We start from the raw sequence: 56,092 nt of genomic DNA on the forward strand, positions 1-56,092 counted from the left end.
CGCTGTCGCCCGGAGTCGCGTCGGTGCCGGGCGCGTCGGTGCCGGGCGCGTCGGTGCCGGGCGCGTCGGTGCCGGGCGCGTCGGTGCCGGGCGCGTCCGCCCCGCGGGCCGCGTCCCCCACCTGGCCGTCGTTCGTCACATGATCCCCCTACGCCAGCTTCTCACGCACGTACGCGCGCCACCCCGCCGTCAGCCGCGCGGCCGGGAGTCCGGCGGCGGCCAGCGCGCGGGCGGCGCCCCGCGTCCTGGCATCACGGTAGAGCCTCACCAGCGTGTCCTCCCCACGCCGCTCGGCGACGTACCGGCAGGCGAGCCACGCCTCCTGGTAGACCGCCGCCAGCCGGGCCGAGCCGGGCGCGAAATCGCCGGGCTCGGGCAGCCGGCGCGGCGGCCGCGACGCCCGGACCTCCGCGGCCAGCTCGGCGGCGGCCACCGGCACGCTCAGGCCGGCGTCGCGGTAGGCGACGTAGTCGGCGAATCCCTCGTACAGCCACGGCGGCAGCCCGCCGGTGCCGGCGGCGACGTGGGTGAGCTCGTGGGTGAGCACGACGTCGCGGCCGGTGGGGGTGAGGCGGTCGAACGCGCCGGGGACCACGATGACGCGGCTCCCGTCGGCCACGGCGGCCAGCCCCTCGACGTCCGCCACGCCGGCCAGGCGCGCGGCCTCGGCGGCGGAGGCGGGCACGAGCACGAGGGGTCGCACGGACACGCGGAGAACGCCGGAGACGCGCTCCGCCGCGGTGTCGGCCCGGCGCGCGAGATCCTGGAGCAGGCTCGGATCGGCCCGGTGTCCCAGCACGAGTGATCGGGCGCCCCGTGCCGCCCGCGTCTCGCCGGGCCACGGCTCGCCCCCCGTCCCGCCGAGCCTGACGTCCCGATCGGGCCGATCGGCCCGATCCGCCTGAAGGGCCTCACGGGCCGGCGAGGACGCGGCGGCCAGCGCGAGCAGCGGCGCCACCCCCGCCAGCACGGCTCGACGACTCACCCGGGCGGACACGCTGTCCGATCGTACCCGGACACCCGCCCGCTGTTCTTTCCCGAACGCGCGAAGACCCCGTCCCCAACCCGGGACGGGGTCTTCGTGCGTGCTCACAGGCCGGGACGTACCGCCCCCACGAACGACGACTTGCGCCATCCGCTGATCTTCTCGACGCGTACCGTCAGACCTGTCCGCGGCGAATGGACCATCTTGCCGTGGCCGACGTACATGCCCACGTGACCGAGCCCCCGGAAGAACATCAGGTCACCCGGCTGGAGGTTCTTCCAGGAGACCTTCTTCTTGATGCGTGCGTACTGGCTGTTCGTCACGCGGGGAATGCTCACGCCGGCCTTCTTCCAGGCGTACTGGACCAGTCCGGAGCAGTCGAACGCGCCAGGGCCGGTGCCGCCGTAACGGTACGGGTCACCGATCTGCGCCTTGGCGACGGCGACGGCCGTATGGGCCTTCGCCTGCTGCCGGACGGCCTTGGAGGCCTTCGCCGTCTTGCCGGCCGCCGTCTTCACGGACGCGGCGGCCGTGCCCGCCGAAACCGTGGAAAGACCGGCCGTGGTGCTCGTCGTCCCTGCCGCCTGGGCCGCCGGAGCATGGAGGACCAGACCTCCGGCCGTCACGGTCATGGTGAGAGCGACGCCGCTCAGGGCGATTCGGGACAGACGGGGGTTGTGCGAGTGGGTAGACAGGATTTCTCCTTGGATCTTCCACGAACGCCTACCGGGTTAGCTGACGGATTCGGGCCTGGAAGTCGCCCTACGGCGCGCGTTACGCGCCGATTCACCCCTGATCCCGCTCGGGATCGCTGGGTCCCCGGCTCCGTGCCTCCTGGCTGCACGGACTCGGCAGGCCACCACCGCAACAAGTACGGATATTTACGGCGGCGACCGATGGATTGCTATCTCGTCCACATCGGGGGGACCGATGTTGGTTCGCGGCGCCATGGCTTGTTCGCCGCGACGCCAGAAGTTACGCGGAGATGTCATGGAACGGCAAAGCGCGGGTCAAGCTGTAAAGATCGCCATAAGGTGTCAGTAAAGTGACGACTCGCAGCTAGCCACCATGATTCGTTACGCAAATGTGACTCTGCTCACAATTGACGAATCAGGCGTCTGTCAGGACTCTTTCGTCACATTTGTCAGGTTTGTCCCCGGCGGGACAACAGGCCACGTGACCATGACCGGTCACGGCCTGCTTCAGTTCTTCACTCGCGTTCCCGTCACGAGACGCGCGCGCGGCCGCTACACTGCCTCGCCACAGCGAGGCAGTGCCTTCGGTTCAGGGTGAGAGGACCCGCCGCGTGGCGCGCTACGGGCGGATGGCGCCGACGAGGGCGCCGCCGTACGAGGAGAGGGTGGCGACCTTGACGACGTCGCCCGTCTGCGGCGCGTGAACGATCTGGCCGTTGCCCGCGTAGATGCTCACGTGGCCGAGTCCCGAGCTGAAGATGAGGTCCCCAGGCTGGAGCGCGTTCAGCGCCACCCTGCGCGAGGCGCCCCACGCCCACTGCTGCCAGGTGGTGCGCGGCAGCGAGACGCCGGCCGCGCGCCACGACGCCTGCGTCAGCCCCGAGCAGTCCCAGCCGCCGGGGCCCGTGCCGCCGAACACGTACGGCTTGCCCACCTGCGAGTACGCGAACCGGAGCACGGCCGCCGCGTTGCCCGAGGCCGCGCCGGTGTACTTGATGCCGGTGCTGTTCGGGTCGCCCACCCGGTAGGCGCCGAGCCGGTCGAGCAGCTTCTTCTGCTGGGCGATGAGCTTGAGGACCTCGGCGCGTTCCTTGCGGACCGCGTCGCGCTCCTTGTCGGCGGCGGCCAGGGCCTCCTCGGCCTTGTCACGCTCGGCGTTGAGGCCGCGGTTCTCCCGGTCGAAGGCGGTGAGCTTGTCAGCGCGCTCCCGGGTCACCTGGTCGGCCAGGGCGAGGCTGCCCAGGGTGTTCATGGGATCGTCGGAGCCGATCACGCCGGGCATGGAGGTGACGTCGCGGCCCAGCTTGTAGCTGTTGACGGCCATCGAGATCACCTGCTCGCGCAGGTCGGCCACGGTCGCGAGCTTGCGCTTGTAGCTGTCGTTGAGCTCGGTGTAGGCGGACTGGGCCTTCTTGTGGTTCTCGGTCGCCGTGTTGTAGCGGTCGACGACCTTGTCGGCCTTGTCGTTGAGCTTGGCGAGCTTCGCCTTGGCCTGCTTGATCGTGGGCTTCGGCGCGGCCTGGGCTCCACCTGTCGGCGAAAGCAGCAACCCGATCGCGAGACACGCGACCATCGGCACCCGGCCCAAACTCACAGCGTCGCCTCCAAGGGATCATACCTGGGGCGAAATAGTACAGAAGTTAAGGTGTTGATCTCACCTAAACGCCAGATTCCTTATACCGTCGCTTTGCCGTCCGGCCGCTACGTCCGGATCGCGCCCTACACAAGGTCCGGCCCGCGGGCTACGCGCGGCCCAGCCTGCGGTCTACGCGCGGCCCAGCCTGCGGAGCAGCAGTGCCGACGGTACGGGGCGGGCGCCCATCCTGCGGACGGATTCGGCCACCTCGCGGTCGGAGGACACCACGGCGATGGCCCGGCCGGGCGGCTCGGCGCGGACGAGCTGGCGGATGAGGTCGTCGGCGATCTCCCCCGGCGCGCTGAACAGCACGCGCACCCCGCGCGGCGCCACCACCTGGACCGGCGCGTTCAGCTCGGCCCCGTCGAAGACCACGGTCACCTCGACGCGGGTCTGCGCGACGAGCCCGCCGAGCCCGGTCATGAGCCGGTTGCGCTGGTCGGCCAGCGTGAGGGTGCCGTAGCCGGCCTTGGTCACGTTGTAGCCGTCGATGATCAGGTGGACCTGGGGCAGCGCGAGGAGCTGGTCGAGGAGCTGCGGGTCGTCGTCGGCCAGCGCGCGGGCCGGCACTCCGCGCACGCTGGGACGCTCGCCGGTGACGGCCGCCACCGAGTCGGCGGGCCTGCTGATCATGGTGGGCAGGGCCAGCTCCCTGCGCAGCCCGGCGGAGGCGTCCTGAAGGGCGTCGAGCAGCACCCGGATGCGGGCGTCCTCGATGCTGCGGCCCTCGCGGGCGGCCCGGCGCGAGGCTTCGAGCTGTTTCTCGGCGTCGGCCAGCCGCTCGCGCAACCGCCGCAGCTCGGCCTCGCCCGCGCTGCCCGCCGCCGAGGCCGTCGACCGCGCCTCCTCGGCGAGCTGCTCCATCTCCTCGGCGCGCCGCTGCGCCTCCCTGGACTTCTCCCGGGCCTCATGGAGGCGGCGGCGCAGGTCGGAGTTCTCCGTGCGGGCGGCCTTGAGCTGCTCGCGCAGCCGGTCGGTCTCCTCCTTGGCGGCGCTCTTCTGGGCGGCGAGCTGCTCGCGCAGCCGGGACACGACCTCCTCGCGCTCGGACCCCTCGGCGGCCACGGCGGAGCGTTCGAGGTCGGCGCGGGCCGCCTCAACCATGTCGGCCCAGCCGGGCGGGCGGGTGAGGTAGGCGGCGGCCGCCACGAGCACGGGGTCGGCGGCGGGCGGCACGTGGCCGTCCACCAGCGAGGCGGCCAGCTCCGGCCAGCCCGCCGCGACCGACTCGGCGACCAGCTCGCGGAACTCCTTGTCGTTCTCCAGCTGCGCGGCGATGGGGGCGCTGCCCAGACGGGCGCGCTTGCGCGGGTCGAACTTGGCGATGCCCCGCAACGGGGCCGGCACGGACGCAGCGGGCATCGAGCCGAGGACCTGGGCTGCCAGGTCGACGACGTTCAGCCGCACCGGCTCGGGAAGCGGGCGAGACAGGCCTTCACCCGCTGAGCTCATCCCACTGTCCCTTCGTGACATGCCCTTTCAGACAAGGGTACGGCTGCCCCGTACCTGACCGTAACGCTCGCCCCACGTGGACAAGCGCTTGCTAGGGGTATACCACTGGGGCGGGACCGGAACTCACCCGAGGAGGCCGCCGTGACGGAGGAGATGCGGACGTCCACCCGTGACCTGGGCCGGCTCCGCGACCGGATGGCGTCCTGGCTGGCCGGCCGCACCGGCGGCCCGGTTGACGTGTCGGAGCTGTCGCGGCCCGCGGCCAACGGCATGTCCAGCGAGACGGTCTTCTTCACCGCCTCCTGGCCGGGCCGGCGACACGCACGGTGCGTGGCCCGGCTGGCGCCGGCGGCCGAGGCGGTACCCGTCTTCCCCCGTTATGACCTGGGGGCCCAGTTCGAGGTGATGCGGCTGGCCCGGGACCGGGCCGGGATCCCGGCGCCGAGGGCGCTGTGGTTCGAGCCGGACCCGGCGCCGCTGGGCACGCCGTTCTTCGTCATGGAGCGGGAGGACGGTGACGTGCCGCCGGACGTCATGCCGTACACGTTCGAGGGGTGGCTGCTCGACGCGCCGCCAGGACGGCGGCGCGTCCTGCAGGACGCGACGATACGGCTCCTCGCCGCGCTGCACGACGCGCCGTTCACCCGCGAGGACCTCTCGGTCCTGTCCCCCACCGGCGCACGGCCCACACGCGCGGACGAGCGGCCCTCGTACGGCGACGAGCGGGCCCCGGGCGACGGGGAGCGGCCCTCGTACGGCGGGGAGGGCTTCGCCGGCGACGAGGGGGGAGGCGGCGTGCGGGGCGGCGGGCTGCGGGCGCATGTGGACGCGCAGCGCGCCTACTACGCGTGGGCGCACGGTGACCACCCGATCCCGCTGCTGGAGCGCGCCTTCGGCTGGCTGGAGGCGCACTGGCCGGACGACCCGGGCCCCGACGTCCTCACCTGGGGCGACGCCCGCATCGGGAACGTGATGTACCGGGACTTCCGGCCGGTCGCCGTGCTCGACTGGGAGATGGCCGCCGTGGGGCCGCGCGAGCTGGACCTGGCCTGGATGATCTTCCTGCACCGGTTCTTCCAGGACCTCACGGAGGCGATCGGCCTGCCGGGGCTGCCGGACTTCATGCGCGGGGACGACGTGTGCCGCACGTACCAGGCGCTGACGGGTCACACGCCGGCGAACATGGACTTCCACCTGACGTACGCGGCGCTCAGGCACGGGGTGATCATGGCCCGGGTGTGGCGACGCCGCGTCCACTTCGGCGAGCAGCCCATGCCGGACGACCCGGACGACCTGGTCATGCACCGCGGCACACTGGAACGCATGCTGGAAGCCTGACCCACCCTGGACGGCCGGCCCCGCACCACTCCCCAGGCGCGGTCACGTCCGGCTACCCGCCCCGGTGCTCCCCCGACCCGGCGTCGTGGACCAGCAGGGCGATCTGCACCCGGTTGTTGAGCCCCAGCTTGGTGAGGATGCGCGAGACGTGCGCCTTGACCGTGGCGACGCTCATGTACAGCTCGGCCCCGATCTCGGCGTTGGACCGGCCCTGACCGACGGCCGTCGCCACCTCCCCCTCGCGCTCGCTCAACCGGTCGAGCAGCGCCCGGGCCCGTCCGGCGCGGCTCTCGGCGCCGCCGCCCGACACGTGGGTGATGAGCTGCCGGGTCACCGCCGGCGACAGGATCGGCTCCCCCGCCGACACCTTCCGGATCGCCCCGACCAGCTCGGCGGGCGCGATGTCCTTCAGCAGGAATCCCGCCGCCCCGGCCCGCAACGCCCGCAGCACCTGGGCGTCGGCGTGGAACGTCGTCAGGACCACGACCTCGGGCGGCTCCCTGGTGGCGCGCAGCGCCTCGGTGGCGGCGAGGCCGTCGACGTCCGGCATGCGGATGTCCATGAGGACCACGTCGGGACGGTGCTCGGCGACCAGAGGCGGCACCTGGGACCCGTCACCGGCCTCACCGACGATGCGGATGTCGTCCGCGCCGCCGAGGATCATCGCCAGTCCCGCCCGGACGAGCGGATCGTCGTCCACGATGAGCACCTTGATCGTCATGGGGTCCATCATGACCGGCCCCCGCCACCCGTCCGAACGCCCACCACGGCCACCGATTCCACCCTCACACCAGCCCCTTCCTCCCTCACGGCCGCGACCCAAACGGCACGTCGTCACGATCCCGGACGACGGTCACGACGCCCACGGCAGCCACGCGTGCAGGCGGAAGTCGCCCCCTGCCACCGACCCGAACTCCAGCCGGCCACCCGCCAGCCCGACCCGCTCGGTGAGCCCGATGAGCCCCGCTCCCGCTCCCGGGAGGCGCGGGCTCTGCCGGGCCCACACCGCGTTGCGCACCTCGACCGTCACCCCGTCGCCGGGCCGACCTGCGACGGTCACGCCCACCGGCGCGCCGCCCGCGTGCTTGCGCGCGTTGGTGAGCGCCTCCTGGACGACCCGGTAGACGGTACGGCCGAGCGCGTCCGGCACCGCGCCCCCTCCCCCGCCGGCGGCCCGGGTCGCGTCCCCGTCGAACCCGTTCATCGTGAAGGACACCTTCATGCCCGCCTGCCGGCACTCCTCGACCAGGGAACGCAGGTCGGCCAGCGTGGGCTGGGGCGGAAGGGGCACGGGACCGTTCTCGTCGCCGGAGGAGGACGGGTGGCGCAGCACGCCGATCACCTCGCGCAGATCCTGGAGCGCCTGGTGGGCGCTGTCGCGGATGGCGCCGGCGGCTCGGGAGATCTCCTCGGGCGGCGCGCCGGGCCGGAACTCCAGCGCGCCCGCGTGCAGGCTCAGCATGGAGATGCGGTGGGCCAGCACGTCGTGCATCTCGCGGGCGATCCGCTCGCGTTCGAGCCGTTTGGCCTCGCCGGCCGCGATGACCGCGCGCTGCCGTAACGACCAGACGAGCTGCCGCCGGGCCCGTACGACCACGCCCCAGGCGAACACCGTCAGCAGGATCGCCACGCTCAGCGTCGCCGTCCCGGCCGGCCCCAGCTCGGGATCGGGCCGGAGCAGCGCGTACGGGGCGGTCGTCACCAAGCCGAGCACGGCGACCAGCCCCGACACCTTGAACGGCCGGTGCACCGCCACCGTGAACAACCCCACCACGGACGCGCCGCCGACCATCAGCAGGTACGTCGACAGCACCCCGGTCACCACGGCCAATCCCACCGGCCACCGGCGGCGCAGCCACACCGCCACGCACGACAGCACCCCGGCGACCTGCTCGGTCACCACCAGCGCCCGCGGTATGCCCTCCAGCTCGGGCGCCGTCATCAGCGTGATGCCGCACGCGGCCAGGAACATGAGGATGTCCACGATCCAGTCGCGGGTGGAGCGTCGCACGGGCCGCCCGGCGGAGCCGTCGCCCAGGAGGACGGACGGCAGGGCCCAGCGGTATTCGTGGTGGTCGCTCACATGTCCCGAGGTTAGGGGGTCGGGGGGCGGTCGGACAGCGACCAAAGTCGATACACCGCGCGACCTCCGGCGGACGCGCCGAGCTCGCCGGCCGCGCCATGGTCGGTGGCATGGAACGTCACGACGAGCATCCGGTGCCACGGCCGGACACCTTCCCTGACCCGCGCCCGCCCCTTCGGCGAGCGGCGCGGGCGGGGGCGCAGGCGGGGATCGGGGCCGAGGCGGGGACGGGGGCGGCCGGGGTGGCGTTGAGGCCGCCGCGTCACCAGGCCGATCCGCGTGCCGTCAGGTGGTGGACGGCGCAGGCGCTCATGCTGGCCGTCCCGGTGGCGGGCGGGACCGTGGCGGCGTACTGGCTGTTCACCGGGCATCCGGTCGTGCTGGGCGTGCTGGTGGCCGGGTTCGCCGGCTGCTGCCTGGCGCTGGCCGTGGCCGGGCCGCGCGCGTCGTACCGGAGGGAGCGCTGGGAGGTGACCGCCGAGGCGGTGTACACGCGCAAGGGCTGGATCACCCACACCTGGCGGGTGGCGCCGATGTCGCGCATCCAGACGGTCGACACCGCGCGGGGGCCGGTGCAGCGGCTGTTCGGGCTGGCGGACGTGACGGTGACCACGGCGTCGGCCGCGGGACCGATCACGATCGAGGGGCTGGACCACGAGCTGGCCGCCGAGCTCGCGGCCCGGCTGACCGCGATCACGCAGGCCACGCCGGGGGACGCGACATGACCTGGCGTCGTCTGCCCGGGCGGAGCGTGGGGGTCTCGGCGGTGCTGTCCCTCGGCGCCGTGGTGGCCGTGGACGTGGTCGTGGTGCGGGTGCTGCACGGAGCCGACCTGCCGTGGGGCGCGGTCGCGGCCGTGGCGGGGGGGGCCGCCGTCCTCATCGTGGCGGCTGTCGTCGCGTACGACGTGACGCGGCTGCGCGTGACGCGCTGGCGGCTCACGCGGGACCGCCTGGAGCTGCGCTCCGGCGTGCTGTCGCGCCGGCACCGGTCGGTGCCGCGCGACCGGGTCCGCAGCGTGGACCTGCGCGCCGATCCGGTACGGCGGGCGTTCGGGCTGACCGTCGTCAGGATCGGCGCGGGCGGCCATGGGGACGAGCGCACCGAGCTGACCCTGGACCCGCTGACGAGGGCCGAGGCCGAGGCGCTGCGCCGGGCCCTCCTGTCGGGCGCCCCCGCCGGCCCCTTCCTCCCGGCCACGGGCTGGGAGGACCTGCCGTCGGCGAGCACGTCCACCGGCCCGGGGGGCGGTCGGGCGGCCGGAGACCGGGACGCCGGGCGCATCGGGGGGACGGGCGTCACCGGGGGCGCCGCCCAGGACGTTCCGGGTGCAGCCGGGTGGCCGGGCGAGGGCCGGGCGGCCCAGGGCGGGCCGGACGGCCGGGAGGCGGGCGCCGTGCGGGCGGAGGCCGTGGGGGCGGGCGCCGTCGGGGTGGAGGCCGTCGAGGTGGTGGCGCGGTTGCGGTGGTCGTGGGTCCGGTACGCGCCGCTGACCGTGTGGTCGTTCGCCGGGGCCGCGATCGTGCTCGGGGTGCTGTACAAGCCGCTCGACGCGCTCGGGGTGGAGGTGTTCTCCGGCGAGACGGCGGGCGTCGTGTGGGACTGGCTGACGGAGCGGCCCTGGGTGACGGTCCCGCTGGTGGTCGCGGGCAACGTGGTGGCCGGCGTGACGGGGGCGCTGCTGATCTTCGTGGAGTCGTGGGGCGGCTACCGCCTGGAACGCGAGCCCGGCCGCCCTGGGTCGGCCACGGCCGCCGTCCCGGACCTGGTGCGAAGCCCGGCTGCTGACCCGGCGCGGCGGGACGGGCGGTGGCGGGTGCGGCGGGGGCTGCTGACCAGCCGGTCCCTCACGCTGGACGAGGAGCGGCTGCGGGGCGTGGAGATCCGCGAGCCGCTGCTGCTCAGGCTCGGAGGCGGGGCCCGTGTCAAGGCGGTGGCCACCGGCCTGGGCAAGGCCGAGGAGGGCGAGACGGAGGACGTGGCGGCGCTCACTCCGCCCCTGCCCCGCGGCGAGGCCGCGCGCGTGGCGGCCCGGATCGCGGGCGCACCTCTTCCGGAGCTTCTTCCGCACCCGGTGGCCGCCCGGCGCAGGCGGGTGCGGAGGGCGCCGGCCGCCGTCGTCGCACCGGTCGCGGCGCTCGCGATCGCCGTGGCGGTGCTCTTCCGCTCCGGCTGGTCCTGGGCGTCGGAGGCGGGGGCGTGGGCGCGGGCCGCGTCCACGGAGGCGTGGGTCTGGGGTGTGGCGGCCTCCGTCACGGCGACGGCTCTGGCGGCCGCGCTCTGGCTGGCCGTGGCCGGTTACCGGGGGCTGGGGCACGCGCTCGGCGGGCGCCACCTCGTCGCCCGGTCGGGTGCGGTGGTGCGCCGGACCGTCGCGCTCGACCGCGGCGGCATCGTGGGCTGGACGATCACTCAGTCGTACGTCCAGCGCCGCGCCGGGCTGCTGACGGTCTCGGCCACGACGGCCGCGGGCGACGGCCACTACGACGTCGTCGACGTGGGCTGTGCCGCCGGACTGGAGCTCGCGGCAGGGGCCGTGCCCGGCCTCCTCGACCCGTTCCTGGTCCGCACCGGAGGCCCCGAGGGGTGAGCGGGCGCATGCCCCCGGACGGAGGGTGCCTCGCGCGCGCGGGCCCGGCTCCCGACGGACGGGCGCGCGCGAGGCGGTGTGAGTCGCGGGATCCCCCACGGCTTGCCCGCGCCCCTGTCACGGTCAAGCGAGATCACGCGGCTCACGCTGTGACGCGATCAACGCTATTTGCCCCGCTTGCAGATCAGTTGCAGGCTCGTAAACCCTTCGCGTCAAGCGTCCAGGTGTATGCCGGTTCGCCGTCTCCGGAAGGCGCGCGGTCATGGCGTGTCGCGCCGGGTGGACGCCGGTCACCTGCTCGTCGGGTACGCCGCGCTCGGGTCGGGGCCGCTGCCGAGCGCCCGGCCCGGCGGCGTGGTGCCGGGCCCGTCCGAACCGGGAGGTGCAGGGGCGGGGCAGGTCAGCCGCCGCCGGGCCCGCCTTCTAGTCCCGCCAGGTAGGCGCGGGACACCGAGAGCGCGCCCGCGACCGCCTCCTTGCTCGGCATGAGGCGCACCTTGGGGGAGTTGGTCGGCTCGCTGTCGGGCCGTTGCTGCCCCGCGTAGTCCACCGTCACGACCAGCGCCCCCTTCTGGATCGTCACCGTCGCGCTGCCCGCGAAGATCGCCCCGCGCCGGTAACTGATGTACTGGCTGTAGGCGGCGTCCCCCATGCCCTTGATGTCGCTCAGCTTGGCCCAGTCGACGTCGCGCGAGTCGAGGTCCTCCACGGACTTGGCCCCGCCGCGCCGGCTCGCGTAGAAGGTCTTGGCGGCGCCGGCGTCGGGGGCGCCCGCGCGGTTCGTGAACCGGTGCGTGGTGATCAGCACGCTGCGGGTCTTCGTGACATCGCCACCGGCGTCGATCTTGCGGTTGAGCCAGCGGCACTCGTTCTGGGCATCCGCCCCCGTGCCACCGCCCGTCGCCCTGGTCTCCGCGCCCGGCACCAGCTTGGTCGCGGCCTTCCCCGCCGCCACGCAGTCGGCGGGCATCGCCGCGAGCTGCGTCGGCGAGGGCGTGGGCGTGGGCGTCGCCGACGCCGAGGGGGCCGTGGGCGTGGCGGAGGGCGCCTTGAGCGGCTGGGCCAGCACGTCGGGGTGCTGCGCCTTCCACGCGGCCACGCCCTTGGCGATCTGCCCGGCGAGTCCGGTGACCTCGCGGATGGCGTTGTCCTCGGTGACGGACTGGACGGTGTCGCTGCTGAAGATCTGGGCGTCCTTGCGCTGCTGGTTCGCCTGGTACTTGACCTGGATGGTCATGTCGGCGACCCGGGCGTGGGCCTCGCCGTACGAGTACCACAACACGTTGCCCGAGCGGCGCCACACGTACTGGGCGAAAGCGCCGTCACCCACCCCCTGGATGTCCCTGACCTTGGAGGTGTAGTCCTTCTCGCCCTTCTTGAGGGTCGGCTTGGCGGTCTCGCCGTACTTGGCGCTGCTGTAGTCGATGTCGAACGAGTTCTGGGCCATGGAACGGCCGGTCTTCGCGCCGTCGCCGCGGTGCTGGTCGACCTTGACCTCGACCTGGCGGCTGCGCCAGTACTCGCCGAAGGAGATCCGCTGGTTCGCCCAGGTGCAGTTGAAGGTGATCGTGTACTCGCCGGACCTGGAGTCGGCGGTGACCGTCGCCTGCGGCACGAGCCGGTCGACCGTCTCCTTGGGCAGCATGGCGCACACGTCGGGGCCGGTCACGGCGGCCGCCTTCTGGGCGGAGGCCTTGGCGGCGGGCTGCTCCGAGGCGGACGTCCTGCCGAACACGAGGTAGGCGCCGCCTGCCCCGCCCGCCAGCAGGACCGCGACGCCGGCGGCCACGGCGGGCATCACCCAGGGGCGGCGCGCCTTCGGACGGCCCTCCGGACGGCCTCCCGGGCGGTTCTCGGGGCGGTTCGCCGAGCTGGGGGACGCGCCGGTGGGGACGTCCACGCCCACGAAGGACGGCGCGGTGTCCGACGCGCCGCCCCCGGGCTGACCGTACGCGGCGCCGGGAGCCCCCGGCGCGGGCGGACCGTACTGACCGTACTGACCGGGCGGGCCGGGCGGGCCGTACTGGCCCGGTGGTGGATCCTGGCCCGCCGGAACGCTCTGCGGCGGGCCGCCGTACGGAGAGCCGGGCGCGCCCGGGTCCCCGTACGGGCCGGCGGGCGGGACGGCGGGGGCACCGGGGGCGGGCCAGAGGGGCGGACCGGGCTGCGGCCCGGCCTGAGGACCCGAAGGCGGCCCGGCCTGAGGACCCGAAGGCGGCCCGGCCTGAGGACCTGAAGGCGGCCCGGCCTGAGGACCTGAAGGCGGCTGGCCCGACGGGCCTGCCGGAGGGCCAGGAGGGGGCGTGGCGGGAGGCCAGACCGGCGTCCCAGCGGGTGGCCTCGCCGACGGACCGCCGTGGGCACCACTGTGAGGACCTGAGGGCGGACCGGCGTGAGGGCCCGAGGGCGGACCGGCTTGCGGCGTGGCGGGCGGGCCCGGCGGGGGCGGGGTGGCCGGGCGGCCCTCGTACGGTCCCGCCTGCGGCTCCCAGGGCGTGAACGGCGGCCCCACCGGTGACCAGCCTGGAGGCTCGGACGGCCCGCCCGGCCCCGGGTGGGGCTTGGGCGGCGGCTCATTCCGGTTACCGGCATTCACGAGGCACTCCTGGGGATTCGCCATGACATGCGACTGAACATGTTAGTGAAACCCGTGATGCGACACTTCCTGATCCGCCGAGAGGGGCGCCGCCGCGACCCGAGGCCGTCATCCCTTGAGAGACGCCACCAGCTCCCGCGCCACGGCGAGCGCCGGCTCCTTGCCGCCCGTGGCGTCCTTCATCGGCACCTCCTCGCGGTGCAGGATCACCTCGCCCATGAGGTTGCTCAGACGGAACAGCAGGACGTCGTTCGTCCGCCCCTCCCGGTCGGTGGGGAAGAGCTCGAACGAGGTCTGCCCGAACGCCGCCTCGCCCACCCCTGCCACGTCCTGGCCCTTCCCGGTGACGGTGCGGAACGTCGTGCCCATCGCAGCCCCCCTGCTGGCACGCTCGCTGGCGTACCTGCGCGCGGCCACCGCGGGGCCGCTGAGGTCGCCGGTCGGCTGCTCGGCCCAGAGCCGGACGGTCAGCTTGCGCGCCGGGCCGGAGACCCCGTTGAGCCGCCACTCGCACCAGCCGGGCAGCGGCACCTGGCGCTTCACCGGCCCGTCCAGCAGCTCGGCGGCCCGGGCGTCGCTGATCGCCCCGCACGGGTCGGGCGCCTTCGCGAACCTTCCCACCTCGGGCGTCCCCTTGAGCGCCGCGAAGCCGTACCAGCCGCCCACGGCCAGCAGCAGAGCCGACACGACCGCCACGGGAGCCCGCCACCAGCGGCGACGGCGCCGGGCGGGCTCGGCCACGGCGCTCAGCCGCTCCCGGACCTCGCCCGCCGACGGCCGCGCCGCCGGGTCCTTGGCGAGCATCGCCATGAGCAGCGCCCCGAGCTCCGGGCCCGCCCGCTCCGGGAACGGCGGGGCGTGCAGCAGCACCGCCGCCGCCACGGCGGCCGGCATGGCCCGCTCGAACGGCGCCCTGCCCTCGGCTGCCGTGTAGAGAGCCGCGCCCAGTGACCACAGGTCGGAGGAGGAGCCGGCGGCCCGCTGGTTCAGCCGTTCGGGCGCCATGTAGCCGAGCGAGCCGGCGCCCGAGACCGCACCCGGACCCGCGCCGTCCTGGCCGTACAGGGGCACGGCGATGCCGAAGTCGGTGAGCATCGCGGAGCCGTCGGAGTCCAGCAGGATGTTGGCCGGTTTGACGTCGTGGTGCAGCATGCCGTTCAGGTGCGCGGTCTCCAGCGCCGACAGCACCCGCAGCCCGACGCGCGCCACCTCTCCGGACGGGAGCGGTCCGAGCTCCTTGACGACCTTGTCCAGCGACCGTCCCACGACCAGGTCCATGATGATCCACGGCTGGTCGCCGTCGAGCACCACGTCGTGGACCATCACGATCGCCGGGTCACGCAGCCGTCCGGCGGACCTCGCCTCGTGGATGGCGCGGTCGGCGAACGCGGCCCGCTCCTGAGGGGTGAGACCCCCCGGGACGCGCACCTGCTTGACCGCGACCTGCCGGTCCAGCGTCTCGTCGATGGCCCGCCAGACCGTGCCGGCGCCGCCCTCGCCGAGCCGCTCCACCAGGCGGTAGCGGCCGGCCAGCCGGTAGGGCTCAGCCCGCACGGCGCAACGCCTGCTCGGTGACCCGCGCCGCGTCGAGCGCGGTGTTCCTGATGTCCGCGTCGGTGGGCCGGTTGCCCAGATCGGAGTACTCGACCCGGACCACGAGGTTGGCCAGCCGGTAGTAGATGTGGGCGGAGTGCACCCGGCCCGTCGATCCCGTCAGCTCGTAGCCGAACGCCTCCTCGCCGACCCCGCTGACCGCGTGGACCGGGGTGAGGGTCGCCTTGTTGAAGCCCTTGGCGCCGATTTCGGGCCAGGTCCAGTCGATCTGCTGGTGTGTGTACCTGCCCCAGTAGACCCGCTGGTTCTCGAACAGGGTGTGAGCCGACGTCCGGGTCATCGACCACGGGTCGGCCGTGTCGGAGTCCTTCTGGAGCTGAAGCCCGAGGCCGCGGCCCTGAATGGCCCAGCCGCAGGTGGGGCCTTCCTGGTTCGAACTCCGCTTGCCGTCCGGGGGTTTCTGCAGGCGCAGGAGACGGCTCACGTCCTCACGCGGCAGCAGCGCGCACGCGTCCATGGGAACGGCGAACGCCTCGGGGAGGCCGTCGGCCTGCTGGCGTACGAGGAAGAAGACACCCGTGCCCACGGCGGCGAGCAGGACCGCCACGGCCGCGGCGCCCCACAGGAGCCCCTTGCGGCGGCCCGGCAGCCGGCGGGGCGCCGTGATCTCCTGCGTGGACGTGAGACGGGGGGCCTGGCCGGCCATGACCTGCCGCAGCGCGTCGCGGGCGGTCCGCGCGTCGGGCCTGGTGAACGGGTGACGCGCGGTCAGCGCGGCGATCACCGGCCCGATGGGACCGGCCGTCTCGGGCGGCGGCGTGGTGAGCGTGGCCGTGATCCGCTCGCTCACCGTGCCGCCGTACATCGGCCGGCCCTCGACCGCGTAGAACAGGGTGGCCCCGACCGACCACAGGTCGCTGGCCGGGCCGCCCGGGTCGCCGTCCAGCCGCTCCGGCGCGATGAACCCCGGCGAGCCGATCGTCAGCCCCTGCTCGGTGAGGGCGGCCTGGCCCTCCTGACGGGCGATGCCGAAGTCGGTGAGCACCACCCGGCCGCCGTCGGTGATGAACACGTTGCCCGGCTTGACGTCGCGGTGCTGCAGCCCCTGCGCGTGGGCGGCGGCCAGCGCCTCCAGCAGGTCGGCGCCGATCCGCGCCGCGTGCTCCTGCGGCATCGGGCCGTGCCGCTTGACGACGTCGGCCAGGGTGCCGCCGCGCAGCAGCTCCATCACCAGCCACGGGCGGCCGTACTCGACGATGACGTCGTGCAGCGCCACGATTCCGGGGTGGCGCAGCCGCGCGGTGGCCTGCGCCTCCCGCACGGCGCGCGTGACGAGTTCGTTCCGCTCCCCGTCGGGCAGGCCCTCGGGCAGCGTCAGCTCCTTGACCGCCACCTCGCGGTCGAGCATCTCGTCCCTGGCCAGCCACACCTTCCCCATGCCGCCGGAGCCGAGCGGGCGGATCAGGGAGTAGCGACCGGCGAGTCTTCCGCCAGACATAACCGGAAGACTAACTAATGATCATGATGAAGGGTTATTCGTCCGGTCCTTCTCAGGGGGTCCTTCTGAGCGGGTCCTTGTCGGGGCGGGCGCGCAACTGTCGGTGGCCGACTCTATGGTCTTGGATCGTGGACGCGGTACAAGGCACACTCGACGAGCTCGGCACCCCGCTGAGTGACGTCACGTTCGTGGTGTTCGACCTGGAGACGACCGGCGGCTCGCCCGCCGAGCACGCGATCACCGAGATCGGCGCGGTCAAGGTGCGGGCCGGCGAGGTGCTGGGCGAGTTCTCCACGCTGGTCGACCCGGGCGGCCCGATCCCGCCGTTCATCTCGGTGCTCACCGGGATCACCGACGCCATGGTCGTAGCCGCGCCCCGCATCGAGGCGGTGCTGCCGAGCTTCCTCGAGTTCATCCGGGGCACGACGCTGGTCGCGCACAACGCGGGCTTCGACACCCGCTTCATCAAGGCGGCCTGCGCCGACCACGGCTACCCCCCTCCGGCCAACCCGGTGGTCGACACCGTCGACCTGGCCCGTCGGGTGCTGACCCGCGACGAGACGCCCAACGCCAAGCTGGGCACGCTGGCCAAGTTCTTCCGCAGCCCCGCCGAGCCGTGCCACCGCGCCCTGCAGGACGCCAGGGCCACCGTGCACGTGCTCCACGGGCTGATCGAGCGGGCGGGATCGTTCCAGGTCCACACGCTGGAGGAGCTCAAGTCGTTCGTCCGCGCGCCCACCCCCGAGCAGCAGCGCAAGCGTCACCTCGCCGAGTCGGTGCCCCACTCCCCCGGCGTCTACCTGTTCGAGGACGAGCGCGGCGAGGTCCTCTACATCGGCAAGAGCACCAACCTGCGCAACCGCGTGCGCTCCTACTTCACCGCCAGCGAGACCCGGCCGCGCATCCGCGAGATGATCGGCATCGCCGAGCGGGTCCGCCACATCGTGTGCGCCACGGCATTAGAGGCCGAGGTACGCGAGCTGCGCCTGATCGGCGGCGCCAAGCCCCGCTACAACCGCCGCTCCCGGTTCCCCGAGAAGGTCGTCTGGCTCAAGCTCACCCAGGAGCCGTTCCCCCGGCTGTCGATCGTGCGCGAGGTGCGCGACGACGGCGCCGCCTACCTCGGCCCGTTCGGCAGCAGCCGCTCCGCCGACGACGCCCGCCTCGCCCTGCACGAGGCGGTGCCGCTACGCCAGTGCACCCAGCCCGTCACGCTGCGCACCCGCCGGGCGGCCTGCGTGCTGCTGGAGATGGGCCGCTGCGGCGCGCCCTGCGAGGGCAGGCAGAGCCAGGCCGAGTACGCCGTCCACGCCGAGACGGCCCGCCGGGCCATGACGCTCGACGCCTCGCCCGTCCTCGCCGCGGTGACCGCCCGCATGGAGCGGCTCTCGGCCGAGCAGCGCTACGAGGAGGCGTCGGTCGACCGCGACCGGCTGGCCGCGTTCGTCCGCACGGCGGCCCGCATGCAGCGCCTGTCCTCGATCACGCGGATCCCGCAGCTCATCGCGGCCAGTCCGGCGTTCGACGGCGGCTGGGACATCCACGTCGTCCGGTACGGCCGGCTGGCGGCGGCCGGGGTCATGCCGCGCGGCGCCCACCCCACCCCGTACGTGGAGTCGCTGGCGGCCCACGCCGAGACCGTCCTGCCCGGCCCCGGCCCCGTCCACGCGGCGAGCGCCGAGGAGACCGAGTGCATCCTGCGCTGGCTGGAGTCACCGGGGGTCCGGCTGGTGGAGGTCGACGGGGACTGGGCGCTGCCCGTCCACGGGGCGGCCCGTCACAAGGCCCGCATCGAGCTCGCCTACCGCCCCCTCACCGCCCAGCGCTCCCGCGAGGGCCGCCCCCTGCGCTGACCCGATAGAGTTGGGCCATGGTCACGGCTATCGTTCACATCAACGCCGAGGTGGACCGGATCCCGGAGGTCGCCCAGACGATCGCCGAGATCGACGGCGTCAGCGAGGTCTACTCCATCACCGGCGAGTACGACCTGCTGGCCATGGTGCGGGTGGCCGCCTACGAAGAGATCGCCGAGGTGGTCCCGGGCCGCCTCAACAAGGTCCCGGGCGTCCTGCACACCGAGACCCACATCGCCTTCCGGGCGTACTCCAAGCACGACCTGGACTCCGCCTTCTCGATCGGCTTCACCGAGTCCGACTGACCGCCCCCGCCTCTGCGCCGGCCACGGCGGAGCTTCGCCTGGCACGGCGGGACACCACCGGACGCGGCAGCACACCACCGGGCACGGCGGAACGCGACCCGGCACGCCGGTGACGGCGACCTGCCGGCCACCCCGAGCACGCCGGTGACGGCCGACCTCCCGGACGCCTCCGAGCACGCCAGGCCCGGCCGGCCGCATGGACCGACTCCCCGACCGGCCACCCGACCTTTGCAGGCCCGCGCCGCGACACCGCGCGCGAGCGAGGACGGCGCGAAGCGAGGACAGCCCGAGAACCGGGCGCGAATTCCACGGGACGCCTCCGCCAAGGACACCTCAGGCCGCCACCCCCCAGACCCAACGCGAGCCCGGGACGGCAGCAGCCGCCCGGGCCCGGGTCGGGCCGCCGGTCCCCGGAAGGGCCGGCGGCGCGGGTGGTCAGTGAGTCAGCGAGCGGTCCTCGCCGGACTCGACCGCGGCGTGCTCCTCGTCGTGGCCGTGACCGTGGCCCTCGTCGAGGGCGATCTTCTCGCCGCCGTACGCGCGGGACATGCGGGCCCGGAGCTTGCCGAGCGGACCGCGCATGCCCTTGGGCGGGATGCCGGCGCCGTCCGCCTCGACGGGCAGCATGGGCACCGCCTCCTTGCCGCGCACGTGAGCCTCGATGTCGTCCGCCGCGGGCGTGTGGACCTCGATGAACTCACCGTGCGGCAGCCGCTTGATGACGCCCGACTCGACGCCGTGCGAGACGACGCCCGCGTCGTGGCGCTGCAGGCCGAGGCAGATGCGGTAGGTGATGACGTACGCCAGCGCCGGCAGCAGGAACACCAGCACGCGACCGGCGTACGTCGTCCAGTTCAGCGAGATCTGGAAGTTCGCCGAGAGCTCGTCGTTGGCGCCGAGCAGCCACAGCACGCCGTAGAACACGATGGCGGCCATGCCGATCGAGGTGCGGTGCGGGTTGTTGCGCGGGCGGTCGGCGATGTGGTGCTCGCGGTGGTCGCCCGTGACCCAGCGTTCCAGGAACGGGTACAGCGCGAGCCCCGTCATGACCAGGCCCAGCGGCACGAGCGCCGGGATGATCACACTGAGCGGCAGCGTGCCCGCGTGGGCGGTGCCGAACATGTTGATCTCCCACGACGGCATGAGCCGCAGCGAGCCTTCGAGGAAGCCCATGTACCAGTCGGGCTGGGAGCCCGCCGAGATGTCCGCCGGCGTGTACGGGCCGAACAGCCAGATCGGGTTGATCTGGGTGAAGGTCGCCAGCCCCGCGACCACCGCGAACGTGAACAGCGTGTACGCGCCGGCCTTGGCCATGAAGGCCGGGTAGAACGGCGCGCCCACCACGTTCTTGTTGGTGCGGGCCTTGCCGGGCATCTGGGTGTGCTTCTGCACCCACATGAGCACCAGGTGGGCCGACACGAGAGCCAGGATGAGGCCCGGGATGAGCAGGATGTGCAGCGAGTAGAACCGGGAGATGATGTCCTCGCCGGGATACTCGCCACCGAACAGGAAGAACGTGATGTACGTGCCGACCAGCGGCAGCGAGATCGCCACGCCCTCGGTGATCCGCAGACCGGCGCCGGACAGCAGGTCGTCGGGCAGGGAGTAGCCGGTGAGGCCCTCGACCAGCGCCAGCGTCAGCAGCAGGACGCCGATCAGCCAGTTGAGCTCGCGGGGCTTGCGGTAGGCGCCGGTGAAGAACACCCGGAGCATGTGCACCATCATGCCGGACACGAACAGCAGGGCCGCCCAGTGGTGCATCTGCCGCATGAGCAGACCGCCGCGCACGTCGAAGCTGATCTCCAGCGACGACGCGTACGCCTCGGACATCATGACGCCCTTGAGCGGGGCGTAGGAGCCGTCGTAGGCGATCTCCCCCATGCTGGGCTTGAACCAGAACGTCAGGAACGTGCCGGTCAGCAGCAGCAGGATGAAGGCGTAGAGCGCGATCTCACCGAGCAAGAACGACCAGTGGTCGGGAAAGACCTTCCGCAGGTTGCGCTTGAGGAAGTTGGCCGCGCCGATGCGCTCGTCGATGAAGTTCGACGGACCGGCGATGCCCTTGGGAACCGTTGTCAGGTCGCTGCTCATGCGTGACCTCCCTTGGACCTGGCCTCGGCCTCGGCGTCGCCGCGCTCCCAGTAGCTGGGGCCGACGGGCACCGCGAAGTCGCCCTTGGCGATGAGGTAGCCCTGGTCGTCGACCGTGATCGGCAGCTGCGGCAGCGGCCGGGCGGCCGGGCCGAAGATGACCTTGGCGCCGTCGGCGGCGTCGAAGGTCGACTGGTGGCAGGGGCACAGGATGTGGTGGGTGGTCTGCTCGTACAGGGCCGCCGGGCAGCCCACATGCGTGCAGATCTTGGAGTAGGCCACGATGCCGTCGTGCGTCCAGTTGCTGTTGACGCCCGACTTGATCTCTTCCGGCCGGAACTTGATCAGGATCAGCGTGGCCTTGGCGAGGGCGTTGAGGTCATGCTGGTAGCCCTCGGGGACGACCGAGAGGATGCCGCCCGGCGAGTTGAAGTCCGCCGCGCGGATCGGCTGGCCGGTGCCCTCGACGACGAGGCGCAGCGGCTTGCCCTCCTTGGTCTTCTCGCCCCAGACGGTGTGGCGCAGGGTCTCGTTGAACTTCGCGCCGGGCATCTTCGAGTTGTCCAGGTCGCGCAGGAGCACCAGCGGGACCAGGCCCAGCGGAGCCGCCGCCAGCAGCAGGGTGCGGCGCAGCAGCGGGCGCTTGACGAACCCGCTCTCGTTGGCGCCCTGGATGAAGGTCTCGGCGACCACCTCACGGCTGTCCTCGTCGGAGGCCATCGTGTGGCGCTCCTGGACGAGGGAGTACTTCGGCATGATCTGGCGGACCCAGACCACGATGCCGACGGCCAGCCCCAGCAGCGCGAGCGTGAGAGTTCCGCCCAGCGCGAGGTTGGAGACCGCGGTGGCCTCCGGGCTGCCCACCTGGAAGACCACGTACGAGATGATGAACGCGATCGCCGCGAGGAACGTGATCGTGAAGCAGAGCGCCACGATCTTCTCGGCCTTGCGGGCCTTGTCCTGGTCCTGGTACGTGACGCCGGGGACCTCGGTGTCGCCCCGGCCGGGCTCCACTCCGTCGCCGAGCATCGAGGTGCCCGGGGCGGGGGTGCCGATGACGCGCTTGGGCACGCGGTCGTCGGGCTGCTCGGTCTCGTGCTCGATGTCTGTCATGACTTCTGTCGCTTCTTCGCGGTGATCCAGATGGATGCGAGGATGAGGGCCACGATGCCCACCACCCAACCTACGAGACCCTCGGTCACGGGGCCGATCCGGCCCAGGCCGAAGCCTCCCGGGTCCTTCTGCTCGCGCACCTGGGTGATGTAGGCGATCATGCTGCGCTTCTCTTCGGGCGTGATCGTGGTGTCGTTGAACACCGGCATGGCCTGCGGCCCGGTGACCATCGCCTCGTAGATCTGCGCCGGAGTGGCCTGGTTGAGGTTCGGCGCGTACTTGCCCTGCGTGAGCGCGCCGCCCGCGCCTGCCCAGTTGTGGCACTGGATGCAGTTGGCGCGGAAGAGCTCGCCGCCCTTGCCGGCGTCACCGAGCGCGGGGTCGACCTGCTCCTTGCCGGGCACCTGCGGGCCGCCGCCGAGCGACTGCACGTAGGCGCCGATCTGGCGGATCTTGTCCGGCGTCACCCAGCCGGCGAGCGGCTTGCGCGGCACCTGCGCGCCCGGGTTGGACGCCGGCATGCGGCCGGTGCTCATCTGGAAGTCGACGGCCGCGGCGCCCACGCCGATCAGCGTCGGCCCGGTCGACGTGCCCTGCGCGTTCATGCCGTGGCAGCTCGCGCAGTGGACCTCGAAGAGGCTCTTGCCCTCCGCGACGTCGTCCAGCTTGCCCGAGGCGAGAGCCGCGTCGGCGGGCCGGCCGGCCTGCACGAAGGCGGTATAAACCATCCCGACCAGCGCCAACGCCAAAATCAGGACGGCGTATCTCGCGAGGGGATGCCGCCGCCAAGCGGTGATCCTAGTCACAGAGATCCCGTTCCTTAACGAATGATGTAGATGGTCGCGAAAAGACCGATCCAGACGACGTCGACGAAGTGCCAGTAGTAGGACACGACGATCGCGCTGGTGGCCTGCTCATGCGTGAAGCGCTTCGCGGCGTACGTGCGTCCCAGCATGAACAGGAACGCGATCAGGCCACCGGTCACGTGCAGGCCGTGGAAGCCCGTCGTGAGGTAGAACACCGACGTGAATGCGTTGGCGGACAGGGTGGCGCCCTCGCTCGCCAGCTCGCCGTACTCGTACAGCTGACCGCCGACGAACACGGCGCCCATCAGGAAGCTGACGAGGTACCAGAAGCGGAGCTTGCCGACCTGTCCCTTCTCAGCGGCCCACACGCCCAGCTGGCACGTCACACTCGACAGCACCAGGATGATCGTGTTGACCGTCGCGAACGGGATGTTCAGGTGAGCGCCTTCGGCGGTCGCGCCCTTCGGCAGCAGCGCAGGCCCCCATTCGAGGCCGTGGCCCTCGCTCACCGACCGGATGGTGAAGTACATCGCGAACAGCGCCGCGAAGAACATGAGCTCAGAGGACAGCCACACGATCGTCCCGACGCTGACCAGGTTGGGTCTGCGGGACGGATGTGCTGTCGTCGTCGAAGTTATTGCGGATGCTGTCGCCACGGGCAGCATTATTGCGGCTCCGGGTGTCGGTCCGGCGCACGACCCCCCGTTAGCGGGGGTCCGGAGACCACCAAGCTGGGATGATTCCTGCAAATCACGCGCCTGGGACGGCTCCCTGGGATTGCACGCCGTCGCACCGGTACGATCCCAGGTGACCATATACCGCTTCGACCGATAGTGAGCGCGACCGTGAGCACCGACGACACCATGAAGGTCCTCGTCTACAGCGACGACGCCACCACCCGCGAGGAGGTGCGGCTGGCGCTCGGCCGCCGTCCGGCCGCCGACGTGCCGTTCGTGGAGGTCGTCGAGTGCGCCACCGAGCCCAAGGTCCACCAGTGGCTCGCCTCCGGCGAGATCGACGTCGCCGTGCTCGACGGCGAGACCCAGCCGGCCGGCGGCATGGGCGTGAGCCGGCAGGCCAAGGACGAGGTCTACGACTGCCCGCCGATCTGCCTGATCATCGCCAGGCGCGACGACCGCTGGCTGGCCGAGTGGTCCAAGGCCGACGCCGTCGTCCCGCAGCCGCTGGAGCCCCTGGTGGTCGCCGAAACCGTCGCCGACCTCATGCGCCGCCGTTCCTCGACCCGACTCAACGCTAAGTAGGTGCCCTCCGTGGATGCCCGGACCACCTGGCCGGCCCTGCTGTCGGCGCTCCTCTCCGGGGAGCACCTCACCGCCGACGAGACCGCGTGGGCGATGAGAGAGATCATGTCCGGCTCCGCGACGTCCGCGCAGATCGCCGGCTTCGCCGTGGCGCTGCGGGCCAAGGGCGAGACCGTGGCGGAGGTGGCCGGGCTGGCCCGCACCATGCTGGAGCTGGCCACGCCGCTGAGCGTGGAGGGCCCGGTGGTCGACGTCGTCGGCACCGGCGGCGACCGCGCCCACACGGTCAACGTCTCCACGATGGCGGCGATCGTGGCCGCCGCCGCGGGCGCGCGCGTGGTCAAGCACGGCAACCGCGCCGCCAGCTCCTCGTGCGGCGCCGCCGACGTCCTGGAGCACCTGGGCATCCGTCTCGACCTCACGCCCGAGCAGACCGCCCGGGTGGCGCGGGAGGCGGGCATCGCTTTCTGCTTCGCGCCCGTCTACCACCCGGCGCTGCGCTTCGCCGGTCCGCCGCGCAAGGAGATCGGCGTCCCGACGGTCTTCAACTTCCTCGGCCCGCTCACCAACCCGGCCCGGCCGGCGGCCCAGGCGATCGGCGTCTACGACGCGGGCATGCTGCCGGTGCTGGCGGGCGTCTTCGCCGAGCGGGGCGTGTCGGCGCTGGTGTTCCGCGGCGACGACGGCCTCGACGAGCTGACGATCTCCACCACCTCGACGGTGTGGACGGTCCGCGACGGCGCCGCCACGCAGACGGTGTTCGACCCGGCGGTGCTGGGCATCCCGCGCGCCGACGCGGCCGCGCTGCGGGGCGGCGACGTGACGTTCAACGCCCAGGCGGTGCGCGACCTGGTCCACGGCGTGACGGGGCCGGTGCGCGACGCGGTGCTGCTCAACGCCGCCGCCGCGCTGGTCGCCCTCGACGGGCCCGGCGACGACCTCGACTCGGCCATGATCGACGCGTACGCGCGGGCGACGCAGGCGGTCGACTCCGGCCGGGCCGCCGCGACCCTCGACCGCTGGGTCGAGGTGAGCCGCGCCGCCTGACGGCGCGCCCACGCGACCGGACGCGGCCCGGGACGCCCACGGCTTCACCAGCCGGCACGCCCCGGGCCGCGTTCGCGTCTGTACGGCCCGTACACGGCCGATGGCCTGCCCTTACGCCCTCTGGGCCATCCGCGGCACACCGGGCGCGAGGAAGCCCTCACAGCGCCGCGCGGAGCCTCTGCGCGGCGCCGCCGGAGCGCTCGTCAGAACCCCACGGTGGGGCCGTCCTTGATCGAGCTCCACTTGAGCCATTCCTTCCAGTTCTCCTGCCAGTGCCCCCAGCCGTTGGTGGGCTCCAGCACGCGCGGCGATCCCGTGATGATGATCGGGTCGCCGATCAGGGTGTTGTCGACGAACCACTTGGCGTTCTCCGGGCTGACGTTCACGCAGCCGTGGCTGACGTTGGAGTTGCCCTGCGCCCCCACCGACCAGGGCGCGCTGTGCACGTACTCGCCGCTGTTGGAGATCCGGACCGTGTCGTAGACCGTGAGCTGGTAGTAGCCGGACTCGCCGGGGCCGATGCCGGGCGAGGTCATGACCGTCACGGCCTCCCGGGACATGGCCAGGTGGATGCCGGAGGTCGTGTAGAACTTCCACGCGCCGCCCTGTCCCGCGCTCATCGGCATGGTGCGGATCACCTTGCCGTCGCGCCTGACGGTCAGGACGTGGTTCTGGGTGGTGCCGCGGGTGATCTGCTCGCGGCCGATGCGGAAGTCGAGCCGCACGTCGCGCTTGCCGTACATGCCCTCGCCGCCGCGCACGCCGGCCAGCCGGGCGTCCAGGCGGACCTTGGTGTAGGCGGGCCAGTACTCGGTCGGCCGGAAGTCGACGTGCCGGTCGTCGAACCAGTGCCACGCGCCCTGGACGGGCTTGGAGCTCTGCACGGTGAGGTTGCGCTCGATCGCGACCCGGTCGGTGATCGGCTTGTCGAAGGTGATCATGATGGGCATGCCGACGCCCACCGTGGTGCCGGTGTCGTTGCTGTTCGGGGTGATGTACTCGATGTCGAAGGTCTGGGCCGCCTTGACCGTGGTGAAGGTGCTGGTGGACTCCTTGCGCCTGCCGTCGGCGTTGACGGCGACGGTCCGCACCGTGTACTTCGTGCCCGGTCTGGCGGTCTGGTTGCTGCGCCAGCGGGTGCCGTCCGCGCTGATGACGCCGGGCAGGGGGCCCTGGTCGCTGCTGACGTGGACGCTGGTGAGCCGGCCGGCGTCGGCGGCCACGACGACGGGCTCCTCGGTCGGCACGTCCCTGGCCCGGTCGCCGGGGATGACGGCCACCGAGACGGCCGGGGCGGCGGCGGGTTTGACGGCTTGTCTGGTTGCGGTGGTGGCGGTGCACGCCGTCAGCAGTGACAGAGCGAGCAGACCGGCCGATCCATACGTGAAGCGCCCCACGAGTACTCCCCCGTCCCGTTCGGTCCCTTCGCCTCCCGTTGTACCCTGAGTGATGGATTCGCCACTTTGTGTGGCGGTAAAGATCATCAAAAAGCGGGCGCCCTCCCTCAAGGAGGACACCCGCTTCGACGGCTCGCGTCAGTGCGAGAAGTTGCCCCGGTAGTACTGGAACACGAAGCCGATCATCGCCATGATGACCAGGAAGATCCCGATCATGAACATCCAGAGGCCGACGACGAACCCGGCGAAGGCGAAGGCCGCCGCCAGGCAGAGGAACAGCGGCCACCAGCTGCTCGGGCTGAAGAAGCCGATCTCACCCGCGCCGTCGCTGATGTCGGCCTGCTTGTTGTCCTCCGGCTGGGCGCCGATGCGCCGCGCGGTGAACATCAGGTAGTAGCCGATCATGAACGCGAAGCCCACCGAGATGGCCATGGCGGTGGTGCCGACCGGCTCACCGTGGCCCGTCGCGGCCTTCGTCCAGAACCAGTAGGCGACGTCGACTCCGGCGAAGAAGACGCCGCACAGCAGGAACAGCCAACCCTGGACCTTCATCAGGCCTCGACCTCCTGGGCGGACTTGGCGGACGTGTGCGGGTAGTGCAGGTCGAACGCCGGGCGCTCCGAGCGGATGCGCGGCAGCGACGTGAAGTTGTGCCGCGGCGGCGGGCAGGAGGTCGCCCATTCGAGCGAGCCTCCGAAGCCCCACGGGTCGTCCACGGTGACCTTCGGAGCGCTGCGCCAGGTCTTCCACACGTTGTAGAAGAACGGGAGCGTGGACGCGCCGAGCACGAAGGCGCCCACCGACGAGATCATGTTGAGGTCGGTGAAGCCGTCGAGCGGGCTGTAGTCGGCGTAGCGGCGCGGGAAGCCCGCCACGCCCAGCCAGTGCTGGATGAGGAAGGTCGTGTGGAAGCCGATGAACAGCAGCCAGAAGTGGACCTTGCCGAGGCGGTCGTTGAGCATCTTGCCGGTGAACTTCGGCCACCAGAAGTAGAAGCCGGCGAACATCGCGAACACCACCGTGCCGAACACCACGTAGTGGAAGTGCGCGACCACGAAGTAGGTGTCACTGATGTGGAAGTCCAGCGGCGGGGAGGCCAGGATGACGCCGGTCAGGCCGCCGAGCAGGAAGGTGATGAGGAAGCCGATCGAGAACAGCATCGGCGCCTCGAAGCTCAGATGGCCTCGCCACATGGTGCCGATCCAGTTGAAGAACTTCACGCCCGTCGGCACCGCGATGAGGAACGTCATGAACGAGAAGAACGGCAATAGCACCTGTCCGGTGGGGAACATGTGGTGCGCCCACACCGTGATCGACAGACCGGCGATCGCGATGGTCGCCCCGACCAGGCTGATGTAACCGAAGATCGGCTTGCGGCTGAAGACCGGCAGGATCTCCGTCACGATGCCGAAGAACGGCAGCGCGATGATGTACACCTCGGGATGGCCGAAGAACCAGAACAGGTGCTGCCACAGGATCGGCCCGGCGTTGGCCGAGTCGAAGATGTGGGTGCCGAGCTTGCGGTCGGCCTCCAGGGCGAGCAGCGCGGCGGCCAGCACCGGGAACGCCATGAGCACGAGCATGCTGGTCAGCAGGATGTTCCAGGTGAAGATCGGCATGCGGAACATCGTCATGCCCGGAGCGCGCATGCAGATGATCGTGGTGATGAAGTTGACCGCGCCGAGGATGGTGCCGAGGCCCGACAGCGCCAGACCCATGATCCACAGGTCGCCGCCCATGCCGGGCGAGTAGACCACGCTGGACAGCGGGGTGTAGGCGAACCAGCCGAAGGAGGCGGCGCCGTTGGGGGTGAAGAAGCCCGACACGGCGATGGTGCTGCCGAACAGGTAGAGCCAGTAGCTCACCATGTTGAGGCGCGGGAAGGCGACGTCGGGGGCGCCGATCTGCAGCGGCATCAGCTCGTTGGCGAAGCCGGCGAACAGCGGCGTCGCGAACATCAGCAGCATGATCGTGCCGTGCATGGTGAACAGCTGGTTGAACTGCTCGTTGCTGGTGAACTGCAGACCCGGCTGCGCCAGCTCCGCCCGCATCACCAGCGCCATGACGCCGCCGATGAGGAAGAAGATGAACGACGTGATCAGGTACAGGTGACCGATGATCTTGTGGTCGGTGGAGGACAGCCACTTGGCGATGATCCGGCCCTTGGGTGTGGGCCTTGCCGTCGTCCGGAGGGGCTCTTGGATGGCGGTCACTGGGCGCTCCCAGTCTGGGTCGCGATGTACTGGTCGTACTCGGCCTGCGGAACGAGCTTGACGTTGAACAGCATGCGGCTGTGGTCCACACCGCACAGCTCGGCGCAGCGGCCGGCGTAGACGCCGGGCTTGTTCAGCGTGGTGATCTCGAACTTCCGGCCCTTGTCGTTCTCCAGGAGGCCGGGGATCACGTCACGCTTGAACAGGAACGCCGGCACCCAGAAGGAGTGGATGACGTCCGGGGAGTTCAGGTCGAACTCCACGCGCTTGTTCACGGGCAGGACGAGCTGGGGACCCTGGTGGTAGTCGCTGACCGGCTGGCCGGTGACGGGCTTGAGCGTCTTGCCGCCGACCGTCGTGGTGAAGCGCCAGCTCCACTGGAACGCCTCGACCTTGACCTGGACGTCCGGATTGCCCGGCAGGGCCTGCAGGTCGCGGGTGTCACGGGCGGTGAAGAAGAAGAACACCGACACCATGACGAGCGGCACCAGGGTGTAGAAGATCTCGATCGGCAGGTTGTAGCGAACCTGCGGAGGCAGCTCTGCCTTGGCCCGTCGCCGGGTGTGGAAGATGCACGCCCACACGATCAGGACGATGACGACGACACCCGTGGCGAGCGCGGCGATCCAGGCGCCGTTCCACAGATTGGTGATGGTGTCACCCTGGGTGGTGATGCTCGTCGGAAGGAGGCCACGAGACCAGTCGGCCTTGGGAACGTCATTAGCACACGCCGTCACGGTGGCCAGCAGCAACGCCAAAGCGGCGGCGCGCGGCACCCCGCGCCGGGCCAACGAACGCCGTGTCGAACGGCGAGTCGGACTCACGGATCGCCTACCCCACAGATGAAGCCCAAGAGTCACTCTTGGGCGCTCGTATTTCCAAATGCACAGCTGATTGCAGACACATTAGCGTGCAAGGGCCCCGCCCTCCCGCGCGCCCCCTCGGATGGCGCGCCCCTGATGGGGCCCGGTGTCTCCTGCCGGAGACGGCCGGGCGGCCGGGAGCCGGCCGCGAGCGGGTCGGCGCGGGTGGGACGATGGTCACGTGGCGTACTTCGACGCGGCCTCGACCGAGCCGCTGCACCCCCGGGGGCGCGAGGCGCTCCTGGCGGCGATCGACGTCGGCTGGGCCGACCCCGCGAGGCCGTACACCCAGGCCCGCCGGGCGCATCTGCTGCTGGAGCAGGCACGCTCGGAGGTGGCCGAGGTGCTGGGCGCGCGTCCCGACGAGGTGTCGTTCACCTCTTCGGGCACGCAGGCCGTGCATCTCGGCGTCCTCGGCACCCTACACGGCAGGCGCAGGGCCGGACGCCACCTCGTCACGGCCGCGGTGGAGCACTCCAGCGTGCTCCACGCCGCCCAGCTGCACGAACGCGACGGCGGCACGGTGGAGACGGTCGGCGTGAGCCTGACCGGCCGGGTCGACCCGGCCGCCTTCGAGGCCGCCGTGGCGCGGGAGGGCACCGCGCTGGCGTGCCTGCAGACCGCCAACCACGAGGTGGGCACGCTGCAGCCGGTGGCCGAGGCCGCCGAGGCGTGCCGGCGGTTCGGGGTCCCGCTGCTGGTCGACGCGGCGCAGACCGCCGGCCGGCTGCCGGTTCCCGCGGGGTGGTCGGTGCTGACGGCCAGCGCCCACAAGTGGGGCGGCCCGGCCGGGGTGGGCGTGCTGGCCGTGCGCAAGGGCACGAGGTTCCGCTCGTTCCTGCCGGAGGACGAGCGGGAGCGCCGCCGCGTGCCGGGCTTCGAGAACGTGCCGGCGGCCGTGGCCGCCGCGGCGGCGCTGCGCGCCATGGCCGAGGAGGCCGCCGTGGAGCAGCGGCGCCTGTCGGAGCTGGTCGGGCGGATCAGGGAGACGGTCCCGAAGATCGTCCCGGACGTCGAGGTGATCGGCGAGCCGGTCGAGCGGGCGCCGCACATCGTGACGTTCTCCTGCCTGTACGTGGACGGCGAGGTGCTCCTCGGCGAGCTCGACAAGGCGGGGTTCGCCGTCTCGTCCGGCAGCTCCTGCACCGCTAGTACGCTTCGTCCATCGCACGTCCTGGAAGCGATGGGCGTGCTCACCCATGGCAACGTGCGGGTCTCCCTGCCCAGGGGCGCAACCGCGGACGAGGTCGACAGGTTCCTCGCCGTGCTGCCCGAGCTGGTGCGCCGGATCCGCCACGACGCAGGAGTCGCATGACCGAGGTCACCACGCCGGCACTGACGATCGACGCACTCGGGAAGAAGTGCCCGATCCCGATCATCATGCTCGCCGAGCAGATCAACCATGTGCCGCTGAACTCCGTGGTGGCCGTCCTGGCCGACGACCCGGCCGCCTACGCGGACGTGCCGGCCTGGTGCCGCCTCAAGTCGCACCGCCACGTCGGCTCGTACGAGCTGCCGGGCGGCGGCTGGTCGATCCACGTCCGGCGCAACTACTGACCCCCGGCCCCCGTGGTCGTTGCATGTGGCTTGTGACCCGATATGGGTAGGGCCAGTGCGGGCCGGAGACGGCTCACCGACCGCTCAAGGGGGAGAGATGACCGAAGGACACCCGCACGAGACCGCACGCGACGTGATGAACCCGGGCGCCGAGTGCCTGCCGGCCCACGAGTCACTCGACCGGGCCGCGCAGCTCATGCGCAACGGCAACATCGGGGCGCTGCCCGTCTGCGACTCCGACGGGCGGGTCATCGGGATCATCACCGACCGCGACATCGTGATCAAGTGCGTGGCCGAGGGCCGCGACCCCGCGCAGGTGCGGGCCGGCGACCTGACGGCGGACCTGGTGGCGGTGACGCCCGACGCCCCGCTGGCGGAGGCGCTGTCGCGCATGGAGGAGCACCGGATCAAGCGGCTGCCGGTGGTCGAGGACGACCACGTGGTGGGCATGATCAGCGAGGCCGACCTGGCCAGGCACCTGCCGGACGCCCAGCTCGCGGAGTTCGTCCACCGCGTCTACGCGCACGGCTGACACCAGGACCGGGGACCCGCGAGCCGGCGGTGTGCTCGGCTTCGCGGGTCCGTCCGCGCGGCATCGACCTCGGACCGGGGCGCCTAGGGGTGATGGCAGCGCACGTGGGCGCCGACCTCGTCGGCGGCCTCGGCACCGTAGGCGGCGGCGAAGCGCTCCAGGAAGACCTTCTGGCCCAGCTCGTACTCCTGGCCGCCGACGTTCTCCAGCACGTGGGTGGCCGTCAGGTTGCCGATCTGGCCGCAGCGCTCCAGCGACACGCCCCAGGCCAGGCCGGCCAGGAAGCCGGCGCGGAAGGCGTCCCCGACGCCCGTCGGGTCGGCCTTGCCCCGCTCCGGGGCCGGTGCGATGTGGATGGGCGGCTCGCCGTGGCGGTCGATGACCGCGCCCTTGGGGCCGAGCGTGGTGACGCGGACGCCGACGCGGGACAGGATCTCCTCGTCGGACCAGCCGGTCTTCTGCTCGATGAGCCCCTTCTCGTAGTCGTTGGAGAACAGGTAGGCGGCGCCGTCGACGAGGTCGCGGATCTGGTCGTCGGCCATGCGCGCGAGCTGCTGGGACGGGTCGGCGGCGAACGGGATCCCGCGCTGGCGGCACTCGTCGGTGTGGCGCAGCATCGCGTCGGGGTCGTTGGGGCTGACCAGCACGAGGTCGAGGCCGCCCACCCGGGCGGCGACCGGCTGCAGCTCGATGAGCCGCGCCTCGGCCATCGCCCCGGTGTAGAAGGAGGCGATCTGGTTGTGGTGCTCGTCGGTGGTGCACAGGAAACGGGCCGTGTGGCGGGTCTCGGAGACGTGCACCGAGCCGCAGTCGACGCCGTGGCGCTCCAGCCAGGAGTGGTAGTCGGCGAAGTCGTTGCCGACAGCGCCCACCAGGACCGGCTTCAGGCCCAGGCAGCCCATGCCGAAGGCGATGTTCGCCGCGCATCCGCCGCGACGGATCTGCAGGTCGTCGACCAGGAACGAGAGTGACACCCGGTCGAGCTGCTCGGCGATGAGCTGGTCGCCGAAGCTTCCGGGGAACGTCATCAGTTGGTCGGTCGCGATGGAGCCGGTGACGGCGATGCGCACGGGATTCTTCTTCCTCGTTGTCAGCAAGCCAAATGAGCCCCCCGAGAATACGCGAAGGTCCCGCACGCACAAAGGCGAGCGGGACCGTGTCGGTGACTACCCGTCAGACGACTAGTTGAAGGAGTCGCCGCACGCGCACGAACCGGTGGCGTTGGGGTTGTCGATGGTGAAGCCCTGCTTCTCGATCGTGTCGACGAAGTCGATGGACGCGCCCATGAGGTACGGGGCGCTCATCCTGTCGGTCACGACGCTCACGCCGCCGAAGTCGGTGACCACGTCGCCGTCCATCGAGCGGTCGTCGAAGAAGAGCTGGTAGCGCAGGCCGGAGCAGCCGCCCGGCTGCACGGCCACGCGCAGCTGCAGGCCTTCCTCGCCCTGCTGCTCGAGCAGGCTCTTGACCTTGGCGGCGGCCGCGTCAGTCAGGATCAGGCCCTGCGTCGTGGTCTCGCTGCTCTCAACCGTCATCTGCTGACTCCCTAACCCGGCTGTCTCTTTCTGACGTCCTACTCAGACGCTACCAACACCTGGGGCATGCCCGGCATTCCCCTGCCTCCCCCTGGTTCCTTCCACTCCCTACCCACCCGGGACGCGACCATCGCGGGCCGTGTGCCATCATCAGTATCGTCAGTCCGACGATAAGGGGGTGTGGCCATGGCCACCCAGACTGGTCTGCCGCTCTTCGTCCTCGGCAGGGACGCCGATCCGCACTCCGAGCGGGGGGTGGACTGCCCGGGCGAGCTCCCGCCCGCCTCCGACCCCGGCCTGGTGGAGCGGGCGCGCAAGGCCAAGGAGGCGCTGGGCGACCGGCTGTTCGTGCTGGGCCACCACTACCAGCGCGACGAGGTCATCCAGTTCGCCGACGTGACGGGTGACTCCTTCAAGCTGGCGCAGCAGGCCGCCGCCCGGCCTGAGGCCGAGTACATCGTCTTCTGCGGCGTGCACTTCATGGCCGAGTCGGCCGACATCCTCACCGGAGACGCCCAGAAGGTGATCCTCCCGGACCTCGCCGCCGGGTGCTCGATGGCCGACATGGCCACGTTCGACCAGGTCGAGGAGTGCTGGGAGGCGCTGGAGGACGCGGGCCTGGCCGGCGAGGTGATCCCCGTCACGTACATGAACTCCAGCGCGGACATCAAGGCGTTCTGCGGGCGCAACGGCGGCGCGGTCTGCACCTCCTCCAACGCGCGCCGCGCGCTGGAGTGGGCGTTCGGGCAGCGCGGCAAGGTGCTGTTCCTGCCCGACCAGCACCTCGGCCGCAACACGGCCGTGCTGGAGATGGGCATGTCGCTGGACGACTGCGTGGTGTGGAACCCGCACCGCCCCAACGGGGGCCTGACGCGCGAGCAGCTCCAGCGCGCCAGGATGATCCTCTGGAAGGGCCACTGCTCGGTGCACGGCCGCTTCACGGCCGACTCCGTCGACGACGTACGGCGGCGCGTGCCGGGCGTGAACGTGCTCGTCCACCCGGAGTGCCGGCACGAGGTGGTGCTCAAGGCCGACCACGTCGGCTCCACCGAGCACATCATCAGGACGCTGGAGGCGGCGCCCGCCGGGTCGAGCTGGGCGATCGGCACCGAGCTGAACCTCGTCAAGCGGCTCGCCGGGATGTTCCCGGACAAGAACGTCTCGTTCCTGGACCGGACGGTCTGCTACTGCTCCACCATGAACCGCATCGACCTGCCGCACCTGGTGTGGGCGCTGGAGTCGCTGGCGCTGGGCGAGGTGGTCAACCAGATCACGGTGGACGCGGACACCGCGCACTGGGCACGGGTCGCCCTCGACCGCATGCTGGCCCTGCCCTAGCGGCCGCCGGAACCCGGGGTGACGGGGACGGCGTCGCCGAACGCGTAGACCACCCGGACGCCGACCGACAAGGTCTGGCGCCCGGGGCTGACCGACGAGCGGTCCTCGGCCGCCATGGCGGCGAACGCCATCGGCTGGGGGCCGCCCCTCGTCTCCTCGGTGACCGACACGACCCGGCCGAGGGGCCTCCCGGCCAGCCGGGCGTACTCGGCCGCCTTGGCGGCGGCGTCGCGGAACGCCCGCTCCCGGGCCTGCGCCAGCGCCCCGGACGGGTCGGACAGCTCGAAGGACACGCCGCCGAGCCGCGCCTCCTCCCCCACCCCCGCGACGGCGTCGACGACCCGGTCGGCAACGGCCAGGTCGCGCACCACCGCCTCGACCCCCTGGGCCGCCCGGTACCCGGACACCCTGGGGTAGGCCTCGTACTCGGGGCCGAGAGACAGCTCGCTCGTCCGCAGGTCCTCCCCGGCGACGCCGGCCCCGCGCAGGGCGGCCTCCAGCCGGGCGGCGGCGGACCGGACGGCGGCGAACGCCTGCGCGGCCGAGGCGCCGCGCACCTCGACGCCGGCGCTCAGCCGCATGACGTCGGGCGCGGCGGCCGCGGATCCCTCACCGGCGACCGCGATCTGCTCGTGTTCGGTGGTCACCCGCACCCCTTCGTGGACGTGTTACGCGGACGGGCCTTCGTGGACGTGTTCCTCTTCGCGTGGACGTGTTCGTCCTGCGTGGACGTGTTCTTCCTGCGTGGACGTGCGCGGTTCCGGGTGTGCCGTCCTTCCCGCCATTCTGCTGGCCGCCCGGGAGTCATGCCAGGGTCGTCAGCGCGGCCGGGTCCCGGAGCAGGACCCGCCGCGGGACGCGGACCAGCTCGGCCCGCAGCGGGGCGGCCACCCGCTCGCCGCGGGAGCGCCGCCGGCTCGTGCTGACCACGACGACCGGGACGGCCGGCATGGGTCGCCCGGCGCGCAGGCGGCGCAGCCCGGCGGCCATGTCGCGGCGGGCCAGCCACTCCCCCGCCACCGCGGCCGCCGTCCTCCCCAGCCCGCCGGCCCCCGGCCGGACGGGCGAGACCGGGGCGTACAGGCGGGCCAGGACCGGGGCGGCCAGCTCGGCGAGGGCCTCGGCGCCCCACGTGCCGCCCAGGGCGGGCAGCCAGCGGGCCGCCTCCCGGACCGGCTCCGACGGGCCCCGCGCGCCCGGCGCCACGGGGGCCGGGTCCACGAGGACCAGCCCGGCCACCCGCAGCGGGTGCAGCCGGGCGAACGCCTCCGCGTGCCAGGCTGCCTGTCCCTGGGCGACGACCGTGACGCGCTCGGGGTGCGCGGGGGCGAGCGCCGCCAGGCGGGCCGCCTCGCCGTACAGGGTGGGCGGCACCGGGGAGGCGGGGGCGGCACCCAGTCCGGGGCGGTCGAAGCGGATCACCCTGCGCCCGCGCGCCGGCGCGCCCGCCAGCCGCTCCCATGACAGCCACGCGCCGCCGAGACCGGAGGTGAGGATCACGGCGGGCCCCGCGCCGGTCCCGTACCCCGGTGCGGGTCCGGCCTCCGGCGCCTGGCCCGGCGGGGCGGACAGGAGCAGCCTGAGCCCCGCGTACACGAGCCAGCCCGCGAGGAGCGCGACCTGGACGCGCTGCACGACCCCCGCGCCGGGCGGAAGCCCCAGGACTGCCGGAGCCGCGCCGGGGGCGAGCGTGAGGGCGCTCGCGGCGCCGGAGGCGAGCGTGAGGGCGGCCGGGGCCGCGCCGGGGGCCAGAACGAGGAACGGGACGACCAGGACGCCGGCGGCGGCCGTGAGGACGGAGGCCCCCAGGGACGCGCCCGCCAGCAGCGCGGCCGGCCAGGTGTGCCAGCGCAGGCTCAGCAGCACCATGGCGGCCACCCCGCACGCCGCGGACGGCACCCCGGCCACGGCGTGGACGTGATGGGCCAGCGACCGCGCCCGGTGCGCGCACGACGGGTCGCTCAGCACCGCGCAGTCCAGCGGCAACGCGGCACCGGCGATCGTCAGCACGGCGAAGACGGCCAGCAGCAGCCAGCCCGCCCCCTCACCGTCCGTCCGGGGCGCGAGGGCCACGCCGAGCAGGCAGGCCAGGCCCGCCAGCGCGTCGGTGGCCCGGAACAGGCGCGTCCACGGCTGGTCGCGGGCGGCCAGCTCGCTCACGTAGCCGGCGGCGCCGCCCAGGGCCGGGGTGGTGAACTGCCCGGTCACCCAGGCGCTGGCGAGCACGGCGGCCACGATGAAGGCAGAAGCCGCAAATACCGACAATTGTCGCTCCACGCGACAATTAGACCACTCTCCGTGTTCAGAGCCCCGGGGCGCCCCATACCGGGAACCAGCGGGCGAGGTCGGACTCCAGCGGGAGGTCGGTCGCGAGCACCCCCCGCGCCTGGAGTTCGAGCGCGTTGTCGCGCCGCTGACCGGGCAGGGGCGCGAACGGGTAGAAGGTGCCGCGTTTGTACAGGTACACGACCGCCAGCCGCCGCCCGTCCGGCCCGGCGAACGACACGAGCGAGCACAGCAGCGACGGGCCGAACCCGGCGCCCTCCAGCGTGGAGTTGACCGCGTGCAGCTCCGTCACCAGGTCACCGGACGCCTCGGGCGGGCGGCGCACCAGGAGCCACGTGTAGCCGTAGCCGTCGTCCGACTCCTCGACCCGCTCGCCGAGCAGCGCCTTGGCGTCCCGCTCCGCCTCCGCGAACGCGCCTCCCTCCGCGGCGCGGAACGCCACCGAGCCCAGCCCGGTCGGCGTCAGCCCGGTGGCGGCCTCCAGGGTCACGGCGGCGGACGGCAGCGCGAACAGCGCGTCGAGGTTCGGTCTGACCGGTTTCGAGCGGCCCAGGAGGGCGTCCAGCCAGCCCACGCTCATCCCCGCCCGAGCTGGTCGGAGATCTCCGAGAGCTGCCGGAGGCGACGGTCGAGCGACGGGTGGGTGGAGAAGATGTTCGCCAGCGTCGCGCCCGGCGCGGCGGCCGGGGCGAAGTAGAAGGCGTTGAACGGCGCCGCCTCACGCAGGTCGCGCGTGGGGATCCTGGCCATCTCCCCGCTGATCTTCACAAGGGCGCTGGCCAGCACCGAGGGCCGCTGCGTGAGCAGGGCGCCGGCCCGGTCCGCGGACAGCTCGCGGTAGCGCGACAGGGCCCGGGTCAGCAGGAAGCTCACGGCGTACACGAGGATGGAGACCAGCATGACGATCAGCCCGATCGGCAGGCCGCCCTGGTTGTCGGAGCGGCGCGTGCCCAGCCCGCTGTAGAGGGCGAAGCGCGTCATGAGCCCCGCGACGACTCCGAGGAACGAGGCGATCGTCATGACGGCGACGTCGCGGTGGGCGACGTGCGAGAGCTCGTGGGCCAGCACTCCCTCGAGCTCCCGCGCGTCCAGGCGGCGCAGGATGCCCGTCGTCACGCAGACGACGGCGTGCTTCTGGTTGCGGCCGGTGGCGAACGCGTTGGGGACGTCCGAATCCGCGATGGCCACCCTGGGCTTGGGCATGTCCGCCATGGCGCACAACCGGTCGATCAGGCCGTGCAGCTCGGGAGCCTCCCGCGGCGACACCTCGCGCCCGCCCATCCCGTACAACGCGATGCGGTCGGACAGGAAGTACTGCACCAGCAGCAGGCCGCCCGCGACCAGCAGCACCGTCAGCGCCCGCACCCCCAGGGCAACCAGGGCGCCGACGAATACCACGTAGAGCAGCCCGAGCAGGAACATCGTCACGACCATCCGGCCGGTCAGGCCACGATCGGACGCGAACCGCGTGCGCACGGGGTCAGCCCGGGATCAGGCCCTGATCGCCCAGCATCTCCCGGACCTCCTCGATCGAGGCATCCGCGGGGGGAAGGATCAGCTCTGACGGCTCAAGGCTGTCGTCGGGAAGCGCCTTGCCCACGTGGCGCACCTTGTCGAGGAGCGCGTGGAGCTTGACGCGGAAAGCGGCCTCGTCGCCGGACTCGATCGCCGACTCAAGCTCGCTGTCCAGCTCGTTGAGCAGGGTGATGTCGGACGGCGAGATCTCGATCTGGCCCTCGCCCATGATTCTGACGATCATGCGCCCTCCCCCGGCTGACGCAGCTGCTGCGTGTGCTGCTGGGGCTGGCCCTGCTGCTGCGGCTGGGGCTGCGCCTGCTGCTGCTGGCGTCCCTGCTCGATCGCGCTCTGCGGCGCGGGGCCCTGGCCGAGCTCGGCCTTCATGCGGGCCAGCTCCAGCTCCACGTCCATGCCGCCGCCCATGCGGTCGAGCTCGGCCTGGATGTCGTCGCCGCGGGTGCCGCTGAAGTCGTCGAGCGCGCCGCTGGCCAGCAGCTCGTCGATGGCGCCGGCGCGAGCCTGCATCTGCGCGGTCTTGTCCTCGGCCCGCTGGATCGCCAGGCCGACGTCGCCCATCTCCTCGGAGATGCCGGAGAACGCCTCGTTGATGCGCGTCTGCGCCTCGGCGGCGGTGTAGGTCGCCTTGATGGTCTCCTTCTTGGTGCGGAAGGAGTCCACCTTGGCCTGCAGCCGCTGGGAGGCCAGCGTGAGCTTCTCCTCCTCGGCCTGCAGGTTGTCGTGCTGGACCTTCAGGTCCGCCATCTGCGTCTGCAGGCCGGCCCGGCGCTCCAGCGCCGTGCGGGCGAGGTCCTCGCGGCCGACGGACAGCGCCTTGCGGCCCTGCTCCTCATACCGCCTGGCCTGCTGCTCCAGACCGTTGATCTGCAGCTCGACCCGCTTGCGGGAGGTGGCGACGTCGGCCACGCCCCTGCGCACCTTCTGCAGCAGCTCCAGCTGCCGCTGGTAGGAGTAGTCGAGGGTCTCGCGCGGATCCTCCATCTTGTCCAGGGCCTTGTTGGCCTTGGACTTGAAGATCATCGAAAGTCTCTTCATCACGCTCATGCGCGTCGGCCGTCCCCTTCTTAGGTCGTGCTGGTGGTCACCCAGTGCAGCGCAGCCGCCCTGGGATTACCCTACGCATAACGCACGAGGGCGTCACTAAGTTGCAGTCCAGGTAGGGTTGACGTCGTGTTGCGACGCCGTTCCCAAACCTCCGTGGACGACACTCCCGTCCCCGTTGACGATCCTAAGCCTCAGGGCAAGGGTCGTCCCACACCCAAGCGCCGAGACGCCGAAGGCAGGCGGCGCCAGCCGGTCAGCGCTCCGAAGGATCGCAAGGAGGCCTACCGGCAGATGCGGGCCAAGCAGGCCGCGGAGCGCGAGCGGGCCCGTAAGGGCATGCTGGCGGGAGAGGAGCGTTTCCTCCCGGCGCGTGACAAGGGCCCGGCCCGCAAGTTCGCCCGCGACTGGGTCGACGCGCGGCGGCTGCCGAGCCAGTACTTCCTGCCGTTCTCGCTGGTGATCCTGCTGGCGACGTGGATCCCGTGGCCGCCCGACGTCCGGGGCCTGATCCTGGGCTACGTCATCACGATCGGCTGGCCGGTCATGATGATCGGCGTCGTGGCCACCTCGATCTACGTGGCGTGGCGGGTCAAGCGGGTGGCGGCCGAGAAGCTGCCGAACGAGAGCATGCGCGGCGTCGGGTTCTACGCGGCGATGCGCGCGCTGCAGATCCGCAAGCTCCGCTTCCCGCCGCCCACGGTGCGGCCGGGCGGCAAGCCGGTGACACCCAGGAAGTAACGCCGCCCTCCGGTCCGGCCTCCTGCCGCTGGTCCGCTCTCCTACCGCCGGCCCCAGACGAGCGAGCCGTCCACGACGCGGGGCCGCCACTCTCCCAGCCGGCCCCGCTCCAGGGCGTCGGCCGTGGCCTTCAGCAGGGCGTAGTACGACCTGACCTTCGGGCCGGCGGGCTCGGAGGTCCGCGACTCCTCGCCGGTCCCGACGATCTGGCCGAGGGCGCCGGAACCCTCGCCCGAGACGAACAGCACCCGCTCTCCCCGCGACGCCACCGGGATCAACTCGCCGCCCCGGCCGCCCTCGCGGCAGTGGTCGCGCCAGACGCCGCGGATCTGCCGGACCGCGTACAACTGCTCGCCGAAGAACCCGAAAGACGCCGCCCCGTTGTGGCGCAGCAGGGAGGCGCGCAGGGCGTCCGGGAACTCCATGCCCATGTACGCCTCCGCGAACGCGAGCGTCCTCGGTCTGCTCCGGGCCCCGAGCGTCGCGTAGGTCCGCGGCGCGTTCCGCCTCAGCCACCGCTCGACGCGCCCCCACTGGCGGTTGACGGCGCGCCGCACACGCGGGTCGATCGGCCGTACCACCACGGGACGCGACCGGCGACGGCAGCCGAGGCTCAGCGGCGTCTCCGGGTCGGCGCTCGGGGACGCGCCGGCGGGGGTCGCGGACGCCGAGGGAGCCGGTGGCGGTGTGGCGGCCGCGGGCATGACGGGCGCCGTCGTGGCCGGGACCGTCGTGGCTGGGACCGTCGTGGCGGCGGGCGTCACGAGCGCCGTTGCGACCACGAGCGCCACCGCCACGATCGCGCCGGCGCCGAGCACGAGCGGCGTGACCCGCCCCGCCGGCCGTGCGCCGCGAGCCGACAGGCCCGTCCCGGCGTCCCGGCCGGGACCCCTCGCTTCAGAAGTCGCGTGACCAGACGCCTGACCTGCCGTACCACCTGCCGTTTCACCGGCCGTCTCCCGGTGCGACCGGCGGCGCAGCCGTACGGCGATCGCGGTCAGGATCGCCGCAGTCAGCGCCGTCCGTACGAGCTTCAGCACGTCGCGCACCCTATCCCGAATCCGGTCACATCACGTGACCGCCTAGGGTCGGGTGTATGGAATTCCGTCACCTCGGCCGCAGCGGTCTCAAGGTCAGCGAGATCAGCTACGGTAACTGGCTCACCCATGGCTCCCAGGTCGAGGAGGAGGCCGCCAAGCAGTGTGTGCAGGCCGCCCTCGACGAGGGGGTCACCACGTTCGACACCGCCGACGTCTACGCCGGCACCAAGGCCGAGGAGGTCCTCGGCCGGGCGCTGAAGGGCGTGCGCCGCGAGTCGCTGGAGATCTTCACCAAGGTCTACTGGCCCACCGGACCGGGCCAGAACGACCGTGGCCTGTCCCGCAAGCACATCACCGAGTCGATCAACGGCTCCCTGCGCCGCCTCCAGACCGACTACGTCGACCTCTACCAGGCGCACCGGTTCGACGCCGAGACGCCGCTCGAAGAGACCCTGAAGACGTTCGACGACCTCGTACGGCAGGGCAAGGTCCTCTACATCGGCGTCAGCGAGTGGACCGCCGACCAGATCGCCCGGGCGCTGAAGATCGCCGACGAGATGGGCTTCGACCGGATCGTGTCCAACCAGCCGCAGTACTCCGCGCTGTGGCGGGTCATCGAGGCCGAGATCGTGCCGCTGTCCGAGCGTGAGGGCATCGGCCAGATCGTCTGGTCGCCGATCGCGCAGGGCGTGCTCACCGGCAAGTACCTGCCCGGCCAGCAGCCCCCGGAGGGCTCCCGCGCCACCGACCCGAGCGGCAGCGGCATGATCGCCCGGTTCATGAACGACGACGTGCTCACCCGCGTCCAGAACCTCAAGCCGATCGCGGCCGACCTCGGGCTCAGCATGGCGCAGCTCGCCGTCGCCTGGGTGCTGCAGAACCCGAACGTGTCCAGCGCGATCATCGGCGCCTCCCGCCCCGAGCAGGTGCGCGACAACGTGAAGGCGGCCGGCGTCAAGCTGGACGCCGAGGTGCTCAAGCAGATCGACGACGTCCTCGGCTCCGTCGTCGAGCGCGACCCCGGCAAGACCGTCAGCCCCGCCAAGCGCCCCTGACCCGTACCTGAACGTTCGTCCGCGTGCGGCGGCCGGCGGGATCCCGCACGCGAGGCCCCTGGCACACGAGACCCCTCGAGCCATGACCACCGGCTCGAGGGGTCTCGCGTCTCACAGCTCGTGATCTCCATGGACGCGCGGCCGTCACTCCGCGCGCAGGGACATCCCCTGGTATTCGACACGGTCCTCGTCGAGCAGGGCGACCTGCTCGACACCGGACTCGAGCAGCTCACGCCAGTTCTCGCCGAGCCAGGACTCCGCGTCGGCCTGGCTCGGGAACACCTCTCGCGGCAACGGGCGGTCTGTCACCTCACCGCCATGCGCGTTCTCGTAACGCCACCGCCATGTCATGCCATACGCTCCTTTTCCGCGGGTTCGCCGGCGCACCCTCCGGCGGCACTGGCACCCTACTCCCGCGCCCCGGCGGGGGCCCGCACCCCGCACAGCCGTCCGCCCGCCCTGCCGTCCGCTCCGGCCCGCCCGGCCCGGGACGGGGCGTGCCGCCGCGGGCCGCCGGGGCGCGTACCCTCGGCGCGGTGAAGGTCTTTCTCCCCGGTACGGCGGGTGGCGCGGGCTGGCCGGAGCCGGGCTGCCGGTGCGCCTCCTGCGGGCGTCTTCCCGCCGGTCGCCGGCGGCCGTTCGAGGCGATCGTGGACGGCGCCGTACGCCTGCCGTGCCACTCCCCGCCGTCCGGCTACCGCGCCTTCGGGGAAGGCCACGGCCTGGAGGGCCCCGACGGCACACGCGTGCTGTACGCGCCTTCCGGCCACCCGACCGGCCTGCCGGGCACCGGCCTTTCGGAGACGGCGGGCGGGCGTGGCCGCTGCGACCTGCTGCTGATCGACCTGCTCGACCGGCCGGAGCGGCTCGGGCTGCTGCGCCGCGAAGGGATCGCGGACGGGGACACCCTCGTGGTGGCGGTCGGGCTCGACCACCGGGTGCGCTCCGAGGAGGAGCTGGCCCGGCGGCTGGCGCTGTGGGGCGCGCGGGCCGTGCCGGACGGCACGACACTCGACACGGCCCACCGATCAGCCGGGGCCCGCCCGGAGAGGACGGTTCCCGGCGTGACGCCCGTGGGCCGTCCGGAGGGGACAGTTTCCGGCGTGACGCCCGTGGGCCGTCCGTGGCGTGAGCTGGTGCTGGGCGGGACGCGTTCGGGGAAGTCGGCCGAGGCGGAGCTGCGGCTGGCCGCCGAGCCGTACGTCACCTACGTCGCCACCGGCCCCGGCGGCGAGGGCGACGCCGAGTGGGCGGCGCGGATCAGCGCGCACCGGCGGCGCAGGCCGGCGCACTGGGCGACGCTGGAGACGACCGACCTCGCCGGGGCGGTGCGGGACGCCACCACGCCGCTGCTGGTGGACGGGCTGGGCACGTGGCTGGCGGCGGTGTTCGACGAGCACGGCGCCTGGGAGGGCGACCGGGCCGCCGTGCGGCGGCGGTGCGACGAGCTGGTGGCGGCCTGGCGCGGGGCTCGGTGCCGCGTCGTGGCGGTGTCGGACGAGGTGGGCATGGGCGTGGTGCCCGCGACGCCGAGCGGGCGGATGTTCAGGGACGCGCTGGGCCGCCTCAACGAGCGCCTGGCGGCCGAGTCGGAGGACGTCGCCCTCGTCGTGGCGGGCCGCCTCGTCCCCCTGCCGTGACCTCCCACCGGGCCGGACGAGGTGGCCGGGCGAGGTGGCCGGGCGAGGTGGCCGGGCGAGGTGGCCGGGCGAGGTGGCCGGACGGTCAGGGACGGATGATCAGGGCGGATGGTCAGGGCGGACGGTCAGGGACGGACGGCGCGGGCGTACCAGCGGCCGTCGAGGCGGTCGACGTGGAGGGCGCGGCCGAAGCACTCGGACAGGTTGGCGGGCGTGAGGACGTCCGCCACCGGCCCCGCCGCCTGGACGCGGGCGTCGCGCATGAGCATGGCGTGCGTGGTCGTGGCGGGGATCTCCTCCAGGTGGTGCGTCACCGTGATCGTGGTGAGCACCGGCCGCGTCGCCGCCAGGTCCTCGACCGCTGCGATGAGGTCCTCGCGGGCCGGCAGGTCCAGGCCGGCGTACGGCTCGTCCAGCAGCAGCACCGCCGGGTCGGGCATGAGCGACCTGGCCACCCTGATCCGGGCCCGCTCCCCCTGGGAGCACACCCGGAACGGCCGGTCGGCCAGGTCCTTGCAGCCGAGGTCGGCCAGCAGGCGCAGGGCGCGGTCACGCTCGGCGTCGCCGTATCTGTCCCAGAGAGGGGCGCTGGTCCCGGTGTGCCCGGTGAGCACCACGGTGAGCGCGGTGGCCCCCTCCTCCTCCAGGAGCCCTTCGTCGACCAGGCGCTGGCTGGAGGCGACCAGGCCGATGTGGCGGCGCAGGGACCGCAGGTCGACCCGGCCGAGGCGGTGGCCGAGCACGCTGACCGCGCCCTCGGTCGGGTGCCGCACGGCGGCGGCCAGCGACAGCAGCGTCGTCTTCCCCGCCCCGTTGGGGCCGAGGATCGCCCAGTGCTCGCCGTACTCCACCCGCCAGTCGACGCCGCTCAGCAGCGTCTTGCCGACGACCCGGACCGCTACGCCTTCGAGTTGAACCACGTGCATCCGCTCACCCTAACGGCCGTACCATCGACCGTTATGCGGCTTCGCGGGGGATCTCCCGGCTCCTCGCCGGGCGGGACGGGCCGGATGGACGGGCTCCGGCTGGCCGTGGGCATGCTGACGATCTTCCCGGTACGCGTGGAACGGGTGGACCGGCGGGCCGCGGGCGTGGCCATGCTCGTGGCGCCGGCCGTGGGGCTGGTGCTGGGGGCGGTGGCCTGCCTGCCGCTGTTGCTCCCGGGGCCGCCGCTGCTGGGCGCGGTGCTGGCGGTGGGGGTGCTCGCGGTACTGACGCGGGGGCTCCACCTGGACGGGCTGGCGGACCTGGCCGACGGGCTGGGCAGCGGCAAGCCCGCCGGTCAAGCTCTCGACATCATGAAAAAGTCGGACATCGGGCCGTTCGGTGTCATGACGCTGGTGATCACGCTGTTCGCCCAGGTGGCCGCGCTGGCGGCGGCCGGGCCGTACGCGCTGGTGACCGCCTGCGTGACGGGGCGGCTGGCCCTCGTCTGGGCCTGCCGTCCGGGGGTGCCGGCCGCGCGGCCCGGCGGGCTGGGATCGGCGGTCGCCGGCACGGTACGGCCCGCGACCGCATGGCTGGTGACCGCGGCGACGCTCACCGCGGCCGCCGGCGCCGGGCTGGCCGGCACCGGGCTGTCCGGCGTGGGGCTCCCCAGCGCTGTGCCGCTCGCCTTGCTGCTGCCCCTCGCCATGGCCGCAGGGCTGGGAGTCGCTCTGCTGCTGCTCCGGCGGGCACGGAGCCGGCTGGGAGGCGTCACCGGGGACGTGCTCGGCGCGCTGGTGGAGACGGCGACGACGGGCGTCCTGGTGGTGTGCGCGATGGCGGGCTGACCCGCACGGGCCGACCCGCGGGGCCGCGTTCCGGACTCCGTACGCGAAGGCGGGCGGAGCGCAGAGCCCCGGATCAGGGGTCCGCGTGCGAGGGCTCCGTGAGCGGCGAGGCGGCGGGCCCGGGCCGCCGTACGGGGAAGAAGCGGAGCAGCGCCACACCCGTCACGGCGAGTACGGCCCACCCGACCAGGCCCGTGAGCCCGGCCACGACCGGGTCGGGCGGCGCGGCGGCGTCGCCGAGCAGCACGACGACGCCCGTCACCGCGTTCACCGAGCCGTGGGCGACCACGGCGGGCCACACGCTGCCCGAGCGCAGCCGCAGCCAGCCGAACACCACCCCGGCCGCCACGCAGAACCCCACGAAGTAGAGGGCGGCCCACGGGCCGAGGCGAGCGTAGTTGTAGCCCAGGAGCGTGAGCGGCGCGTGCCAGAGCCCCCAGACGACGCCGGAGAGGATCAGCCCGGCGACCGGACCGCGCGCGGCCACGAGCCGGGGCACCAGCCAGCCACGCCAGCCCCACTCCTCGCCGAGTGCCGGGACCGCGTTGAGCAGCGGGCCGGCCAGCACCGCGAGCACGACCTGGACGGTGACCATCGTGGAGAGCCCGGCCGGCACCTGCGCCCCCTGCGCCCGCAGTGCCTCCTGGAACAGGCTGAACCGGGTGAGGTCCAGCGAGACCAGCCCCAGCGCGGCGCTGAGTGCGATCGACACCGCCACGAGCAGCGGCACGCCGAGCCAGGCGAGCAGCACGAGCAGCAGGGTGCGGCCGGGCCGCTCCCCCAGCGTCAGCCCCGTCTCGCGGGCGAACACGCGGAACGGCGGCCGCCGGGTCCCGCCGGAACCGCCCGGTCCACCCGACCGGCCCGGCAGCAGCCACACAGCCAGCACGCCCAGAGCGGGCGTGAACATCATCAGCACCGCCGACACCTGCGTCGGCGGCGTGCCGAGGCCGCCGGCGAGCCAGACGGGCAGCGCCACGACCCACGCCAGCCCGAACGACACGGCCAGGAACACCGGCAGCCGGTTCATACGGGTGCCCGTTCGGCGATGAGGGCGTTGATCAGGGACGCCCCGCGCTCGGCGTCGTCGACGCTGATCGCCAACTGCCCGCCCGAGCGGTAACGGACCACCAGGCACTCCCCGCCGCGCAGCATGATCGTGGCGCTGCCCGGGAGGCCGCGGAAGCCCCACCCGCCGACCTCGGCGGGGCTGCGCGTCTCGGCCCACGCCCGCTCGATGGCGTCCAGGCGGATCCTGCGCACCGGCCACCTCAGCGGCCCGAGCCCGATCGCGAGCCCGTCCTCGGTGACCCGCGCCGCGAGCGACGACGTGAACAGGCCGACGGCCAGCGTGATCCCCAGGCCGGGCAGCAGCGCGCGAGCGGCGCCGCCGCCGGCCAGGCCGAGCAGCACGAGCACGGCCACGACGCACAGCGCCACCCCGGCGACCACGGTCACCGCAGCCAGCCATCGGTTGCCGGCCCGGCCGACCCACACGGCGCGCCGGCCGGCCTGGAGCCGCAGCGACGGCGGCGCGGACTCCCCCGCGGACGGCGGGTCGGTCTCGCCGCGGCGCAGGTATCCGGCCAGCACGCCCACGGCCAGGGACACGCCCAGGACCGCGGCCACCCGCCAGCCGCTCAGCCGTGCCTCGGTCCAGGAGGCGGCGTCCAGGTTGGCCAGCAGGCTCATGCCGCCCAGCCCGAGGAAGAGCACGGCGCCCCCGGCGAGGGCGCCCCACCACCCGGCCCGGCCGTTCCTGCGCTCCTGCGCCATCGGGGCGAGCACGACGAGGGTGACCCAGAGGACGCTCCAGAGCGCCACGATCATCATCGTCGACACGGCGAGCGGCATCGCGCCGTCGGGCCCGGACCCGCCGCTCCAGTGGGTGGCGACCGGGTCGGGCAGCCGGTCCCGTACGGCGAGCGGCGCCACGGCCAGGACCGCGGAGACCAGGAGGCCACACAGCGTGGCCGACGTTCGGGGGGTCATGGCAGCTCCTCCAGGATGGTGATGAGGTCCTCGCGGCGGTAGCCGTGCCTCTGGGCGTCCTCCAGCAGCTCGCGCGCCCGCTGGACCAGCAGGGCGCGGCCGCCGGCGGCGCCGGCGACGCTGACGCCCCGTCCCCGCCTGAACTCCAGCAGGCCCTCGTCGCGCAGGTCGCGCAGGGCGCGCAGCACCGTGTTGGTGTTGATGCCGAGCGCCAGGGCCAGGTCACGGGCCGGCGGCAGCCGGTCTCCAGGGGCGTACGAGCCCTCGCCGATGGCCCGGCGGATGGCCGCCGCCACCTGCTCGTGCAGGGGCCGGGCGTCGTTGAGGTCGAGTGTCAGCAACATGATGCCAATGACACTAGCACCATTCCATCACCGCTGATAGGTGGGATGAACCCCTGTTTGTGAGTACCTCGTAACCCTCGATAGAGTCCATTTACGTGACCACTGTGCGGCTGAACTCAGCAGATCCCGTCTCTTTCGACACCGACGCGCTGATCGTCGGGTTCCGGTCCGGCTCCGAAGCCCCCCGCCCCGTCACGAGCGCCGACGCGCTCGACGCGGCCTTCGGGGGCAAGCTCGCCGCCTCCCTGACCGCCGCCGGCTTCAGCGGCCGGCCCGGCGAGATCGCCAAGATCCCCACCTTCGGCGCCATCACCGCCCCGCTGCTGGTCGCGGTGGGCCTGGGTGACGATGCGTCCGGCAAGGACGACGCGGAGGGCCTGCGGCGCGCGGCCGGCGCCGCCGCCCGCTCCCTCGCCGGCACCGCCCGCGCCGCGCTCGCGCTGCCCGCCGGGTCCGCCGCGGACGCCGAGGGCGACGCCCTCGGCGCGCTGCTCGGCGCGTACGGCTTCAGCCGCTACCGCACCGGCGAAGGCGCCAAGGCGCCCGTGGCCGAGCTGGAGGTGCTGTCCCCGCTCCCCGCCGAGGAGGCCGGACGGATCGCGGAGCGGGTCACCGCGCTCGCCGAATCCGTCACCCTGGTGCGCGACCTGGTCAACACCCCGCCCTCCGACCTGTGGCCGGGCAAGTTCGCCGAGATCGCCGAGCAGGCGGCCGCGAAGGCCGGCCTGACGGTCGAGGTGCTCGACGAGAAGCAGCTCAAGGACGGCGGCTACGGCGGCCTCATCGGCGTCGGCCAGGGCTCGGCCAACCCGCCGCGGCTCGTCCGCCTCTCCTACACCCACCCCGACGCGGGCAAGACGCTGGCGTTCGTGGGCAAGGGCATCACCTTCGACTCCGGCGGCCTGTCGCTCAAGCCGTCCGCGTCCATGGACTGGATGAAGTCCGACATGGGCGGCGCGGCGGCCGTCTTCGGCGCGCTGCTCGGCATCGCCCGCCTGGGCCTGCCGGTCAACGCCGTCGGCTACCTCTGCCTGGCCGAGAACCTGCCGAGCGGCACCGCGCAGCGCCCCTCCGACGTCATCCACAGCTACAGCGGCAAGACCGTCGAGGTGCTCGACACCGACGCCGAGGGCCGCCTGGTGCTCATGGACGGCATCGCCCGCGCCGCCGAGGACGCCCCCGACCTGATCGTGGACGTGGCCACGCTCACCGGCGCGCAGATCGTCGCGCTCGGCTGGCGCACGGCCGGCGTCATGGCCAACGACGACGCCGTCCGGGAGCTCGTCGTCGAGGCCGCGACGGCCGCCGGCGAGGGCGCCTGGGGCATGCCGCTGCCCGAGGAGCTGCGCAAGGGCCTCGACTCGCCGATCGCCGACATCGCCAACCTCCAGCCCGAGCGCTGGGGCAGCATGCTGGCCGCGGGCATCTTCCTCAAGGAGTTCGTGCCCGACGGCGTGCGCTGGGCGCACATCGACATGGCCGGCCCCGCCTTCAACAAGGGCGAGCCGTACGGCTACATCCCCAAGGGCGGCACGGGCGCCATCACCCGGACCCTGATCGGACTGGCCGAGCGGCACGCGAGCATCTGAAACAAATGAAAAGATGACGGCATCACGAACACCCCGACAAGGAGCCTTCCTGTGGCCTACGACATCGTCGTCCTAGGTGGCGGCAGCGGCGGCTATGCCTGCGCGCTGAGGGCTGCCGAGCTGGGCAAGTCCGTCGCCCTGATCGAGAAGGACAAGATCGGCGGCACCTGCCTCCACCGGGGATGCATCCCCACCAAGGCTCTGCTGCACTCCGCCGAGGTCGCCGACGAGACCCGCGAGAGCGAGACGTTCGGCGTCAAGGCGCGCTTCGACGGCATCGACGTCCCCGGCGTCCACGCGTTCAAGGACAAGATCGTCACCCGCGCCTGGAAGGGCGTGCAGGGGCTGCTCAAGGGCGCCGGCGTGACGATCGTCGAGGGAGAGGGCCGCCTCGTCGGGGAGCGCGCGATCCAGGTCGGCTCCGAGGTGTACGAGGGCGCCAGCCTCGTCCTCGCCACCGGCTCCGCGCCCCGCTCCCTGCCCGGCCTGGAGATCGACGGCGAGCGCGTCATCACCAGCGAGCACGTGCTGACCATGGACCACGTCCCGGCCTCCGTGATCGTGCTGGGCGGCGGCGTGATCGGCGTCGAGCTGGCCAGCGTCTACCGCTCGTTCGGCGCCGAGGTCACGATCGTCGAGGCGCTGCCGCATCTGCTGCCCACCGAGGAGGAGTCGAGCTCCAAGCTGCTGGAGCGGGCCTTCCGCCGCCGTGGCATCAAGTACGAGCTGGGCGTCTTCTTCGACAGCGCCAAGACCACCGACACGGGCGTGGTGGTCACCCTGGCCAACGGCAAGACCCTCGACGCCGAGGTGCTGCTCGTCGCGGTCGGCCGCGGCGCGGTGTCCTCCGGCATGGGCTTCGAGGAGGCCGGCATCACGATCGAGCGCGGCGCCGTCGTGGTGGACGAGCACTGCCGCACGTCGGTCCCCGGCATCTACGCGATCGGCGACCTGATCCCCACCCTGCAGCTGGCCCACGCCGGCTTCGCCGAGGGCATCATGGTCGCCGAGCACATCGCCGGCCTCAACCCGCCGCCCATCGACTACGCCGGAGTGCCGCGCATCACCTACTCCGACCCCGAGGTCGCCTCGGTGGGCATCACGTCCGCGCAGGCCGCCGAGCGCGGCATCGAGATCGTGGAGCAGGTCTACGACCTCGCCGGCAACCCGAAGAGCCAGATCCTCGGCACCGCGGGAGCGGTCAAGGTCATCGCCCAGAAGGACGGGCCCGTCGTCGGCGTCCACATGGTGGGCCGCCGCATCGGCGAGCTCGTGACCGAGGGTCAGCTGATCTACAACTGGGAGGCGCTGCCCGCAGAGGTCGCCCAGCTCATCCACGCACACCCGACCCAGTCCGAGGCCATGGGTGAGGCGATGCTGGCACTGGCCGGCAAGCCGCTGCACGTTCACAACTAGTCCAGCCCTCGAGATCAGAACGCGAGAGAAGATAACGATGCCGGTCTCCGTACAGATGCCCCAGCTCGGCGAGAGCGTCACCGAGGGCACGGTAACCCGTTGGCTGAAGAAGGAGGGCGAGCGCGTCGAGGCCGACGAGCCGCTCCTCGAAGTGTCGACCGACAAGGTCGACACCGAGATCCCGTCGCCGTCAGCGGGTGTCATCACCAAGATTGTCGTCGCGGAGGACGAGACCGTCGAGGTCGGCGCCGAGCTGGCCATCATCGACGAGAACGGCCAGGCCGGCGGTGCCGCCCCCGCGCAGGAGGAGGCTCCGGCCCCCGCCGCGCAGCCCGAGCCTGAGCCCGCCCCGGCCTCGTCGATCCCGCAGCCCGCGCCGGCCCAGCCGGCCGCCCCGCCGCAGCCGGCTCCGGCCCCGCAGGCGCAGCAGGCCCCGCCCGCGCCGGCCCCCGCTCCGGCTCCGCAGGCCCCGGCCCCGCAGGCCCCCGCCCCGCAGGCGCAGGCCCCGGCCGAGCCCGCTGCCCCGTCCACGGGTGAGAGCCCGTACGTGACGCCGCTGGTGCGCAAGCTCGCCAACGAGCACGGCGTCGACCTGGAGGCGATCACCGGCACCGGCGTCGGCGGCCGCATCCGCAAGCAGGACGTGCTGGAGGCCGCCAAGGCGCAGCGCGAGCAGGCCCAGCCGGCCGCCCAGGCCCCCGCCGCCCAGCCGGCCGCCGCGGCCCCGGCCGCCCAGGCCCCGGCGGCGCAGGCCCCGGCCGCGGCGCCCGAGCCCGTCGAGGTCGACACCACGCTGCGCGGCCGCACCGAGAAGATGTCGCGCCTGCGGCAGACCATGTCCAAGCGGCTGGTCGAGTCGCTGCAGACCGCGGCTCAGCTCACCACGGTCGTCGAGGTCGACGTCACCAAGATCGCTCGGCTGCGTGACCAGGCCAAGGGCGAGTTCCTGCGCCGCGAGGGCGTCAAGCTGTCGTTCATGCCGTTCTTCGAGATGGCCGCGATCGAGGCGCTCAAGCAGCACCCCAAGCTCAACGCGACGATCAACAACGAGACCATGGAGGTCACCTACTTCGACGTCGAGCACCTGGGCATCGCGGTCGACACCGAGCGCGGCCTGATCGCGGCGGTCATCAAGAACGCCGGCGACCTCAACCTCGCCGGGCTGGCCCGTAAGACGGCCGACCTGGCCGAGCGCACCCGCGCCAACAAGGTGACGCCCGACGAGATCACCGGCGGCACGTTCACGCTGACCAACACCGGCAGCCGCGGCGCCCTGTTCGACACGCCGATCCTCAACCAGCCGCAGGTCGGCATGCTGGGCACCGGCGCCGTCGTCAAGCGTCCCGTGGTGGTGGACACGCCGGAGGGCGAGGTCATCGCGGTCCGCTCGATGGTGTACCTGGCGCTGACGTACGACCACCGCCTGGTGGACGGCGCCGACGCCGCCCGTTTCCTGACGACGGTCAAGCGCCGTCTGGAGGAGGGCCGCTTCGAGGCCCAGCTCGGCCTGGCGTGACCCGGTCCCCGCGTGACGCGGGGTGACACGGTTCCCGTGAGGAGGCCCGGACGGTTGTCGTCCGGGCCTCTTTCCGTGCGGCGGGCTCCCGGCGTGCTGCCCCGTGAGGCGCGAGGGCGCGGCGTAGGGTGGGTTGATGGCGATCATCGTGACCGGGGCGTCCGGGCTGCTGGGGAGTGCGCTGGCCGGGGCCCTGCGGGAGCGCGGCGACCGGGTCGTCGCACTGGTGCGGCGCCCGCCCGCGGGCCCGGACGAGCGGTTCTGGGACCCGTCCGCGGGCGTGCTGGACCCCGCGGCCCTGGAGGACGCCACCGCGGTGGTCCACCTCGCCGGGGCGCCCATCGGTGACCGGCGCTGGAGCCCCGCCTACAAGCGCGAGCTCGTCCGCAGCCGGATCGAGGGCACCCGCACCCTGGTGACGGCCCTCAGAGGGCTGTCACGGCCGCCTGAGGCGCTGCTGTCGGCCTCCGGGGTGGACTTCTACGGCGACACGGGCGACCGGCCGATCGACGAGAGCGCGGGCCAGGGACGTGGCTTCCTGGCGGAGCTGTGCGCCCGCTGGGAGCGCGAGGCCCGGGAGGCGGAGTCGCTGGGGGTCCGGACGGCGCAGTTGCGCACCGGTCTGGCGCTGAGCCGGCGGGGCGGCGCGCTCGGCCGGATGCTGCCGATCTTCCGGGCCGGGCTCGGCGCCCCGCTCGGCTCGGGCCGGCAGTACTGGTCGTGGATCTCGGAGACGGACTGGGTGGGCGCGGTGCTGCACGTCCTGGACCACCGTGAGGCGTCCGGCCCGGTGAATCTCACCTCGCCCGCACCTGTCACCAACGAGACGTTCACGCGGACCCTGGGCAAGGCGCTGCGCAAGGGCACGGTGCCGATGCCGGTGCCGGCGTTCGCGCTCAGCCTGGGGATCGGGGAGTTCGCCAGGGAGGCGCTGCTGCCCGGGCACCGCGTCCTGCCGCGCAGGCTGGAGGACACCGGGTACGGCTTCGCCCATACCAGTCTCGACGAGGCGCTGCGCGCCGTACTCTAGGGTGCTGTTCTCGCAGCATCGGCACCTTGGGGAGGCACCGGCATGAGCAGGTCAGGGCAGTCGCACATTCTGGCCATCGGCGGCGGATCGTTCGTTCCCACCCAGCGCCACGGCTTCCTCCAGGCGAGCCCGCTGCTGCGCTACGCGCTCGACCTGACCGGCCAGGACCGGCCACGCCTGGGCCTGCTGGCCACCGCGACGGGCGACGACGCCGACTGGCTGCTGAAGATGTACGGGGCGTTCGCCGGGTGGGACGTCGAGGTGAGCCACCTGACCGTCTTCCCCATGCCCAACGTCGCCGACCCCCGGGCCTGGATCCTGGAGCAGGACGTCATCTACGTCAGCGGCGGCAGCGTGGCCAACCTGATGGCGCTGTGGCGGCTGCACGGCCTGGACGAGGCGTTCGAGGAGGCGTGGCGGGCCGGGGTGGTGCTGTCCGGGCAGAGCGCGGGCGCGCTGTGCTGGCACGTCGGCGGCAACACCGACTCCTTCGGGCCGGAGCTGCGGGTGTGGGCCGACGGCCTGGCCCTGCTCCCCTACGCGTGCGGGGTGCACTACGACTCCGACCCGCAGCGGCGCGCGCTGCTCCAGGCCTCGGTGGCCGGCGGGGAGATGCCCGGCGGCTACGCGGCCGACGAGGGCGTGGGGCTGCACTACGTGGGCACCGAGTTCATCCAGGCGGTCAGCACGAGACCGGGCGCGTACGCCTACCGGGTGGAGCACGACGGCGACGGCGGGGTGAAGGAGTTCAGGATCGAGCCGCGCCTGCTGACCTCCTGAATTACCCTTCAAGGGTGACGGAACGGCACAATGGACCCATGCGCCCCAGGCACGGGGTCGATCCCCTCGCACTCGCCATCGTCCGCCTCGGTGTCGACGTCCCCTATGAGCAGGCTTGGGCCCTGCAGCGTCAGGTGCACGGCAAACGGGTCGCCGGCGAGCTGACCGACACGGTGCTCCTGCTGGAGCACGCTCCGGTCTACACGGCCGGCAGGCGTGCCGCGCCGCACGAGCGGCCCGCCGACGGCACGCCGGTGATCGACGTCGATCGGGGCGGGCGCGTCACCTGGCACGGTCCTGGCCAGCTCGTCGCGTACCCGATCGTGGCCGTCGGCGACGTGACGACGTACGTGTGCCGCCTGGAGGAGGCGATGATCCAGATCTGCGCCGACTTCGGGGTCGTCGCCCGCCGGGTGAGCGGCCGGGCCGGCGTGTGGACGTCCGGCGATCCCGGTCTCGGGCTGCCCGACCGGCAGATCGGCGCGGTCGGCATCCGGGTGTCGCGCGGCGTCACGATGCACGGGTTCGCGCTCAACTGCGCCAACGACCCGCGCTGGTTCGACCGGATCCTGCCGTGCGGCATCCCCGACGTGGGGGTGACGTCGCTGTCGGCGGAGACGGGCCGGCGGATCGTGGTGGACGAGGTCCTGCCGATCGCGGAGAAGCGGCTGTCGGAGTCGCTCGGCATGCAGCCGTTCGACCTGCACGAAGAGGACCTCATGCGAAGGTAGCGGCCTCGGTGCCGCGAAAGGGATGGCCGGGGACGGGACGGGCGTCTACGCTCAGGCCGTGAACCGGCTGATCACTCTTCTCCTCGCGGTCCTCGTGCACGCCCTCACTCTCGCCTTCGTCGTGACCGGGGTGTGGATCGCCGCCGTCAACGCCGAGATGGTCTTCGGCTGGCTGGTGGGCGGCGTGCTGGTGGCGCTCGGCTGGATGCTGCGCCCCCGGCTGGGCGGGCGGCTGCCGGCCGACGCCGAGGTCCTCGGCCGCGAGGCCGCCGGAGAGCTGTACGGCCTCGCCGAGCGGGTGGCGGACCGGGCCGGCGGGCCGCGCCCGCGCGAGGTGGCGGTACGCGACCTCGACCCGGTCTCCCGTCTGCTGCGGGTCGGCCCGTTCCGCAGGCCCGTGCTCGTGGTGGGGCTGCCGCTGTGGCTGGCCCTGTCGCCCCGGCAGCGGGCGGCGGCGCTGGCCCTGGCGTACGCGGAGACGCCCACGGTCGAGGAGCTGGTCGTGGACGGCGCGCTGGCGACGCTGGCCGAGTGGCGCGAGGCGCTCCTGGGGGCGGCGCCGCTGGAGGTGCGGCACGAGGCGCAGACGAAGGTGCTCGCCTCGTCGCTCGGCCCGCTCCACCAGCCGGGCACCGGGTACGAGGCGGCCGGGCTGCTGGGCCGTCTCGTCGGCCGGGTGCTGGGCGGTCCGCTGCTCCTGCTGGAGCGGGGACTGACCCGGCTGGCGCGGGCGGACGCGGACCGCGTCGAGCGGCGGCGCGAGGACCTGGCGCGGCGGGTCGTGCCGGCGCGCGACCTCGCCGAGGTGCGCGGGCTGCTGGCGAGCGGCCGGTACCTGGCGCCGATGCAGGCCGCGGCGCTGCGCGGGGAGGGCGTGCCGGCCATCCGGGAGCAGGCGCTGGCGCGGGCCGCGCGGCCGTCCGCGGGGTCGGGAAAGGGCGCGGAACAGGGCTCCGGCCAGGACTTCGCCCGGAGCTCGGGCCTGGGCTCGGACGCGGGCTCGGAGCTGCTCGGCGCGGCCGAGTCGCACCGGATCGACGACGAGCTCCTGCGGCACTACACCCGGGCCGTCCGCGGGTTCGGCCTGATCGTCTGATACCCCCCGCGGGAATCCACCCCTCGCGTGGTCCAGGTCCCGGCGAGACGTAAGCTGGGCTGGTGACCGTTGCTCCTGAAGGCCGAAAGCTCCTCCGCCTGGAGGTGCGCAACGCCGAGACCCCTATCGAGCGCAAGCCCCCGTGG

The 56,092-nt window shown here is 72.7% G+C and carries 54 protein-coding genes and 1 riboswitch (1 of these 55 cut by a window edge); of the genes, 23 read left to right on the forward strand and 31 right to left on the reverse strand.

Going from position 1 to position 56,092, the window contains the following annotated elements:
* Positions 1–148 precede the first annotated feature (148 nt).
* From MTP10_RS34645 to MTP10_RS34660, 4 genes are all read right to left on the reverse strand, one after another.
* The gene (locus MTP10_RS34645) at positions 149–997 is read right to left on the reverse strand and encodes a hypothetical protein (protein WP_310715043.1); all 849 of its coding nucleotides are present in this window, start codon (positions 995–997) and stop codon (positions 149–151) included.
* Positions 998–1,089: 92 nt separating this feature from the next.
* On the reverse strand, positions 1,090–1,617 hold the full coding sequence (locus tag MTP10_RS34650) for a C40 family peptidase (RefSeq protein WP_310715045.1): 528 nt from the start codon (positions 1,615–1,617) through the stop codon (positions 1,090–1,092).
* Between the two features lie 73 nt (positions 1,618–1,690).
* Positions 1,691–1,849, reverse strand: a riboswitch (cyclic di-AMP (ydaO/yuaA leader).
* A gap of 450 nt (positions 1,850–2,299) precedes the next feature.
* Positions 2,300–3,274 carry an NlpC/P60 family protein gene (locus MTP10_RS34655; protein WP_310715046.1) on the reverse strand — a complete coding sequence of 325 codons (975 nt, stop codon included), beginning with the start codon at positions 3,272–3,274 and terminating at the stop codon, positions 2,300–2,302.
* Positions 3,275–3,445: 171 nt separating this feature from the next.
* Entirely contained in the window at positions 3,446–4,768 is a 1,323-nt protein-coding gene (locus tag MTP10_RS34660; RefSeq protein ID WP_310715048.1) for an NYN domain-containing protein, read from the reverse strand.
* Between the two features lie 141 nt (positions 4,769–4,909).
* Between MTP10_RS34660 and MTP10_RS34665 the strand changes: the two genes are divergently transcribed.
* Positions 4,910–6,106: a phosphotransferase family protein gene (locus MTP10_RS34665; protein WP_310715050.1), complete on the forward strand. Its 1,197-nt coding sequence runs from the start codon at positions 4,910–4,912 to the stop codon at positions 6,104–6,106.
* A 52-nt stretch (positions 6,107–6,158) separates the two neighbouring features.
* Here the strand turns inward: MTP10_RS34665 and MTP10_RS34670 are convergent, their stop codons facing one another.
* Positions 6,159–6,827, reverse strand: a complete 669-nt coding sequence (locus MTP10_RS34670; protein ID WP_310715052.1) for a response regulator transcription factor — start codon at positions 6,825–6,827, stop codon at positions 6,159–6,161.
* A gap of 132 nt (positions 6,828–6,959) precedes the next feature.
* Complete coding sequence (locus MTP10_RS34675; protein ID WP_310715054.1) at positions 6,960–8,189, reverse strand: histidine kinase; 1,230 nt, start codon at positions 8,187–8,189, stop codon at positions 6,960–6,962.
* Between the two features lie 110 nt (positions 8,190–8,299).
* Here MTP10_RS34675 and MTP10_RS34680 point away from each other — a divergent pair, with 110 nt between their 5' ends.
* Both MTP10_RS34680 and MTP10_RS34685 read left to right on the forward strand, forming a co-directional pair.
* Positions 8,300–8,914, forward strand: coding sequence for a PH domain-containing protein (locus tag MTP10_RS34680; RefSeq protein WP_310715057.1), 615 nt, complete (start codon positions 8,300–8,302; stop codon positions 8,912–8,914).
* Positions 8,911–10,779 (forward strand): PH domain-containing protein, encoded by a 1,869-nt coding sequence (locus MTP10_RS34685; RefSeq protein WP_310715059.1) that lies wholly within the window; start codon positions 8,911–8,913, stop codon positions 10,777–10,779. Before MTP10_RS34680 ends, MTP10_RS34685 begins: the two co-directional genes overlap by 4 nt.
* Before the next feature lie 400 nt (positions 10,780–11,179).
* Here MTP10_RS34685 and MTP10_RS34690 read toward each other — a convergent pair whose 3' ends face one another.
* From MTP10_RS34690 to MTP10_RS34700, 3 genes are all read right to left on the reverse strand, one after another.
* Positions 11,180–12,679, reverse strand: coding sequence for a hypothetical protein (locus tag MTP10_RS34690; protein ID WP_310715060.1), 1,500 nt, complete (start codon positions 12,677–12,679; stop codon positions 11,180–11,182).
* 804 nt (positions 12,680–13,483) lie between these two features.
* Complete coding sequence (locus MTP10_RS34695) at positions 13,484–14,929, reverse strand: serine/threonine-protein kinase (RefSeq protein ID WP_310715062.1); 1,446 nt, start codon at positions 14,927–14,929, stop codon at positions 13,484–13,486.
* Positions 14,919–16,427 (reverse strand): serine/threonine-protein kinase, encoded by a 1,509-nt coding sequence (locus tag MTP10_RS34700; protein WP_310715064.1) that lies wholly within the window; start codon positions 16,425–16,427, stop codon positions 14,919–14,921. Before MTP10_RS34700 ends, MTP10_RS34695 begins: the two co-directional genes overlap by 11 nt.
* Before the next feature lie 128 nt (positions 16,428–16,555).
* Here MTP10_RS34700 and MTP10_RS34705 point away from each other — a divergent pair, with 128 nt between their 5' ends.
* Positions 16,556–18,280 (forward strand): DEDD exonuclease domain-containing protein, encoded by a 1,725-nt coding sequence (locus MTP10_RS34705; protein WP_310715065.1) that lies wholly within the window; start codon positions 16,556–16,558, stop codon positions 18,278–18,280.
* Positions 18,281–18,297: 17 nt separating this feature from the next.
* Positions 18,298–18,585: an Lrp/AsnC ligand binding domain-containing protein gene (locus tag MTP10_RS34710; RefSeq protein ID WP_310715066.1), complete on the forward strand. Its 288-nt coding sequence runs from the start codon at positions 18,298–18,300 to the stop codon at positions 18,583–18,585.
* A 435-nt stretch (positions 18,586–19,020) separates the two neighbouring features.
* Here the strand turns inward: MTP10_RS34710 and MTP10_RS34715 are convergent, their stop codons facing one another.
* From MTP10_RS34715 to MTP10_RS34730, 4 genes are read right to left on the reverse strand one after another with little or no spacing between them, the layout of a single operon-like run.
* Positions 19,021–20,676, reverse strand: a complete 1,656-nt coding sequence (locus tag MTP10_RS34715) for a ubiquinol-cytochrome c reductase cytochrome b subunit (protein ID WP_310715068.1) — start codon at positions 20,674–20,676, stop codon at positions 19,021–19,023.
* On the reverse strand, positions 20,673–21,788 hold the full coding sequence (locus MTP10_RS34720; RefSeq protein ID WP_310715070.1) for a Rieske 2Fe-2S domain-containing protein: 1,116 nt from the start codon (positions 21,786–21,788) through the stop codon (positions 20,673–20,675). Before MTP10_RS34720 ends, MTP10_RS34715 begins: the two co-directional genes overlap by 4 nt.
* On the reverse strand, positions 21,785–22,594 hold the full coding sequence (locus MTP10_RS34725; RefSeq protein WP_310715072.1) for a c-type cytochrome: 810 nt from the start codon (positions 22,592–22,594) through the stop codon (positions 21,785–21,787). Before MTP10_RS34725 ends, MTP10_RS34720 begins: the two co-directional genes overlap by 4 nt.
* Positions 22,595–22,608: 14 nt before the next feature.
* Positions 22,609–23,259, reverse strand: coding sequence for a heme-copper oxidase subunit III (locus tag MTP10_RS34730; protein ID WP_310715074.1), 651 nt, complete (start codon positions 23,257–23,259; stop codon positions 22,609–22,611).
* A gap of 198 nt (positions 23,260–23,457) precedes the next feature.
* On the opposite strand from MTP10_RS34730, the gene MTP10_RS34735 reads away from it, so the two are divergent.
* Both MTP10_RS34735 and trpD read left to right on the forward strand, forming a co-directional pair.
* Positions 23,458–23,856, forward strand: coding sequence for a hypothetical protein (locus MTP10_RS34735; protein WP_310715248.1), 399 nt, complete (start codon positions 23,458–23,460; stop codon positions 23,854–23,856).
* 9 nt (positions 23,857–23,865) lie between these two features.
* The gene (gene trpD, locus MTP10_RS34740; protein ID WP_310715075.1) at positions 23,866–24,903 is read left to right on the forward strand and encodes an anthranilate phosphoribosyltransferase; all 1,038 of its coding nucleotides are present in this window, start codon (positions 23,866–23,868) and stop codon (positions 24,901–24,903) included.
* A 203-nt stretch (positions 24,904–25,106) separates the two neighbouring features.
* Here trpD and MTP10_RS34745 read toward each other — a convergent pair whose 3' ends face one another.
* The 4 genes from MTP10_RS34745 to MTP10_RS34760 form a co-directional block, all read right to left on the reverse strand.
* Positions 25,107–26,300, reverse strand: a complete 1,194-nt coding sequence (locus MTP10_RS34745) for an Ig-like domain-containing protein (protein WP_310715077.1) — start codon at positions 26,298–26,300, stop codon at positions 25,107–25,109.
* Positions 26,301–26,438: 138 nt separating this feature from the next.
* Positions 26,439–26,852 (reverse strand): cytochrome c oxidase subunit 4, encoded by a 414-nt coding sequence (locus MTP10_RS34750; RefSeq protein WP_310715079.1) that lies wholly within the window; start codon positions 26,850–26,852, stop codon positions 26,439–26,441.
* Positions 26,852–28,513, reverse strand: coding sequence for a cytochrome c oxidase subunit I (gene ctaD, locus MTP10_RS34755; protein WP_310715080.1), 1,662 nt, complete (start codon positions 28,511–28,513; stop codon positions 26,852–26,854). The genes MTP10_RS34750 and ctaD overlap by 1 nt, the downstream gene beginning before the upstream one ends.
* Complete coding sequence (locus tag MTP10_RS34760; protein ID WP_310715081.1) at positions 28,510–29,304, reverse strand: cytochrome c oxidase subunit II; 795 nt, start codon at positions 29,302–29,304, stop codon at positions 28,510–28,512. The genes ctaD and MTP10_RS34760 overlap by 4 nt, the downstream gene beginning before the upstream one ends.
* Before the next feature lie 253 nt (positions 29,305–29,557).
* Here MTP10_RS34760 and MTP10_RS34765 point away from each other — a divergent pair, with 253 nt between their 5' ends.
* The 3 genes from MTP10_RS34765 (at position 29,558) to MTP10_RS34775 (ending at position 31,465) form a co-directional block, all read left to right on the forward strand.
* Positions 29,558–30,691, forward strand: a complete 1,134-nt coding sequence (locus MTP10_RS34765; RefSeq protein WP_310715082.1) for an aminotransferase class V-fold PLP-dependent enzyme — start codon at positions 29,558–29,560, stop codon at positions 30,689–30,691.
* Positions 30,688–30,933, forward strand: coding sequence for a sulfurtransferase TusA family protein (locus MTP10_RS34770; RefSeq protein WP_310715084.1), 246 nt, complete (start codon positions 30,688–30,690; stop codon positions 30,931–30,933). The genes MTP10_RS34765 and MTP10_RS34770 overlap by 4 nt, the downstream gene beginning before the upstream one ends.
* Before the next feature lie 97 nt (positions 30,934–31,030).
* The gene (locus tag MTP10_RS34775) at positions 31,031–31,465 is read left to right on the forward strand and encodes a CBS domain-containing protein (RefSeq protein ID WP_310715085.1); all 435 of its coding nucleotides are present in this window, start codon (positions 31,031–31,033) and stop codon (positions 31,463–31,465) included.
* A gap of 83 nt (positions 31,466–31,548) precedes the next feature.
* Here the strand turns inward: MTP10_RS34775 and MTP10_RS34780 are convergent, their stop codons facing one another.
* Together MTP10_RS34780 and erpA are read right to left on the reverse strand one after the other, a co-directional pair.
* Positions 31,549–32,535 (reverse strand): carbohydrate kinase family protein, encoded by a 987-nt coding sequence (locus MTP10_RS34780; protein ID WP_310715087.1) that lies wholly within the window; start codon positions 32,533–32,535, stop codon positions 31,549–31,551.
* Positions 32,536–32,646: 111 nt separating this feature from the next.
* On the reverse strand, positions 32,647–33,000 hold the full coding sequence (erpA, locus tag MTP10_RS34785; RefSeq protein WP_049566397.1) for an iron-sulfur cluster insertion protein ErpA: 354 nt from the start codon (positions 32,998–33,000) through the stop codon (positions 32,647–32,649).
* 186 nt (positions 33,001–33,186) lie between these two features.
* On the opposite strand from erpA, the gene nadA reads away from it, so the two are divergent.
* Entirely contained in the window at positions 33,187–34,338 is a 1,152-nt protein-coding gene (nadA, locus tag MTP10_RS34790; protein WP_310715088.1) for a quinolinate synthase NadA, read from the forward strand.
* On the opposite strand, the gene MTP10_RS34795 is transcribed toward nadA, so the two are convergent.
* From MTP10_RS34795 to MTP10_RS34820, 6 genes are all read right to left on the reverse strand, one after another.
* A complete protein-coding gene (locus tag MTP10_RS34795) occupies positions 34,335–34,985 on the reverse strand; it encodes an SIMPL domain-containing protein (protein ID WP_310715090.1) in 651 nt (216 codons plus the stop codon). The two genes, nadA and MTP10_RS34795, sit on opposite strands and share 4 nt — an antisense overlap.
* Before the next feature lie 157 nt (positions 34,986–35,142).
* Positions 35,143–36,615: an alpha/beta fold hydrolase gene (locus MTP10_RS34800; protein ID WP_310715091.1), complete on the reverse strand. Its 1,473-nt coding sequence runs from the start codon at positions 36,613–36,615 to the stop codon at positions 35,143–35,145.
* 25 nt (positions 36,616–36,640) lie between these two features.
* On the reverse strand, positions 36,641–37,198 hold the full coding sequence (locus MTP10_RS34805) for a PspA-associated protein PspAB (RefSeq protein ID WP_310715092.1): 558 nt from the start codon (positions 37,196–37,198) through the stop codon (positions 36,641–36,643).
* 2 nt (positions 37,199–37,200) lie between these two features.
* Positions 37,201–38,100, reverse strand: coding sequence for a zinc metalloprotease HtpX (gene htpX / locus MTP10_RS34810; protein WP_310715093.1), 900 nt, complete (start codon positions 38,098–38,100; stop codon positions 37,201–37,203).
* 4 nt (positions 38,101–38,104) lie between these two features.
* Positions 38,105–38,383, reverse strand: a complete 279-nt coding sequence (locus MTP10_RS34815) for a PspA-associated protein PspAA (RefSeq protein WP_310715094.1) — start codon at positions 38,381–38,383, stop codon at positions 38,105–38,107.
* A complete protein-coding gene (locus MTP10_RS34820) occupies positions 38,380–39,204 on the reverse strand; it encodes a PspA/IM30 family protein (RefSeq protein WP_310715095.1) in 825 nt (274 codons plus the stop codon). The genes MTP10_RS34815 and MTP10_RS34820 overlap by 4 nt, the downstream gene beginning before the upstream one ends.
* 153 nt (positions 39,205–39,357) lie before the next feature.
* On the opposite strand from MTP10_RS34820, the gene MTP10_RS34825 reads away from it, so the two are divergent.
* Positions 39,358–39,942: a DUF3043 domain-containing protein gene (locus MTP10_RS34825; RefSeq protein ID WP_310715098.1), complete on the forward strand. Its 585-nt coding sequence runs from the start codon at positions 39,358–39,360 to the stop codon at positions 39,940–39,942.
* 41 nt (positions 39,943–39,983) lie between these two features.
* Here the strand turns inward: MTP10_RS34825 and MTP10_RS34830 are convergent, their stop codons facing one another.
* Positions 39,984–40,982 carry a hypothetical protein gene (locus MTP10_RS34830; protein WP_310715099.1) on the reverse strand — a complete coding sequence of 333 codons (999 nt, stop codon included), beginning with the start codon at positions 40,980–40,982 and terminating at the stop codon, positions 39,984–39,986.
* A 56-nt stretch (positions 40,983–41,038) separates the two neighbouring features.
* Here MTP10_RS34830 and MTP10_RS34835 point away from each other — a divergent pair, with 56 nt between their 5' ends.
* Complete coding sequence (locus MTP10_RS34835; RefSeq protein WP_310715101.1) at positions 41,039–42,037, forward strand: aldo/keto reductase family protein; 999 nt, start codon at positions 41,039–41,041, stop codon at positions 42,035–42,037.
* Positions 42,038–42,181: 144 nt separating this feature from the next.
* Here the strand turns inward: MTP10_RS34835 and MTP10_RS34840 are convergent, their stop codons facing one another.
* A complete protein-coding gene (locus MTP10_RS34840) occupies positions 42,182–42,388 on the reverse strand; it encodes a hypothetical protein (protein WP_310715103.1) in 207 nt (68 codons plus the stop codon).
* A 185-nt stretch (positions 42,389–42,573) separates the two neighbouring features.
* Between MTP10_RS34840 and MTP10_RS34845 the strand changes: the two genes are divergently transcribed.
* Entirely contained in the window at positions 42,574–43,677 is a 1,104-nt protein-coding gene (locus MTP10_RS34845; RefSeq protein ID WP_310715105.1) for a bifunctional adenosylcobinamide kinase/adenosylcobinamide-phosphate guanylyltransferase, read from the forward strand.
* A gap of 125 nt (positions 43,678–43,802) precedes the next feature.
* Here the strand turns inward: MTP10_RS34845 and MTP10_RS34850 are convergent, their stop codons facing one another.
* Positions 43,803–44,603 (reverse strand): ATP-binding cassette domain-containing protein, encoded by an 801-nt coding sequence (locus MTP10_RS34850; RefSeq protein WP_310715107.1) that lies wholly within the window; start codon positions 44,601–44,603, stop codon positions 43,803–43,805.
* Positions 44,604–44,636: 33 nt separating this feature from the next.
* Here MTP10_RS34850 and MTP10_RS34855 point away from each other — a divergent pair, with 33 nt between their 5' ends.
* On the forward strand, positions 44,637–45,452 hold the full coding sequence (locus tag MTP10_RS34855) for an adenosylcobinamide-GDP ribazoletransferase (RefSeq protein ID WP_310715110.1): 816 nt from the start codon (positions 44,637–44,639) through the stop codon (positions 45,450–45,452).
* Between the two features lie 73 nt (positions 45,453–45,525).
* Here MTP10_RS34855 and MTP10_RS34860 read toward each other — a convergent pair whose 3' ends face one another.
* The 3 genes from MTP10_RS34860 to MTP10_RS34870 are packed head-to-tail and all read right to left on the reverse strand — an operon-like array spanning position 45,526 to position 47,788.
* A complete protein-coding gene (locus tag MTP10_RS34860) occupies positions 45,526–46,482 on the reverse strand; it encodes a CPBP family intramembrane glutamic endopeptidase (protein WP_310715113.1) in 957 nt (318 codons plus the stop codon).
* A complete protein-coding gene (locus tag MTP10_RS34865) occupies positions 46,479–47,444 on the reverse strand; it encodes a hypothetical protein (protein ID WP_310715115.1) in 966 nt (321 codons plus the stop codon). The genes MTP10_RS34860 and MTP10_RS34865 overlap by 4 nt, the downstream gene beginning before the upstream one ends.
* Complete coding sequence (locus MTP10_RS34870) at positions 47,441–47,788, reverse strand: GntR family transcriptional regulator (protein WP_310715117.1); 348 nt, start codon at positions 47,786–47,788, stop codon at positions 47,441–47,443. The genes MTP10_RS34865 and MTP10_RS34870 overlap by 4 nt, the downstream gene beginning before the upstream one ends.
* Before the next feature lie 95 nt (positions 47,789–47,883).
* On the opposite strand from MTP10_RS34870, the gene MTP10_RS34875 reads away from it, so the two are divergent.
* The 8 genes from MTP10_RS34875 to lipA form a co-directional block, all read left to right on the forward strand.
* Entirely contained in the window at positions 47,884–49,377 is a 1,494-nt protein-coding gene (locus MTP10_RS34875; RefSeq protein ID WP_310715118.1) for a leucyl aminopeptidase, read from the forward strand.
* Positions 49,378–49,428: 51 nt separating this feature from the next.
* Positions 49,429–50,793 carry a dihydrolipoyl dehydrogenase gene (lpdA, locus tag MTP10_RS34880; protein ID WP_310715119.1) on the forward strand — a complete coding sequence of 455 codons (1,365 nt, stop codon included), beginning with the start codon at positions 49,429–49,431 and terminating at the stop codon, positions 50,791–50,793.
* A gap of 37 nt (positions 50,794–50,830) precedes the next feature.
* A complete protein-coding gene (sucB, locus tag MTP10_RS34885; protein ID WP_310715122.1) occupies positions 50,831–52,309 on the forward strand; it encodes a 2-oxoglutarate dehydrogenase, E2 component, dihydrolipoamide succinyltransferase in 1,479 nt (492 codons plus the stop codon).
* Positions 52,310–52,445: 136 nt separating this feature from the next.
* Positions 52,446–53,339 (forward strand): TIGR01777 family oxidoreductase, encoded by an 894-nt coding sequence (locus tag MTP10_RS34890; RefSeq protein WP_310715124.1) that lies wholly within the window; start codon positions 52,446–52,448, stop codon positions 53,337–53,339.
* Between the two features lie 42 nt (positions 53,340–53,381).
* Positions 53,382–54,119: a peptidase E gene (locus MTP10_RS34895; RefSeq protein WP_310715126.1), complete on the forward strand. Its 738-nt coding sequence runs from the start codon at positions 53,382–53,384 to the stop codon at positions 54,117–54,119.
* Between the two features lie 38 nt (positions 54,120–54,157).
* A complete protein-coding gene (gene lipB / locus MTP10_RS34900) occupies positions 54,158–54,850 on the forward strand; it encodes a lipoyl(octanoyl) transferase LipB (protein WP_310715127.1) in 693 nt (230 codons plus the stop codon).
* Between the two features lie 58 nt (positions 54,851–54,908).
* Positions 54,909–55,946, forward strand: coding sequence for a hypothetical protein (locus tag MTP10_RS34905; RefSeq protein WP_310715130.1), 1,038 nt, complete (start codon positions 54,909–54,911; stop codon positions 55,944–55,946).
* Positions 55,947–56,008: 62 nt separating this feature from the next.
* On the forward strand, positions 56,009–56,092 hold the start of the coding sequence (gene lipA, locus MTP10_RS34910) for a lipoyl synthase (protein ID WP_310715133.1). The gene runs 846 nt beyond the window's last position; only the first 84 of its 930 coding nucleotides appear in the window; the start codon lies at positions 56,009–56,011; its stop codon lies off the right edge, out of view.

This window comes from Nonomuraea sp. 3-1Str (assembly GCF_031570565.1).
Taxonomy (GTDB): Bacteria; Actinomycetota; Actinomycetes; order Streptosporangiales; family Streptosporangiaceae; genus Nonomuraea.

What these genes read in the sequence shown, in the direction of transcription:
- MTP10_RS34650 (WP_310715045.1), bottom strand. Translation starts at nt 1,617, where the DNA reads ATGACCGTGACGGCCGGAGGTCTGGTCCTCCATGCTCCGGCGGCCCAG.
- MTP10_RS34660 (WP_310715048.1), bottom strand. Translation starts at nt 4,768, where the DNA reads ATGAGCTCAGCGGGTGAAGGCCTGTCTCGCCCGCTTCCCGAGCCGGTG.
- MTP10_RS34670 (WP_310715052.1), bottom strand. Translation starts at nt 6,827, where the DNA reads ATGACGATCAAGGTGCTCATCGTGGACGACGATCCGCTCGTCCGGGCG.
- MTP10_RS34680 (WP_310715057.1), top strand. Translation starts at nt 8,300, where the DNA reads ATGGAACGTCACGACGAGCATCCGGTGCCACGGCCGGACACCTTCCCT.
- MTP10_RS34685 (WP_310715059.1), top strand. Translation starts at nt 8,911, where the DNA reads ATGACCTGGCGTCGTCTGCCCGGGCGGAGCGTGGGGGTCTCGGCGGTG.
- MTP10_RS34700 (WP_310715064.1), bottom strand. Translation starts at nt 16,427, where the DNA reads ATGTCTGGCGGAAGACTCGCCGGTCGCTACTCCCTGATCCGCCCGCTC.
- MTP10_RS34710 (WP_310715066.1), top strand. Translation starts at nt 18,298, where the DNA reads ATGGTCACGGCTATCGTTCACATCAACGCCGAGGTGGACCGGATCCCG.
- MTP10_RS34715 (WP_310715068.1), bottom strand. Translation starts at nt 20,676, where the DNA reads ATGAGCAGCGACCTGACAACGGTTCCCAAGGGCATCGCCGGTCCGTCG.
- MTP10_RS34720 (WP_310715070.1), bottom strand. Translation starts at nt 21,788, where the DNA reads ATGACAGACATCGAGCACGAGACCGAGCAGCCCGACGACCGCGTGCCC.
- MTP10_RS34730 (WP_310715074.1), bottom strand. Translation starts at nt 23,259, where the DNA reads ATGCTGCCCGTGGCGACAGCATCCGCAATAACTTCGACGACGACAGCA.
- MTP10_RS34735 (WP_310715248.1), top strand. Translation starts at nt 23,458, where the DNA reads ATGAAGGTCCTCGTCTACAGCGACGACGCCACCACCCGCGAGGAGGTG.
- MTP10_RS34750 (WP_310715079.1), bottom strand. Translation starts at nt 26,852, where the DNA reads ATGAAGGTCCAGGGTTGGCTGTTCCTGCTGTGCGGCGTCTTCTTCGCC.
- MTP10_RS34770 (WP_310715084.1), top strand. Translation starts at nt 30,688, where the DNA reads ATGACCGAGGTCACCACGCCGGCACTGACGATCGACGCACTCGGGAAG.
- MTP10_RS34775 (WP_310715085.1), top strand. Translation starts at nt 31,031, where the DNA reads ATGACCGAAGGACACCCGCACGAGACCGCACGCGACGTGATGAACCCG.
- erpA (WP_049566397.1), bottom strand. Translation starts at nt 33,000, where the DNA reads ATGACGGTTGAGAGCAGCGAGACCACGACGCAGGGCCTGATCCTGACT.
- nadA (WP_310715088.1), top strand. Translation starts at nt 33,187, where the DNA reads ATGGCCACCCAGACTGGTCTGCCGCTCTTCGTCCTCGGCAGGGACGCC.
- MTP10_RS34815 (WP_310715094.1), bottom strand. Translation starts at nt 38,383, where the DNA reads ATGATCGTCAGAATCATGGGCGAGGGCCAGATCGAGATCTCGCCGTCC.
- MTP10_RS34820 (WP_310715095.1), bottom strand. Translation starts at nt 39,204, where the DNA reads ATGAGCGTGATGAAGAGACTTTCGATGATCTTCAAGTCCAAGGCCAAC.
- MTP10_RS34835 (WP_310715101.1), top strand. Translation starts at nt 41,039, where the DNA reads ATGGAATTCCGTCACCTCGGCCGCAGCGGTCTCAAGGTCAGCGAGATC.
- MTP10_RS34840 (WP_310715103.1), bottom strand. Translation starts at nt 42,388, where the DNA reads ATGACATGGCGGTGGCGTTACGAGAACGCGCATGGCGGTGAGGTGACA.
- MTP10_RS34850 (WP_310715107.1), bottom strand. Translation starts at nt 44,603, where the DNA reads ATGCACGTGGTTCAACTCGAAGGCGTAGCGGTCCGGGTCGTCGGCAAG.
- MTP10_RS34855 (WP_310715110.1), top strand. Translation starts at nt 44,637, where the DNA reads ATGCGGCTTCGCGGGGGATCTCCCGGCTCCTCGCCGGGCGGGACGGGC.
- MTP10_RS34860 (WP_310715113.1), bottom strand. Translation starts at nt 46,482, where the DNA reads ATGAACCGGCTGCCGGTGTTCCTGGCCGTGTCGTTCGGGCTGGCGTGG.
- MTP10_RS34865 (WP_310715115.1), bottom strand. Translation starts at nt 47,444, where the DNA reads ATGACCCCCCGAACGTCGGCCACGCTGTGTGGCCTCCTGGTCTCCGCG.
- MTP10_RS34870 (WP_310715117.1), bottom strand. Translation starts at nt 47,788, where the DNA reads ATGTTGCTGACACTCGACCTCAACGACGCCCGGCCCCTGCACGAGCAG.
- sucB (WP_310715122.1), top strand. Translation starts at nt 50,831, where the DNA reads ATGCCGGTCTCCGTACAGATGCCCCAGCTCGGCGAGAGCGTCACCGAG.
- MTP10_RS34890 (WP_310715124.1), top strand. Translation starts at nt 52,446, where the DNA reads ATGGCGATCATCGTGACCGGGGCGTCCGGGCTGCTGGGGAGTGCGCTG.
- MTP10_RS34895 (WP_310715126.1), top strand. Translation starts at nt 53,382, where the DNA reads ATGAGCAGGTCAGGGCAGTCGCACATTCTGGCCATCGGCGGCGGATCG.
- lipB (WP_310715127.1), top strand. Translation starts at nt 54,158, where the DNA reads ATGCGCCCCAGGCACGGGGTCGATCCCCTCGCACTCGCCATCGTCCGC.